The sequence below is a fragment of the Pseudomonas sp. W2Aug9 genome (assembly GCF_023127755.1).
GTDB lineage: Bacteria > Pseudomonadota > Gammaproteobacteria > Pseudomonadales > Pseudomonadaceae > Aquipseudomonas > Aquipseudomonas synxantha_A.
The window spans coordinates 115,343-170,910 of the sequence record NZ_SPKL01000001.1 but is presented as its reverse complement, the minus strand read 5'-3'; the positions used below and the strand labels follow the sequence as shown (position 1 = coordinate 170,910).

The 55,568-nt window shown below is 60.7% G+C and carries 54 protein-coding genes (2 of these 54 running past the window's edge); 34 read left to right on the top strand and 20 right to left on the bottom strand.

Annotated elements, in window-relative coordinates; all coding sequences use genetic code 11:
* Window positions 1-2,392 carry the 5' portion of a membrane-bound PQQ-dependent dehydrogenase, glucose/quinate/shikimate family gene (locus E3O56_RS00745; RefSeq protein ID WP_248127617.1) on the bottom strand. It extends 65 nt beyond the left edge of the window, so 2,392 of the gene's 2,457 nt are visible here — the first part of the coding sequence; its start codon is at window positions 2,390-2,392; the stop codon falls past the left edge of the window.
* A 219-nt stretch (window positions 2,393-2,611) separates the two neighbouring features.
* Window positions 2,612-3,514: a GntR family transcriptional regulator gene (locus tag E3O56_RS00740; protein ID WP_005791674.1), complete on the bottom strand. Its 903-nt coding sequence runs from the start codon at window positions 3,512-3,514 to the stop codon at window positions 2,612-2,614.
* Window positions 3,515-3,703: 189 nt separating this feature from the next.
* Between E3O56_RS00740 and E3O56_RS00735 the strand changes: the two genes are divergently transcribed.
* Window positions 3,704-4,471 carry a TIM barrel protein gene (locus E3O56_RS00735; RefSeq protein WP_032879335.1) on the top strand — a complete coding sequence of 256 codons (768 nt, stop codon included), beginning with the start codon at window positions 3,704-3,706 and terminating at the stop codon, window positions 4,469-4,471.
* Between the two features lie 3 nt (window positions 4,472-4,474).
* Here E3O56_RS00735 and E3O56_RS00730 read toward each other — a convergent pair whose 3' ends face one another.
* Entirely contained in the window at window positions 4,475-5,563 is a 1,089-nt protein-coding gene (locus tag E3O56_RS00730) for an endonuclease/exonuclease/phosphatase family protein (RefSeq protein WP_248089284.1), read from the bottom strand.
* A 41-nt stretch (window positions 5,564-5,604) separates the two neighbouring features.
* Window positions 5,605-6,264, bottom strand: coding sequence for a YciC family protein (locus tag E3O56_RS00725; protein WP_057703350.1), 660 nt, complete (start codon window positions 6,262-6,264; stop codon window positions 5,605-5,607).
* Between the two features lie 183 nt (window positions 6,265-6,447).
* On the opposite strand from E3O56_RS00725, the gene E3O56_RS00720 reads away from it, so the two are divergent.
* From E3O56_RS00720 to E3O56_RS00710, 3 genes are all read left to right on the top strand, one after another.
* Window positions 6,448-7,173, top strand: a complete 726-nt coding sequence (locus E3O56_RS00720) for a DUF2076 domain-containing protein (RefSeq protein ID WP_078822404.1) — start codon at window positions 6,448-6,450, stop codon at window positions 7,171-7,173.
* A 120-nt stretch (window positions 7,174-7,293) separates the two neighbouring features.
* Window positions 7,294-7,770, top strand: coding sequence for an NYN domain-containing protein (locus E3O56_RS00715; RefSeq protein WP_005791666.1), 477 nt, complete (start codon window positions 7,294-7,296; stop codon window positions 7,768-7,770).
* Window positions 7,771-7,801: 31 nt separating this feature from the next.
* The gene (locus E3O56_RS00710; protein WP_032879341.1) at window positions 7,802-8,413 is read left to right on the top strand and encodes a 3'-5' exonuclease; all 612 of its coding nucleotides are present in this window, start codon (window positions 7,802-7,804) and stop codon (window positions 8,411-8,413) included.
* Between the two features lie 140 nt (window positions 8,414-8,553).
* Here the strand turns inward: E3O56_RS00710 and E3O56_RS00705 are convergent, their stop codons facing one another.
* Window positions 8,554-8,865: a DUF3077 domain-containing protein gene (locus E3O56_RS00705; protein ID WP_148854026.1), complete on the bottom strand. Its 312-nt coding sequence runs from the start codon at window positions 8,863-8,865 to the stop codon at window positions 8,554-8,556.
* Between the two features lie 475 nt (window positions 8,866-9,340).
* On the opposite strand from E3O56_RS00705, the gene E3O56_RS00700 reads away from it, so the two are divergent.
* A complete protein-coding gene (locus tag E3O56_RS00700; protein ID WP_148854027.1) occupies window positions 9,341-9,907 on the top strand; it encodes a hypothetical protein in 567 nt (188 codons plus the stop codon).
* On the top strand, window positions 9,897-10,160 hold the full coding sequence (locus tag E3O56_RS00695) for an acyl carrier protein (protein WP_148854028.1): 264 nt from the start codon (window positions 9,897-9,899) through the stop codon (window positions 10,158-10,160). The genes E3O56_RS00700 and E3O56_RS00695 overlap by 11 nt, the downstream gene beginning before the upstream one ends.
* A 90-nt stretch (window positions 10,161-10,250) precedes the next feature.
* Here E3O56_RS00695 and E3O56_RS00690 read toward each other — a convergent pair whose 3' ends face one another.
* A complete protein-coding gene (locus E3O56_RS00690; protein ID WP_005791661.1) occupies window positions 10,251-10,712 on the bottom strand; it encodes an Lrp/AsnC family transcriptional regulator in 462 nt (153 codons plus the stop codon).
* A gap of 161 nt (window positions 10,713-10,873) precedes the next feature.
* Here E3O56_RS00690 and yedA point away from each other — a divergent pair, with 161 nt between their 5' ends.
* Together yedA and E3O56_RS00680 are read left to right on the top strand one after the other, a co-directional pair.
* Window positions 10,874-11,770: a drug/metabolite exporter YedA gene (gene yedA, locus E3O56_RS00685; protein ID WP_032879345.1), complete on the top strand. Its 897-nt coding sequence runs from the start codon at window positions 10,874-10,876 to the stop codon at window positions 11,768-11,770.
* Window positions 11,771-11,818: 48 nt separating this feature from the next.
* Window positions 11,819-13,153, top strand: coding sequence for a DEAD/DEAH box helicase (locus E3O56_RS00680; protein ID WP_248127615.1), 1,335 nt, complete (start codon window positions 11,819-11,821; stop codon window positions 13,151-13,153).
* Between the two features lie 120 nt (window positions 13,154-13,273).
* Here the strand turns inward: E3O56_RS00680 and E3O56_RS00675 are convergent, their stop codons facing one another.
* Together E3O56_RS00675 and E3O56_RS00670 are read right to left on the bottom strand one after the other, a co-directional pair.
* Window positions 13,274-14,500: a TIGR03862 family flavoprotein gene (locus E3O56_RS00675; RefSeq protein WP_248127613.1), complete on the bottom strand. Its 1,227-nt coding sequence runs from the start codon at window positions 14,498-14,500 to the stop codon at window positions 13,274-13,276.
* Window positions 14,501-14,671: 171 nt separating this feature from the next.
* Window positions 14,672-15,592: a histone deacetylase gene (locus tag E3O56_RS00670; RefSeq protein ID WP_248127611.1), complete on the bottom strand. Its 921-nt coding sequence runs from the start codon at window positions 15,590-15,592 to the stop codon at window positions 14,672-14,674.
* Window positions 15,593-15,668: 76 nt separating this feature from the next.
* Between E3O56_RS00670 and E3O56_RS00665 the strand changes: the two genes are divergently transcribed.
* Genes E3O56_RS00665 through E3O56_RS00655 form a run of 3 tightly spaced genes read left to right on the top strand, consistent with a single transcriptional unit; the run spans window position 15,669 to window position 17,730 of the window.
* Window positions 15,669-16,238 carry a GNAT family N-acetyltransferase gene (locus E3O56_RS00665; protein ID WP_248127609.1) on the top strand — a complete coding sequence of 190 codons (570 nt, stop codon included), beginning with the start codon at window positions 15,669-15,671 and terminating at the stop codon, window positions 16,236-16,238.
* Between the two features lie 38 nt (window positions 16,239-16,276).
* Complete coding sequence (gene tesB, locus E3O56_RS00660; RefSeq protein WP_005791655.1) at window positions 16,277-17,146, top strand: acyl-CoA thioesterase II; 870 nt, start codon at window positions 16,277-16,279, stop codon at window positions 17,144-17,146.
* Entirely contained in the window at window positions 17,143-17,730 is a 588-nt protein-coding gene (locus E3O56_RS00655; protein WP_032879354.1) for an HAD family hydrolase, read from the top strand. The genes tesB and E3O56_RS00655 overlap by 4 nt, the downstream gene beginning before the upstream one ends.
* A gap of 132 nt (window positions 17,731-17,862) precedes the next feature.
* Here E3O56_RS00655 and E3O56_RS00650 read toward each other — a convergent pair whose 3' ends face one another.
* The 3 genes from E3O56_RS00650 to E3O56_RS00640 are packed head-to-tail and all read right to left on the bottom strand — an operon-like array spanning window position 17,863 to window position 20,181.
* The gene (locus E3O56_RS00650; protein ID WP_248127607.1) at window positions 17,863-18,837 is read right to left on the bottom strand and encodes an alpha/beta hydrolase; all 975 of its coding nucleotides are present in this window, start codon (window positions 18,835-18,837) and stop codon (window positions 17,863-17,865) included.
* Window positions 18,838-19,725: a neutral zinc metallopeptidase gene (locus tag E3O56_RS00645; protein ID WP_078822392.1), complete on the bottom strand. Its 888-nt coding sequence runs from the start codon at window positions 19,723-19,725 to the stop codon at window positions 18,838-18,840.
* Between the two features lie 45 nt (window positions 19,726-19,770).
* Window positions 19,771-20,181 (bottom strand): membrane lipoprotein lipid attachment site-containing protein, encoded by a 411-nt coding sequence (locus E3O56_RS00640; protein ID WP_005791651.1) that lies wholly within the window; start codon window positions 20,179-20,181, stop codon window positions 19,771-19,773.
* Between the two features lie 184 nt (window positions 20,182-20,365).
* Here E3O56_RS00640 and E3O56_RS00635 point away from each other — a divergent pair, with 184 nt between their 5' ends.
* A complete protein-coding gene (locus E3O56_RS00635) occupies window positions 20,366-21,244 on the top strand; it encodes a DMT family transporter (RefSeq protein WP_005791650.1) in 879 nt (292 codons plus the stop codon).
* A gap of 1 nt (window position 21,245) precedes the next feature.
* Here the strand turns inward: E3O56_RS00635 and E3O56_RS00630 are convergent, their stop codons facing one another.
* Complete coding sequence (locus tag E3O56_RS00630; RefSeq protein ID WP_032879362.1) at window positions 21,246-22,580, bottom strand: MFS transporter; 1,335 nt, start codon at window positions 22,578-22,580, stop codon at window positions 21,246-21,248.
* 226 nt (window positions 22,581-22,806) lie between these two features.
* On the opposite strand from E3O56_RS00630, the gene quiC reads away from it, so the two are divergent.
* Together quiC and E3O56_RS00620 are read left to right on the top strand one after the other, a co-directional pair.
* Complete coding sequence (gene quiC / locus E3O56_RS00625) at window positions 22,807-24,708, top strand: 3-dehydroshikimate dehydratase QuiC (RefSeq protein ID WP_148854034.1); 1,902 nt, start codon at window positions 22,807-22,809, stop codon at window positions 24,706-24,708.
* A 75-nt stretch (window positions 24,709-24,783) separates the two neighbouring features.
* Window positions 24,784-25,449: a TetR/AcrR family transcriptional regulator gene (locus tag E3O56_RS00620; protein WP_032879366.1), complete on the top strand. Its 666-nt coding sequence runs from the start codon at window positions 24,784-24,786 to the stop codon at window positions 25,447-25,449.
* A gap of 80 nt (window positions 25,450-25,529) precedes the next feature.
* On the opposite strand, the gene E3O56_RS00615 is transcribed toward E3O56_RS00620, so the two are convergent.
* Together E3O56_RS00615 and aroQ are read right to left on the bottom strand one after the other, a co-directional pair.
* Window positions 25,530-26,381 carry a shikimate dehydrogenase gene (locus tag E3O56_RS00615; RefSeq protein ID WP_248127643.1) on the bottom strand — a complete coding sequence of 284 codons (852 nt, stop codon included), beginning with the start codon at window positions 26,379-26,381 and terminating at the stop codon, window positions 25,530-25,532.
* Window positions 26,378-26,824, bottom strand: a complete 447-nt coding sequence (gene aroQ / locus E3O56_RS00610; RefSeq protein WP_078822389.1) for a type II 3-dehydroquinate dehydratase — start codon at window positions 26,822-26,824, stop codon at window positions 26,378-26,380. Before aroQ ends, E3O56_RS00615 begins: the two co-directional genes overlap by 4 nt.
* A gap of 205 nt (window positions 26,825-27,029) precedes the next feature.
* Here aroQ and E3O56_RS00605 point away from each other — a divergent pair, with 205 nt between their 5' ends.
* The 9 genes from E3O56_RS00605 to E3O56_RS00565 all read left to right on the top strand — a co-directional run bounded on the left by E3O56_RS00605 (window position 27,030) and on the right by E3O56_RS00565 (window position 37,777).
* The gene (locus E3O56_RS00605; RefSeq protein ID WP_032879370.1) at window positions 27,030-27,551 is read left to right on the top strand and encodes an RNA polymerase sigma factor; all 522 of its coding nucleotides are present in this window, start codon (window positions 27,030-27,032) and stop codon (window positions 27,549-27,551) included.
* 63 nt (window positions 27,552-27,614) lie between these two features.
* Window positions 27,615-28,613 carry a FecR family protein gene (locus E3O56_RS00600; protein ID WP_103734833.1) on the top strand — a complete coding sequence of 333 codons (999 nt, stop codon included), beginning with the start codon at window positions 27,615-27,617 and terminating at the stop codon, window positions 28,611-28,613.
* 222 nt (window positions 28,614-28,835) lie between these two features.
* On the top strand, window positions 28,836-31,493 hold the full coding sequence (locus E3O56_RS00595; RefSeq protein WP_248127605.1) for a TonB-dependent receptor: 2,658 nt from the start codon (window positions 28,836-28,838) through the stop codon (window positions 31,491-31,493).
* An 81-nt stretch (window positions 31,494-31,574) separates the two neighbouring features.
* Window positions 31,575-32,195, top strand: a complete 621-nt coding sequence (locus E3O56_RS00590) for a heme acquisition protein HasA (RefSeq protein ID WP_032879376.1) — start codon at window positions 31,575-31,577, stop codon at window positions 32,193-32,195.
* A 170-nt stretch (window positions 32,196-32,365) separates the two neighbouring features.
* Window positions 32,366-34,114, top strand: coding sequence for a type I secretion system permease/ATPase (locus E3O56_RS00585; protein ID WP_248127603.1), 1,749 nt, complete (start codon window positions 32,366-32,368; stop codon window positions 34,112-34,114).
* Complete coding sequence (locus E3O56_RS00580) at window positions 34,111-35,436, top strand: HlyD family type I secretion periplasmic adaptor subunit (RefSeq protein WP_248127601.1); 1,326 nt, start codon at window positions 34,111-34,113, stop codon at window positions 35,434-35,436. The genes E3O56_RS00585 and E3O56_RS00580 overlap by 4 nt, the downstream gene beginning before the upstream one ends.
* On the top strand, window positions 35,433-36,761 hold the full coding sequence (locus E3O56_RS00575) for a TolC family outer membrane protein (protein WP_248127598.1): 1,329 nt from the start codon (window positions 35,433-35,435) through the stop codon (window positions 36,759-36,761). Before E3O56_RS00580 ends, E3O56_RS00575 begins: the two co-directional genes overlap by 4 nt.
* A 135-nt stretch (window positions 36,762-36,896) precedes the next feature.
* Window positions 36,897-37,325 carry a DUF4160 domain-containing protein gene (locus E3O56_RS00570; protein WP_248127596.1) on the top strand — a complete coding sequence of 143 codons (429 nt, stop codon included), beginning with the start codon at window positions 36,897-36,899 and terminating at the stop codon, window positions 37,323-37,325.
* Window positions 37,322-37,777, top strand: coding sequence for a DUF2442 domain-containing protein (locus tag E3O56_RS00565; protein WP_078822382.1), 456 nt, complete (start codon window positions 37,322-37,324; stop codon window positions 37,775-37,777). Before E3O56_RS00570 ends, E3O56_RS00565 begins: the two co-directional genes overlap by 4 nt.
* A 70-nt stretch (window positions 37,778-37,847) precedes the next feature.
* Here E3O56_RS00565 and trmA read toward each other — a convergent pair whose 3' ends face one another.
* Together trmA and E3O56_RS00555 are read right to left on the bottom strand one after the other, a co-directional pair.
* A complete protein-coding gene (trmA, locus tag E3O56_RS00560) occupies window positions 37,848-38,927 on the bottom strand; it encodes a tRNA (uridine(54)-C5)-methyltransferase TrmA (RefSeq protein WP_078822381.1) in 1,080 nt (359 codons plus the stop codon).
* Window positions 38,924-40,219 carry an NCS2 family permease gene (locus E3O56_RS00555; protein WP_005791636.1) on the bottom strand — a complete coding sequence of 432 codons (1,296 nt, stop codon included), beginning with the start codon at window positions 40,217-40,219 and terminating at the stop codon, window positions 38,924-38,926. The genes trmA and E3O56_RS00555 overlap by 4 nt, the downstream gene beginning before the upstream one ends.
* Before the next feature lie 188 nt (window positions 40,220-40,407).
* On the opposite strand from E3O56_RS00555, the gene E3O56_RS00550 reads away from it, so the two are divergent.
* From E3O56_RS00550 to E3O56_RS00535, 4 genes are all read left to right on the top strand, one after another.
* Window positions 40,408-40,854, top strand: a complete 447-nt coding sequence (locus tag E3O56_RS00550; protein WP_005791635.1) for a DUF4879 domain-containing protein — start codon at window positions 40,408-40,410, stop codon at window positions 40,852-40,854.
* A gap of 96 nt (window positions 40,855-40,950) precedes the next feature.
* Window positions 40,951-41,475: a (2Fe-2S)-binding protein gene (locus tag E3O56_RS00545; RefSeq protein ID WP_103734826.1), complete on the top strand. Its 525-nt coding sequence runs from the start codon at window positions 40,951-40,953 to the stop codon at window positions 41,473-41,475.
* Window positions 41,472-42,461, top strand: coding sequence for a xanthine dehydrogenase family protein subunit M (locus E3O56_RS00540; protein WP_078822380.1), 990 nt, complete (start codon window positions 41,472-41,474; stop codon window positions 42,459-42,461). Before E3O56_RS00545 ends, E3O56_RS00540 begins: the two co-directional genes overlap by 4 nt.
* A complete protein-coding gene (locus tag E3O56_RS00535) occupies window positions 42,458-44,641 on the top strand; it encodes a xanthine dehydrogenase family protein molybdopterin-binding subunit (RefSeq protein WP_103734824.1) in 2,184 nt (727 codons plus the stop codon). Before E3O56_RS00540 ends, E3O56_RS00535 begins: the two co-directional genes overlap by 4 nt.
* Window positions 44,642-44,777: 136 nt before the next feature.
* Here the strand turns inward: E3O56_RS00535 and E3O56_RS00530 are convergent, their stop codons facing one another.
* Window positions 44,778-46,016, bottom strand: a complete 1,239-nt coding sequence (locus E3O56_RS00530; protein ID WP_005791631.1) for an MFS transporter — start codon at window positions 46,014-46,016, stop codon at window positions 44,778-44,780.
* Window positions 46,017-46,332: 316 nt separating this feature from the next.
* Between E3O56_RS00530 and E3O56_RS00525 the strand changes: the two genes are divergently transcribed.
* The 3 genes from E3O56_RS00525 to E3O56_RS00515 are packed head-to-tail and all read left to right on the top strand — an operon-like array spanning window position 46,333 to window position 48,961.
* Complete coding sequence (locus E3O56_RS00525; RefSeq protein WP_005791629.1) at window positions 46,333-47,772, top strand: cytochrome ubiquinol oxidase subunit I; 1,440 nt, start codon at window positions 46,333-46,335, stop codon at window positions 47,770-47,772.
* 1 nt (window position 47,773) lies between these two features.
* Complete coding sequence (cydB, locus tag E3O56_RS00520) at window positions 47,774-48,781, top strand: cytochrome d ubiquinol oxidase subunit II (RefSeq protein ID WP_005791627.1); 1,008 nt, start codon at window positions 47,774-47,776, stop codon at window positions 48,779-48,781.
* Window positions 48,782-48,793: 12 nt separating this feature from the next.
* The gene (locus E3O56_RS00515) at window positions 48,794-48,961 is read left to right on the top strand and encodes a DUF2474 domain-containing protein (protein WP_078822377.1); all 168 of its coding nucleotides are present in this window, start codon (window positions 48,794-48,796) and stop codon (window positions 48,959-48,961) included.
* Window positions 48,962-49,027: 66 nt separating this feature from the next.
* On the opposite strand, the gene E3O56_RS00510 is transcribed toward E3O56_RS00515, so the two are convergent.
* Together E3O56_RS00510 and E3O56_RS00505 are read right to left on the bottom strand one after the other, a co-directional pair.
* Entirely contained in the window at window positions 49,028-50,152 is a 1,125-nt protein-coding gene (locus E3O56_RS00510) for a methyltransferase (protein ID WP_248127594.1), read from the bottom strand.
* 144 nt (window positions 50,153-50,296) lie between these two features.
* Window positions 50,297-51,007, bottom strand: coding sequence for a LuxR family transcriptional regulator (locus E3O56_RS00505; protein ID WP_248127592.1), 711 nt, complete (start codon window positions 51,005-51,007; stop codon window positions 50,297-50,299).
* A 458-nt stretch (window positions 51,008-51,465) separates the two neighbouring features.
* Between E3O56_RS00505 and E3O56_RS00500 the strand changes: the two genes are divergently transcribed.
* Entirely contained in the window at window positions 51,466-52,242 is a 777-nt protein-coding gene (locus E3O56_RS00500) for a ferredoxin--NADP reductase (protein WP_032879395.1), read from the top strand.
* A 40-nt stretch (window positions 52,243-52,282) separates the two neighbouring features.
* On the opposite strand, the gene mscL is transcribed toward E3O56_RS00500, so the two are convergent.
* Window positions 52,283-52,702: a large-conductance mechanosensitive channel protein MscL gene (gene mscL, locus E3O56_RS00495; RefSeq protein WP_005791618.1), complete on the bottom strand. Its 420-nt coding sequence runs from the start codon at window positions 52,700-52,702 to the stop codon at window positions 52,283-52,285.
* A 287-nt stretch (window positions 52,703-52,989) separates the two neighbouring features.
* On the opposite strand from mscL, the gene katB reads away from it, so the two are divergent.
* The 3 genes in view from katB to radA are tightly spaced (at most 57 nt apart) and all read left to right on the top strand, a layout consistent with a single transcriptional unit that may run on beyond the window.
* On the top strand, window positions 52,990-54,531 hold the full coding sequence (katB, locus tag E3O56_RS00490; RefSeq protein ID WP_005791616.1) for a catalase KatB: 1,542 nt from the start codon (window positions 52,990-52,992) through the stop codon (window positions 54,529-54,531).
* 57 nt (window positions 54,532-54,588) lie between these two features.
* Window positions 54,589-55,128: an ankyrin repeat domain-containing protein gene (locus E3O56_RS00485; protein ID WP_078822375.1), complete on the top strand. Its 540-nt coding sequence runs from the start codon at window positions 54,589-54,591 to the stop codon at window positions 55,126-55,128.
* 35 nt (window positions 55,129-55,163) lie between these two features.
* A protein-coding gene (gene radA / locus E3O56_RS00480; protein WP_005791613.1) for a DNA repair protein RadA crosses the window boundary here: on the top strand, window positions 55,164-55,568 show its 5' portion. 963 nt of this gene lie beyond the right edge of the window; only the first 405 of its 1,368 coding nucleotides appear in the window; the start codon lies at window positions 55,164-55,166; the stop codon falls past the right edge of the window.

Sequence of the window (55,568 nt, the reverse complement as noted above, 5' to 3'; positions counted from 1 at the left end):
CGCCAACCACCGCCACCACGTACTGTCGACCCTGGCTCATGTAGGTCAAGGGTGAAGCCTGATTGCCTGCCGGGAGGCGTTCTTCCCAGAGCAGCTCACCGCTTTCGCTGTTGTAAGCCCGCATGAACCGGTCAATAGCGGCGCCGATGAACGTCACGCCGCCAGCGGTTGTCACGCCGGTTGCATCACTCGGCGTACCGATTTCGAAGCGCATCTTGGAGGCTATCCCCCAAGGTCCACTGTCATAGCCTGTGCCGAACGGGCGGCTCCACACGACATCGCGAGTGCGCAGGTCGATACCGGAGATAAAGCCCCAGGGTGGCGCAATACAAGGCTGGTCCAGGGATGACATCCACGGGTCTTTAATTGCGCCGTAAGGTAGCCCGGCCTGGACGCGGAAGCCCTGGGCGTTGCCCGGCGACTCCTGGAACGACTTGGCATTGATGGCGTCGAGCTGTTCGCGTGGTACCAGCCCCTGCATATAAGGAAGGCGCTGGTTATTGATGATCAGCAGCCCTCGCTTGAGGTCGACCATCACACCGCCCCAGTTCAAGCCGCCATGATGGCCGGGGAAGATCAGGCTTTGCTGGCCCACGACCGGCGGGGTGAAGATCCCTTCGTAGCGTGCCTGGCGAAATTCGAGGCGACATTGCATCTGATCGAAAGGCGTCAGGCCCCAGGCATTGGCTTCGGTCAGTACTTCCGGTGTTTTCGATGGACGCCCCATGGTGCTCGGCATATCAGGGGACAGTGGCTGGGTGGCTGCGGTGTAGTCTCCCGGGGCGGTGCCCTGTGGGACAGGAGCTTGCACGATATCCACCAGTGGTTCGCCGGTGGCGCGGTCAAGCACGAACAACTGGCCGGATTTGGTCGCCTGGATCACGGCCGGGCGTGGCCCGGCAGCCGTCGGAAAATCAATCAGGCTGGGTTGCGGGCTCAGGTCGTAGTCCCATAGATCATGGTGGACTGTCTGGAAGTGCCAGCGGACTTTACCGGTGGTGGCGTCCAGTGCGACCAGGGACGAGCTGAACGTGTCTTCTTGTGCTGTGCGGGTGCCGCCATAGAAGTCGCCCGCTGCGTTGCCGGTGGTGACATACACCAGGCCCAGTTCATCGTCGGCCGACAGCGGTGCCCACGAGTTGGGGGTGCTGAGGGTGTAGGTCTCGTTGTTACCCGCGGGGGCGTTGGTGTCTGGCCGGCCCAAATCCCAGGCCCACTTCTGTTTGCCGGTCACTGCATCGTAGGCGCGCACCACGCCCGAGGGGGCAGGGCGCACATCCGAGTCGAGTACTCGGCCACCGGTGATCACCACCCCGCGAATGACCAGAGGGGCAGACGTGATACCCGTCGAGCCTTTTCTGAAAGTGCCCAGCCCGTCTTTCAAATCCGCAAAGCCTGCGTTGCCGAAGTCGGGGCACGCCTGGCCGGTCAGGGCGTCTACCGCGCCGAGGCGAATATCATTGGTGCCCCAAATGATACGCGAGGCGCACAAGCCACTGGCATTGGGGACTTCGAAATAAGAAACACCACGGCAATAGGCGCCGCCATTGGCGAAGTAGTCCGGGTCGACTTTGGAGTCGAATCGCCAGTTCTCCTTTCCAGTGGTGGCATCCAGGGAAATGATGATTTGCTTGGGGGTGCAGGTGTAGAGCGAGTTACCCACCTTGATCGGCGTGGCTTCGTTCAAGTACTTGGTTTTCTCACCGGGTTGCTTCACGTCGCCGTGGTGGTATTCCCAGGCTTTGACCAGGCCCGACACATTTGAAGGCGTGATTTGAGACGCGGCTGAATAGTGGTTGCCCAGGTTGGAGCCTGCATAGGCGGTCCAGTTGGTCTCGGTGTGTGATGCGGCAATATTGCCGTCTGGAGAGGTGACGGTACTGCGGCTGAACGCGGCGGCAGGGCGTGTGGTGGCGAGCGTCGAGTCGGCAAGGTGAACGTTTGTGGGGAAGAACAGCGGTACCAGGATAGTGGCCCCCATCACCAGCGGCAGCACACCCATAATGGTGAAGTAATGACTTTTTCTGACCTTGGCAAAATCACGCCGTACCACGGGCCAGAACGCCAGGAACGGCACGCTGAGAACCGCCAGCCAGGCCAGGCGTGGAATATAGGCCCAGCCATCGTAACCAGACTCCCACACCGCCCAGGCATAGGTGGCCACAGAGGCTGCGCCATAAAGGTAGAGGCCCAGGGACTTTTTCAGGCCCAAGAGGATGGCCGATAACAACAGCGCGGTGCCCATCATCGCGTAATAGGGTGACCCGCCCGCGGCCATCAGCACGCCGCCTTTATAGGCCAGCATCACGCCAAGCAGGGCAACCACTGTGTTGTACACCCCGAACAGGAGGTTTGAGACTCCCGCTGCACTACCCAACGTCCTTTCGTTCATGGCCACCATCCCTGTGCGATTCGTTACGGATCCGAGTCCGAGCGGCGCGCATGATTGCCTATTGTTGTAACGAAATACAATATGTAGTGAAAAAATTAACTGTTTGGTGATTTTTTTGTATTCTGTTTTGATCAGAAACAATTGTGCTAGGCTGCTTGGCCCGTTATTGGGCGCGGTGATGGCGAAGCTGCGGCACTGACGGGTAGTCAGTGACGTGCTCTAGATTTGGCTTTCTTCTGGCACTGCGCGTTGATCAGTCTTGAGTCGGCCGACTTGATCCAGGTGGCGCCAGAGAAACTGTGCGGCTTCTTCACGCCGATCAGACTCGATGAGGTCGAGCAAATGGATGTGTTCCTGGCATTGCGCCTTAAGACGCGTGCGATCAATGTTGGCCTTGTAGCCCATAAAGCGCCTGAGCTGATTCTGGTGGCGTATGGCGTCGATGAAAAAAACATTGCCGGAGCACTGCACGATCATTTCGTGAAACTGGGCCCCCAGCTGGAACAGTTGCGCGCGGGACAAGGTCTGGATCTCGCCGTCGATCAAGGCCTGTTGCTGTTGCCTGGCCTGGGCAAACGCGGCGTGATTGACCTGATAACCGGGCTCAAGCAGCGCCGCCGGTTCGATGGCCATCCGGAAACGGTAGCTATGAATATGCGCCTGCGTGTTATGCACGAAGTCCTTGAGGCCCCACCCTTGGCCTGGCTTACGCTCCACCATGGCTTCGCCGGCCAACCGGTTCAGCACCTTGAGCAACTGCCCCCGGGGCACCTCATAGCGTCGCAACAACTGCGCTTCGAAAAAGTGCGCCGGTATTTCTCCGCTCAGAATGTCGTCGACCACGCGAAGGTAAAAGTCCTCGAACGGATCGCTGGCGCAAGGGACTGCGGCTTCCTGAATCTGCCCGGCACCTTGTTTGAGGAAATAGCCACGATTGGGCTCTTGAATGGCAAGGTCCCACTCGGCGAGCAAGGCAAAAACCCGCCGGATCGGCGAGCGCGACACCCCGAGCGCTTGCGCAAATGTCTGCTCGCGCAAGGGCTCACCGGCTTTCATCGAACGGGCGCGAACCATGTCGATGACGCGTGGGGCCAACTGCAGGGCGAGGTCTTTCTTGATCACAGGTTTTATTCCGAATGGTTAGCTTCAGTCCGTTCCCGTCGGGGCAGATGCCCCCACCGCACTGGAGTGGGAAAATACCATACGAAGAGCATGAGTATTTGCACTGACCACTTTCAATAGCGCGGCGCTGGAGTCGCGAATGAGGCTCCAGGCTGATGATTTGTTTATTCCCAGGATGGATAGTTACCCATGCTCAAATTCAATGCTCACCTCGGTTTCCAGTTCAACGAATTGCCTTTTCTGCAACGCATCGAAGCCGCCGCCGCTGCCGGTTTCAGGGCGGTGGAGTTCCCATCGCCCTATGAATTTGACGCCAGCCTGCTCGCCGATCACCTGGCTCAATACAACCTGCCGTTGATTCAGTTCGCAGCGCCGGCAGGTGTTACCAAAGGCATCGCTGCCTTGCAGGGCAAGGAGCAGGAATTTCGCGATGGGCTGCGCGAGGCGGCCCGCTATGCGAAGGCGCTGAACTGCTCGGATGTGCACATCATGTCTGGCGTGACCACGCCCCAGGATGAGAGCGCGCCTGCCTACGCAAGTAACCTGGAATACGCGGTCAAGTACCTCGAAGATCAGGGTTTGCGCGCGCTTATTGAAGTGATCTGCCCGCAGGCGATGCCCGGCTATTACATGTCTGACTTCAACAAGGCGCAACAGGTGCTGGAAACCTTTACGAGTGTCGGGCTGATTCTGGATCTTTACCATGCCCAGCTTTTGACCGGCGACGCAGCCGGGGTACTGGCGCAGTTTTACGACAGGACCGTCCATGTACAAATCGCCGACAACCCGGGGCGTCACGAGCCGGGCACCGGGACCATGGACTTTGCCGCCTTGTTCGCGGCGCTGGAGCAGCGTGGCTACCGAGGATGGATCGGCTGTGAGTACCGCCCATCCGGCACCACGGTTGAAAGCCTTGAGTGGCTTAAGCCGCTGCGGGCCCAGGTGTTGAAACCCTAGGGGTTATTGTGCGGCAGGCAGCAGGAAGCGGGCGATCACCGGCAGGTGGTTGGAAATACGCAACGTATCTTCCTGCCGCACCTTCGCTTCCACGCGTTTGATCCGCGAGCTGTAGAACAGGTAATCCAGAGTGCGGTCCGGGCCATCAAGGCTTGGATCGTTGGGGAAGTGCGTCAGCCATTTCTCACGGTCGATACCACTGGATTGGCTGTTGCTGGGGATCATCGGGTATTTGTCCCACAGCAGATGCAACTCACTGTCCGGCGAGTACTGGCCGCGCTTGCCAGCGTCCAGGCGCAGGAACTGGCCCAGTGGCAGCAGGTTGAAATCCCCGCCAATCAACCAGGGTGTGCCGCGACCTTCGAGTTTATCCAGCAGTTTTACCGTGCTTGCCACTTGCTCCTGCACCGCGCTGCGCCCAGGTGCGCCGCCGTCCAGGCGGGTGTTGAGCACCGCCAGTTGGCCGCCATCGCTCAAGGGCAGATATGTCAGCAGCAGAGCTGGCTTGGGTTGGAACTGGCGGCTGATGACGTTGGCATCGGCGGTCGGCAGTTGCAGGCGTTCGGCGTGCTCGATCTGGTAGCGGCTGAGTGTCGCCAGCTTGCGCCCGACGCTGCCGAAGATATGCAGGCTGGGCACAAAGTCGGCTTTCCAGTCGAAGGCCTGGGCGCTGCACGGGTAGAGGTCGACCAGGCGCTCCTGCAATAGCGCAAGCTGGTCCTGATAGTGGGACGGTTTGGCGCCTTCGTCGAGCTCCTGCAACAGCAGGATGTCGGGTTGTTCGTCGCGGATCACCCGGGCCACTTCGTCGAGGCTGAAGGCCATGTCTTCGACGGTAGGGCGATCGTCCGGGCCGCTGCCGTCCGGGGTGTCGTACCAGAACACGTAGTTCTTGCCGGCCAGGTATTGCACATTCCAGGTCATGACCTTGAGCGCCTGCCCCGGCAGCAGCGTCGGCGCACGGGGTGCCACGCAGCTGACGGGCAGGGTTTCTTTGTCGGCAGGGCGCCAGGTCAGGCTGTAGATCAGCGCGGCCAGCAGGCCGACGATGATCAACAGGCTCAACAGGGTGATGCGCAATAAACGGGTCATCGGCTCGGCTTATATGCGTGTCAGAAGAGGCACGGAGCATATCACCGCGCGTCGGCGTCGCCACCGATCAACATGAATAAACGGAACAGCACCACGCTGGTAAACAACTGCAGGAAGCTGTGCGCACTGTCCATCAACAGCCCCAGCAGCGGCGCGGGCTCGGGATACGCCGCCACGCTGGCACCCTTGAGCAGCCACAACGGCGTCATCACGCACAGCAGGCACACCAGGATTCGCCAGAAATGCCCGCGGGTCAGGCGAAAGCTTTCCTTCATCGCCGCCAACGCCGGCATACCGCGCAGCACCAGCAGGTATTCGGCAAACGCCAACACCACCATCAGCCACAAGCCCGGCAGGAAATACAGCGACAGGCCCAGCAATATCAGCAACGTGCTCATGGCCGTCAGCAAGGCGAAGCGCGGCCACAGGCTCAATGCCATGGCCCATACATCCTTGGTGCGTGGCGACTCGCCACGGGTGCGGGCGTCGAGAAACAGGATCAAGGCGCCGGTGTACAGCGGGTACACCAATAAACCCACGACTACGCTGTAGCCGGGAAACGCATCCGGGCCCAGCGTGTGGTCCAGTATTTGTTGCAGCAGGGCTTCGAGGATCACCAACGGCAGGCACAACTGCACGATGGCGCCCAGGTTGCGCTGGGTAAAACGCAAGGAGTCGCGCAAAACGTCTAACGGATTCATCAGGGTCATCACAGGCCTGGAAGCAGAGGGCCACACTTTAACCGATCAGGGTCCAAAGGGGCGCAAACGTAAACCTTGAGTAAAGACCATTGAAACAACTCGTAACATCCCCATAACTGGAAGGCACCCGGCCTGATCACAGGCGGGACCGGAATTTTTTATCGGCAATCTAACGAGGTCGCCATGAACAGCGAAGAGCAAACCCTGATCGATGGACTGTTTTCACGGTTGCAGCAAGCCGAAACGGACTCAGCCCCCCGCGACGCCCAGGCCGAAGCGCGGATCAAGGAGCACATGACTCGCCAGCCGGCCGCCGGCTACTACATGACCCAGTCATTGCTGGTGCAGGAACATGCGCTCCAGGCTCTGGATGCGCAAAACAAGCAACAGGCGCAACAGATCCAGCAATTGCAGGACGAACTGCAGCGGGCCAAGTCTGCGCAACCGGCGCCGGCCAGTGGTGGTGGGTTTTTGTCGAGCATCTTTGGCGGTAGCTCCCGTGAGCCACAGCCTGCGCCGAACAACTCCGGTGGCGGCTGGCGTGAGCCGGCGCGGCCGTCGTTCAACCAGCCAGCACCGCAGCAAAACTATCAGCCGCCGCAAGCACCGGCTGGCGCACCCGTGGGCAGCGGTTTCCTCGGCGGCGCCATGAAGACCGCTGCCGGTGTGGCCGGTGGTGTGTTGCTCGCCGAAGGTATCAGCAGCCTGTTCCATCACAACTCGCAACCACAGGTGGTGGAAGAAATCATCGAACAACCGGCACCGGCCAGCGACCAGGGTGACTGGGGCAACGATGACCAGAAGTTTGCCGGCAATGACAGTTGGGGCAGCAACAATGCCGACAGCTTCGCTGACAGCGATTATTCCGACGATTCCTCTTCCTTCGGCGACGACGATTCCTTCGTCTGACACCTCTTGGCCCGGGGCGCCACGGCGCTCCGGTCTGATTTTTTCCCGGAAACGCTCCCTTGGCTGGCATACTGGCGCCCTTTCCGGGCGCTGGCGCCTGGCTGTCCATGAGGAAGTGCGGTGAAGAAAATTGCAGTGTTCGCCGATGTACAAAACCTCTACTACACCGTGCGCCAAGCCTATGGCTGCCACTTCAACTACGCCGCCCTGTGGGCTGACATCAGCGCTCGCGGGCAGATTGTCGAGGCGTACGCGTATGCCATCGACCGTGGCGACAGCAAGCAGCAGCAATTCCAGCAGATCCTGCGCAACCTGGGCTTTACGGTAAAACTCAAGCCGTATATCCAGCGCAGCGATGGCTCGGCCAAGGGCGACTGGGACGTGGGCATCACCCTCGACATCATGGACGCCGCCGACCATGTCGACGAAATCGTACTGGCCTCCGGTGACGGCGATTTCGACATGCTGCTCGAACGCATCATCCAAAAGCATGGCGTGCGGGCCGTGGCCTACGGCGTGCCTGGTCTGACGGCCAACTCATTGATACGCGCCGCCAGCCACTACGTGCCGATCGAAGGCGCGTTGTTGCTCAAATAGAAATAGATTGTTGAATGGAGTTGGAGCAGGTTTGGAACGTATAGCGGTCATCGACTTTGAAACCACCGGCATCACCCCCAGCAGCCAATGCCGGGCCACGGAGATTGGCGTGGTCATCCTCGAGCGCGGTCAAATCGTGGACCGCTACCAGAGCCTGATGAACGCCGGTGTGCGCGTACCGGCCTTTATCGAACAGCTCACCGGCATCAGCAACGCCATGCTGCGCGGTGCGCCACCGGCTGAGCGAGTGATGAACGAGGTCAATGAGTTCGTCGGCACCACGCCCTTGATGGCGCACAACGCCGCCTTCGACCAGAAGTTCTGGGACTATGAGCTCGGCCTGATCCGCCGCACCCGCCTGCAGAAATTCGCCTGCTCCCTGCTGCTGGCCCGCCGCCTGATGCCGGCTGCGCCCAACCACAAGCTCGGCACCCTCAACGCCTACGCCAAACTGCCCCACACCGGCCAGGCTCACCGGGCGCTGGCGGATGCGGAAATGGCCGCCAACCTCACGGCCCACCTGGCCCAGCAACTGCGCCAGACCCACGGCCTGCGCGAACTGTCCCATGACCTGTTATGCACCTTGCAGAAAGTGCCTGCCGCCAAAATCAATGAGCACCTGAAAAAGCATCGCGGGTTCTAAACCAGCCACCCTCTCAAGAACACCAAAGATCCAAATGTGGGTGGGGGCTTGCTCCCGATAGCAGTGTGTCAGCTAAAAATAAGCTGGCTGATACACCGCCATCGGGAGCAAGCCCCCTCCCACATTTAGTGATGCGGCGCCTATCGAGGCTGTGTGCACGCCAACGCCTGGTCCACCACTCCCTTCGCCATCTCCACCAAATGCATCACCGCCCGCTGCGGCGCCTTCATCACCTCGCCCGACCCATGTGCCGTCTCCACCGCGCAATGCAACAAATCCGCCGCATGGGCCAGGGCGTCTTCGAAGCTCAGGTTGTCATTCAGGATAAAAATGGGCGCATCCGGGGCGGATGCCTTGAGGTAGTAGTCGATGGCGCGACGGTGGAGCAGGGCGTCTTCGCTGAGGAAGTCGGTTTTGGACTTGGGTGGATCGGGGGTGACTTTTTTGGCCATGGTGAAACTCCTTGCTGGAAGAAGTCGACACCGTTCGCTTGCACGCGAATTAGGGTGGCAACTGTGCGTAGGTGTGCAAGACCGGGGCAAGGATCCAAACCCAGCAGGCCCGAAGGCCTCCCACGCACAGCCGCCATAACAGGCATATCGGCTGCAGGTTTATTTATGATCTTGCTTGCCATCGGACTTGCACGTCCGGTCACCGAACATTCGATGACAGGGCGAGACTAGCTACCGAATCCGACGGAAACAAGGCCGTGGGATTCTCTCGGAAACGTCCCGCAAATGAAAGGGATTGGTCTTGCTGGCCACTGAAACTCTGGGGTTTTGAGGTCTCTTTCACCTGGGCGCTGAATGGTCGGTAGGCCAAATCCGGCTATGATCTAGGACCTTTCTGGTTTTCCTCTTTACTCATCCATCGAGTTTTACTGCGGCCTACCATCCTGTGTGTCATTCACGCACAGGGACAAAGAACATGCAGGAAAGCGACCTTCATACAGCGATCGTGCGAAGCAAGTTGGAACTCGAATCAAATGGCATTGATCTGGGTTCCAGTTCAAGCATGGCGTTTCATGTGGGGAACACGATGACAAGCTGCCCGGCAGTCATAGCGTTGCCGAGTTCGCCAGGTTGGAGTCATGGCCCTCATTACCAGTTACTCAAGCCGATTCACGCTGACCCCGCCGTGCCCGATACGACGTTTGATGAACTCTGGAAATGTACACAGCAACACTACGGCCTCACGGCAGCAACGGTGATCACTGGTGCGGCGGGTATACCGATAAGCAAAATTGCGGTGGGTGCTTGGGTTCACGTCGGCTCCAGCAAAACCACGAACCTGGCTAGCCTGATCGGAATGCGCTTTTTCCCTCGTACGTTGATCAAGCAACCCACCATGGCCAGAATGGCAAAGGCAACGTTTGGCACGGTCCGGGTATTTGGCATCATCGGGCGAGGCATCCCCTTCGTCGCTGCCGGGCTTGCAGTCTTTGACCTAGTCAGTATTGGTAAGTGTGCCTATGAGGCGAGAAATGGAAGGTAGCCTGACCAGAGCCGACATCAGCGAAAAAGTGATCCAGCTATTCGTCGATATCATCGGCTTTATCGACCGAAGCGAAGTGACGGAGCAAACCGATTTCATCCATGACTTCGACATCATTGATGACGACCTGACCTGCTTTGTCATGCAGATCAAGTGGCAGTTCAAGTTGCAAGCGACGCAGGAGGATTGGGAACACATCACTACGATTGAGCAGGTAGTCGATTTGATTGTTCAGCGTTCGACTCTTCGGTGAGGCCACTGACGCCATCGCAGGCAAGCCAGCTCCCACAGTTGGCAGTACGCGATCCCTGTGGGAGCCGGGCTTGCCCGCGATGGCGGTAGGTCAGCCACCATTTTTCCCATTGGCTTCCAACTGCCCCAACGGCACCCGTCGCTCTATGGCGCTGGACAAAATAATCGAGGTCTTGCTGAACCCGAACTTTGCCACCCGATTAATCAGGTCTTCCAACTGCGGCATGGTGCCCACCGCCGCTTGCATGATCACGCACGGGTCGCCCGTGACCCGGTGGCATTCGGTCAGTTCGGGAATTTGCGCCAGGGCGTCGTACACCTTCTGGCTGCCGTGATTGGTCAGCCGCAGTTCAATTACGCACTGAATCGGCAAACCGACTTTGGATAGATCCACTTTGGCCTGGTACCCGGTGATCACTCCGCTGGCCTCAAGCTTGGCCACGCGTTCGGCCACGGCGGGGGCGGAGAGGTTCACGGTGCGCGCCAGTTGCGCGTAGGAAGCACGGCCATCTTCAAGCAGGGCGCTGAGCAGCATGCGGTCGTATTTGTCCATGGTAAGGCTCCGGTGGCGCGTGGCTTTCGAAAGCACGGGTTATAGCCCTCATAACCATGGTTTGAAAAGTGTATGGGCGGTTTAAACAGGTTTTGTAACTTAAGTTTATCCACCTTCGTTTCTAGAATAAGTCTCCCTTTTCCTGCCATTAGAGCCGCCCAATGCCTGGCCCACGTCGCTTTCCCTTACCGTTGATCGCCGCCTTTTTTGCGTTGTATGTGATCTGGGGTTCCACTTACCTGGTGATCCGCATCGGTGTGGAGTTCTGGCCGCCGCTGTTGCTGGCGGGGATTCGGTTTTGCACGGCGGGTGTGTTGATGTATGGCTTCCTCAGGTGGCGCGGGGTGCCGGCGCCAACCTGGCCGCAGTGGAAGGCCGCCGGGATGATCGGCATTTTGTTGCTCACCGTGGGCAATGGTGGTGTCAGCGTGGCCGAACACATGGGTGTGTCGTCCGGTGTGGCGGCATTGGCCGTGGCGACCGTGCCGTTGTTTACCCTGCTGTGTGGGTTTTTCTGGGGCGCGCGTAATACGCGGCTGGAATGGGCCGGGGTGATCCTGGGCATCATCGGCATCGCCATGCTCAATATGGGCAGTACCTTGCAATCAAGCCCATCGGGTGCAGTTTTGCTGTTGGTTGCGGCGGCCTCCTGGGCTTTCGGCTCGGTGTGGAGCCGCCACCTGCCACTGCCCCAGGGCGCCATGGCCAGTGCCGCAGAAATGCTCGTGGCCGGCGTGGCGCTGCTGATTGTCAGCGCGCTGTCGGGCGAGCACCTGCAGGCCATGCCGCCGCTGGAAGGCTGGCTGGCCCTGGCCTACTTGACGGTATTCGGTTCGATCATCGCCTTTAACGCCTACATGTATCTGCTCAAGCATGTGCGTCCGGCAGCGGCGACCAGCTATGCCTACGTGAACCCGGCTGTGGCGGTGTTGCTGGGGATTGTATTCGTCGGTGAGACCATCGGCCTGGAAGAAGCCTTGGCGATGCTGGTGATCATCAGCGCCGTGTTGCTGATCAGCCTGCCCCAGTGGCGCAAGCCCAAGCCGGAAATAAGGTAAACTGCCGCGCATTACGCCCTTGCGCTGAATTTTTCCTACGGTAACTACATGACTTTCGCCACCCTTGGCCTGATCGAACCCTTGCTGCGCGCCCTTGAGACGCTTGGCTACCAGACCCCGACGCCGGTGCAGGCGCAAGCCATTCCGGCGGTGCTGGCCGGTCGCGACCTGATGGCCGCGGCCCAGACCGGCACCGGCAAGACCGCAGGTTTCGCCTTGCCGCTGCTGCAACTGCTGACCATGGAAGGGCCGAAAGTCGCCGCCAACTCGGCGCGTGCGCTGATCCTGTGCCCGACTCGCGAACTGGCCGAGCAGGTTCACGCCAGCGTCGCTGAATATGCCCAGCACCTGCCGCTGACCACCTACGCGGTATACGGCGGGGTAAGCATCAACCCGCAGATGATGAAGCTGCGCAAAGGCGTCGACATTCTGGTCGCCACCCCTGGCCGCCTGATCGACCTGTTCCGCCAGAACGCGCTGAAGCTCAACCAGCTGCAAACCCTGGTGCTGGATGAAGCCGACCGTATGCTCGACCTGGGCTTCTCCGAAGAGCTTGCCAACATTTATCGCATGTTGCCGAAAAAGCGCCAGACCCTGTTGTTCTCTGCGACCTTCTCCGATGACATCCGCCTGTTGGCTGGGCAGATGCTCAACGACCCGCTGAGCATCGAAGTCAGCCCGCGCAACGTCGCTGCCAACACCGTCAAGCAGTGGGTGGTGCCGGTGGACAAGAAGCGCAAGCCGGAACTGTTTGTGCACCTGATGCGCAAGGGCCGTTGGAAGCAGGTATTGGTTTTCGCCAAGACCCGCAACGGCGTGGACGCCCTGGTGGACAAGTTGCAGGGCCTGGGCATCAACGCCGACGGCATCCATGGCGATAAGCCCCAGGCTACCCGCCAACGCGCACTGGACCGCTTCAAGGCCAGCGAGGTGCAAATCCTGGTGGCCACTGATGTGGCGGCCCGTGGCCTGGATATCGAAGACCTGCCGCTGGTGGTCAACTTTGACCTGCCGATCGTGGCCGAGGACTACATCCACCGTATCGGCCGTACCGGGCGTGCGGGCAACACTGGGGAGGCGATCTCCCTGGTGTGCGCTGATGAGGTGAACATGCTCTCGGCGATCGAGATGCTGACCCGCCAGACCCTCACCCGCAAAATGGAAGCGGATTTCGAGCCGGAGCATCGTGTACCGGATACCGATGCCAGCGGGCAGGTGGTGAAGAAGCCGAAAAAACCGAAGAAACCTAAAACGTCCGGTGGTGGCGGCAAGCGCAACCTGGGCAAGTGGGTGGACAGTGGTGAAGTGGCGCCGGCTGAGCCGTCGATCAAGCCGGTGCGCAAGGTGCCGGTTTTCAATACCGGGCCGCGTAAGAAGAAGTGATTTTGCGCTGTGGCTGATGGCCTCATCGCAGGCAAGCCAGCTCCCACCTTTAAATTGTGAATACAGTCAAAGGTGGGAGCTGGCTTGCCTGCGATGGCGGCCTTGAATCCAGCGCGGCTCTCAGCGATTAAGCCACTCCAACATCCCCAGCCCAGCCGCTCTGCCACTGGCAAAACACCCCGTCAGCAAATACCCACCAGTGGGCGCCTCCCAGTCCAGCATTTCCCCCGCACAAAACACTCCAGGCAATGGTTTGAGCATCAACCGCTCATCCAGCGCTTCAAACGGCACACCCCCCGCTGTGCTGATCACCTCATCCATCGGCCGCGTCCTCACCAATGTCAGCGGCAACGCCTTGATATCCACTGCCAACTGCGCCGGATCGGTGAAGTGTTCAGCGGGCGTCAGCTCGCGCAGCAGGGCGGCTTTCACGCCATCCAACCCCAACTGACTGTGCAAGTGCTTGCTCATCGACCGCGAACCCCGGGGCTTGGCCAATGCGGCCTGCACTTTGTCCAGCGGTTTGCTCGGCAGCAAATCGATATGCACCGTGGCTGCACCGCTGCGGTTGATCGCTTCGCGAATTGGCGCCGACAAGGCGTAAATCAAACTGCCTTCAATACCGGTGGCGGTTATCACGCATTCACCCAGCCGAGGCTTGTCATCCCCCAGGCCAATGGCGACGTTTTTCAACGGTGCGCCAGCGAATTTGCTGACCATCAACTCGCTCCACGCCGACACTTCGAACCCGCAGTTGCTCGGTTGCAGGCGCACATAGGGCAGGCCTTTGCCTTCAAACAGGTTCAGCCACGCACCGTCAGAGCCCAGGCGCGACCAACTGCCGCCGCCCAGGGCCAGCAACACCGCGTCGCTGTGGACAACTTTGTCGCCGTCCGGGCTGTGGATAAGTAAATCGCCCTCGGCATTCCAACCGGTCCAACGATGCCGGGTGTGGATAACCACACCTTGATCCCGCAGGCGCTTGAGCCAAGCGCGCAACAGCGGCGCGGCTTTCATGTCGGTAGGAAATACGCGGCCGGAGGTGCCGACAAAGGTCTGGATACCCAGGCCATGGATCCATTCGCACAACGCCTCGGCGCCGAAGCTGCGCAGCAGCGGGGCCATGTGCGGGGCGCGTTCGGCGTAGCGCGACAGAAACGCCGGGTAGGCTTCGGAGTGGGTGATGTTCATGCCGCCCACACCTGCCAACAGGAACTTGCGCCCCACTGAAGGCATGCCGTCGTACAGGTACACGCGCACGCCCGCCTGGCTCAAGACTTCGGCGGCCATCAGCCCGGCGGGGCCGCCGCCGATAATGGAGACGTGGTGGGCAGAAGTCTGAGGCATGGGCAGGGCTACGGTGATGTGAATAGGCCGAGCATTCTACCCGACCACGACGCCGCTGCCTGATCAAAAAACGTACACTTTCCTACAGGCCATGCGGCCACTCGCTTGCAGCCGCTTACGCTCAAGTTATCCACAGGCCGTTCCACAGGCATTGTGAGTAACACCCAGAATTCAATGACAGCCTGATGACGTCCACACCCGCTGCGCGCTGTGATGCAGGATGCCGTGACGACGGGCGAGGGCGGGGCGGTCTTTGCTGTAACCGCCGCCGATCACGCCCATCACCGGTATGTCGCGGCCCAGGCAGTGGCGCATCACGCTTTCATCGCGGGCGGCGACGCCTGCGTCTGTCAGCTTGAGGTAACCGAGGGCGTCGTCCTTGTGTACATCCACGCCAGCGTCGTACAGCACCAGGTCGGGCTGGTAGAGCGGCAGCAAGTAGTTGAGCGCGTCATCCACTACCTTGAGGTAGTCGGCATCGCCCATGCCCATGGGCAGCGGGATGTCCCAGTCGCTTTGGGCCTTGCGTGCCGGGAAGTTCTTTTCGCAGTGCAGCGACACGGTGATGGCCTCCGGTGTGTCGTGGAGGATGCGGGCAGTGCCATCGCCCTGGTGCACGTCGCAATCGAAGATCAGCACGCGATTGACCCGGCCGCTGGCCAGCAGATAGCGGCTGATCACTGCCAGGTCGTTGAAAATGCAGAATCCCGCCGGATAATCGTAATGGGCATGGTGGGTACCACCGGCCAAATGGCAGGCCAGGCCATGTTCGAGGGCCTGTTCAGCCGCCAGTATCGAGCCACCCACCGCACGCACGGTGCGCCTCGCCAGGGCTTCGCTCCAGGGCAGGCCGAGGCGGCGCTGGTCTTCGCGAGACAGTTCGCCGCCCATGTAGCGTTCGATATACCCAGGTTCATGGGCCAGGGCCAGGATGTCTGCCGGGCACAGCTGCGGGCACAGCAATTGGCTGTCCTGGGTCAGGCCACTGTCCACCAGGTGGTCACGCAATAGGCGAAACTTGTCCATGGGGAAGCGGTGGTCCGCCGGGAACTCAGGGCTGTAGTCTTCGTGGTAGATCAATGGCAAGGGCATGGGATTTTCTGACGGGAACCTGCGAAGGATCTTAACAGCGCTGTACACTCACGCACATGGCAAGGCAGGGGGACCCATGGAGCCGATACTGGAATTGGAAAGTGCACGCTTGGTGCTGCGCCAATGGCGCGACAGCGACCTGCCGGAATTTGCGCGCATGTGCGCTGACTCGCAGGTGATGCGCTACTTTCCGGCTAAATTGAGCCACTTGGAAAGCGCCGCGCTGATCGGCCGGATTCGCGGGCATTTTGCTGAATATGGCTTTGGTTTCTGGGCGTTGCAGCGCAAAGACACCGGTGAATTTATCGGCGTGACGGGCCTTGCGAATGTCAGCTTCGAAGCGGGCTTCACCCCGGCGGTGGAGATTGGTTGGCGCCTGGCCCGTGAGCATTGGGGCCTGGGCTATGCCAGTGAGGCGGCCTGGACGGCATTGCGCTGCGGCTTTGATCGCTTGCAGCTGGACGAAGTCGTCGCCTTTACCACCGAAGCCAATCTGCCCTCACAAAAAGTCATGCAGGCCATCGGTATGCATTACGATCCGCAGGCAGATTTCGAACACCCCAAAGTCGCAGCCGATGACCCGCTGCGCCCGCATGTTTTGTACCGCATCACCCGCGCCCAATGGTTGGACACGCTGCACGGATAAGCAGCCCGGAATGCCCTATTGATTGTAGGAGTTGCTCTATGAGCCAAGTATTGGAAGATCTGGTGGACTTGCTGACCCTGGAGCCGATCGAGGAGAACCTCTTTCGCGGCCGCAGCCAGGACCTGGGCTTTCGCCAGTTGTTCGGCGGCCAGGTGCTGGGTCAGTCGTTGTCGGCGGCCAGCCAGACCGTAGAAGAAGCGCGGCATGTGCATTCCCTGCACGGTTATTTCCTGCGCCCTGGCGATGCCGCGTTGCCGGTGGTGTATTCGGTGGACCGTGTGCGCGATGGCGGCAGCTTCAGCACGCGCCGTGTCACCGCGATTCAAAAGGGCCATCCGATCTTTACCTGTACCACCTCGTTCCAGTACGACGAAGCAGGCTTCGAGCACCAGACCACCATGCCGGTGGTGGTGGGCCCGGAGAATCTGCCGTCGGAGCTGGAGCTGACCCAACAGCGTGCGCACCTGATCCCCGAGCACATGCGCGACAAGCTGCTGTGCCCCAAGCCCATAGAAGTGCGCCCGGTCACCGAAAAAGACCCGTTCAACCCGCAGCCGTCCGACCCGGTCAAGTACGTGTGGTTTCGTGCCGACGGCGCCCTGGCGGATTCGCCGGCGCTGCATAAGTACCTGCTGGCCTATGCCTCGGACTTCGGCTTGCTGACCACCTCGTTGCTGCCCCATGGCAAGACCGTGTGGCAGAAAGACATGCAGGTGGCCAGCCTCGACCATGCGCTGTGGTTCCACGCTGACCTGCGCGCCGATGACTGGTTGCTGTATGCCATGGACAGCCCATGGGCCGGCAACTCCCGGGGTTTCTCCCGCGGCAGCGTGTACAACCGCGCCGGGCAACTGGTGGCATCGGTGACCCAGGAAGGCTTGATCCGCCATCGCAAGGACTGGGCATGAGCCTGTCAGACGTTAAACATTGGGTGTTCGACATGGACGGCACGCTGACGGTGGCAGTGCATGACTTTGCCGCCATTCGCGTGGCGTTGGAGATTGCGCCTGAGGACGACATCCTCACGCACCTGGCTGCATTGCCGGCGGATGTTGCGGCAGCCAAACATGCCTGGTTGCTGGAGCATGAGCGCGAGTTGGCGCTGGGGTCGGTCGCGGCCGAAGGTGCCGTTGAGTTGGTAAGGGAATTGGCCGGGCGTGGTTATCGCCTGGGCATCCTGACCCGCAATGCGCGGGAGCTGGCCCATATCACCCTGGATGCGATTGGCTTGGCGGACTGCTTTGCCATTGAGGATGTGCTGGGGCGTGATGACGCGCCGCACAAGCCTGATCCGGGTGGCCTGTTGAAACTGGCGGCGGCCTGGGGGGTAGCGCCGAGCGAGATGGTGATGGTGGGGGATTATCGCTTTGACCTGGATTGTGGCCGGGCGGCGGGGGCCAGGACGGTGTTGGTGAACTTGCCGGATAACCCGTGGCCGGAGTTGGCGGATTGGCATGCCGAGGATTGTGCGGCGCTGCGCCGAATGATCTAACCCAGGCGACGGAGATCAAATGTGGGAGGGGGCTTGCTCCCGATTGCAGTGTGTCAGCCAGCCTATGTTTAGCTGGCACACCGCTATCGGGAGCAAGCCCCCTCCCACATTTTGATTGGGTTCCTTCAGGTGCTACTGGGCAAACAGCACCTTTTCTCCCTCTGGCGAGGTAAACATCTTATCCCCGTCATGCCCCACCCCTGGCACTTCCACCAGCTTGTGACTCAACTGCGGATGGCGCAGCTTGAGGTAGTCAAAGTAGTTGTGCCCACGAATCAGCCTATACGCACCCTGGGTTTCGGCCTCGCAGCTTTTATCCAGTGCCGGGTGGTTGGGGTCGGTGTCCTGCTGGCCCAACAGGTAAGTGATGTCGCGTGAGACGTAGGCTTTTTCCAGTTGCTGGGCGCCTCGGTCACCCACGTAATCGGGCAGCTTTTGCATGCCGTATTTCCAGTCGTTGAAGCTTGGGCAACTGGCCGTATCGAACGGCACCGGCCGCTGCGGGCTGAAGTAGGCGTAGGACGATGGGTTGGCCACCACGTACCGCAGGCTGATGCCTTCGGTTTGCAGCAACGGGTGTTCATGGCCGGTGAGGGCGAAGCGTTGGACGACCTGGCCGCCACCGGAATGCCCGGCGATCACGATTTCCTTCAGCGCCGGGAACAGCTTGCGGTTGCCCAGGTGCTTGATGATCTGGTCCAGAGCGCCATAAGAACTGACCTGCCCAGGCGCGGTGGAAGCTTCGCCAGCCATCCAGTCGTTGCCCTTCCAACGCAATACCTGATTGCCCAGATGGTTACGCTTCACGTCCGATTGATTCAGAAACTGCGGCGCGATCACCAGCGTAGTACCGCCGACCCCGGCATGGGTGGCGGCGTCAATACCGCTTTGCAGATAGGTCTGCGCATTGCGCAGGCGGCCGTGCACGATGATCAGCGCACGCGTGACCTTGGGCAGCGGCTGGCGCCAGTCCTGGCTTACGCCGAGGCTGAGGTCGCCCGCCTCCAGATGAAAGCGATCGGGGCTGACCACCTTGACGCCGTGTTCAGCCGCCAGGGTGCAGCAGGACACGAACACACCCAGCAGCACCCCCAATCGTTTGATCATTTAGAGACTCTTGGCCGCGAAGGTATCGCATTGAGTGATCTGGCCCTGTGCGAAGCCAGTCTTGAACCAGCGTACCCGTTGCGCCGAGGTGCCGTGGGTAAACGAGTCCGGCACCACGCGCCCTTGGCCCTGTTGCTGCAAGCGGTCATCGCCAATGGCGTTGGCTGCATTCAGGGCTTCTTCGATATCGCCGGGCTCCAGCCAGTTCAGGCGTTTTTGCGCCCGATTGGCCCACACCCCGGCAAAGCAGTCGGCTTGCAGCTCCTGGCGTACCAGCAGGCCGCCATCGCCTTCCATTTGCCGACCCTGTTGGCGCGCCGCCTGGATCTTGGACGAGATGCCGAGCAGGGTTTGCACGTGATGCCCGACTTCGTGGGCGATCACGTAGGCCTGAGCGAAATCGCCGGCGGCCTGGAAGCGTTGCGACATTTCGCGGAAGAAATCCAGGTCCAGGTAGACCTGCTGGTCAGCCGGGCAATAGAACGGGCCGCTGGCCGAGGTGGCGCCACCGCAGGCGGAGTTCACCCGGCCACGGAACAGCACCAGCTTGGGGTTCTTGTAGGCCAGGCCGTTTTCCTGGAACACCTGGCCCCAGGTGTCTTCGGTATCACCCAACACCGCGCGCACAAAATCGGCGTGCTCATCATTGGCCGGTGGCGCCTGGCGCGATTGCGAACTCACCGACGGCGCCTGCTCCATCTGCCCCGTCAACTGGCCGAGGATCTGCATCGGGTCTTGCCCGGTCAGCCAGCCAATACCTACGACCAGCACAATGGCCGTCAGGCTCAGGCCCTTGCCGCCGCCAAAGCGCATACCGCCACCGCCGCCGCCACTGTCATCGCGGGCATCCACCACGTTGTCGCTGCGTCGGCCTTTTTTCCATAGCATGGGAGCATTCCTCTGTGTGCTAACCGTGATTGATTATGGTCGGTATTAACGGCAATAGCCTTCGCCGGTGGTCACGATCAGGCAGTCTTTTTTATCCGCCAGCCATTTCAGGCCGGTGGCGGCGCCGTCTCCGGCGCGCAACAGCTGCGGGCCGTCGGGGCGGGTGAAGGCGATGCCATCTTCGTTCGCTTCACCTTTGAAGGTGCCGGCATCGTCGGCGTCGAGGCCGTATTGCATGGTCAGAAGGTAGTGGCCGCGGCCGATGCTGTCGTCCTTGGCGATGGTCAGGTGCAAGCCTTCGACGCCGATCCATTTGCCGACCCATTGATCGGTGGGGGGCGTTTGCGGCACCAGGGTCGCCTGTACAGACGGCGGCGCGGGCTTGGGGGCTTCCTTGGCTTTATCGCAGGCGGTAAGCAGGGCGAGGGCAGACAGAACAAACAGGATTTTTTTCATAGCGGCAAGGCCTTGATTAAAAAGTGTGCAACGCCTGGGCGAGCGTGCAGGGTTGGACTCGATTCCAGTGATTTAGTGCGCTGTTCGCCCGCTGTTTGGTTATGCTCTTGGAGCAGGCGCTGGCCCGGCTGCTAGATTACCGGGTTGAGTACCATCGCGTTCAGCCCGCCAGCAAGAGAATTCCATGACTGTCAGTACCCCCCTCTCAGGCGTCAACCATCCCTTCAAAGGCATCCTGCTGATTGTGGTGGCGACGTTCCTGTTCTCCAGCCACGACGCCTTGTCCAAATACCTGGCCGGGTTCTACCCCATTGTGATGGTGGTGTGGGCGCGCTACCTGGTGCACACCCTGCTGATGGCCGGGATCTTCCTGCCGCAATCAGGCTTGCGCGTACTGCGCAGCAAGCGCCCGGGTATGCAGGTGGTGCGGGCATTGTGCCTGTTGGGCACCAGCCTGTTTTTCACCGCCGCATTGCACTACATCCCATTGGCCGAAGCCACCGCGGTGAACTTCCTCGCGCCGATCCTGGTGACAGCGCTGTCGGTGCCGCTGTTGGGCGAACATGTGACACGCGGCCAGTGGCTGGCGGTGATCTGCGGCTTTATCGGGGTGCTGGTAATCATCCATCCCGGCGGCGAACTGTTCACGCCGGCGGTGCTGTTGCCGTTGTGTTCGGCGACGTTCTTCTGCTTTTACCAACTGTTGACGCGCATCCTCAGTAAGTTCGATACGCCGACCACCAGCAACTTCTTCGCCGGGCTGTGCAATACCCTGGTCATGAGCGCCATGGTGCCGTTCTTCTGGCAGGTGCCGAGCCTGTGGCATGGCGTGCTGATGCTGGCACTGGGGACCTGCGGGATGACGGCACACCTGATGCTCACCCAGGCGTTCCGCTTTGCGGCGCCGGCCTTGCTGGCGCCGTTTGGCTATTGCCAGATTGTGTTTGCGGGGTTGTTGGGCTGGCTGGTGTTCAGCCATACCCCCGATACAACCACGGTGGTGGGTATCGGGGTGATCTGCATGAGCGGGTTGGCCGCTGCCTGGCAGCAGCGGCGCAGGTAGGTCAAAGGTCGACGGTAGGAATCTTGCGCGGAGCCATGAAGTACATCCAGGTCAGCGCAATGAAGTACATCGCCGGGATCAGGGTGAATAACACTGTGTAGTTGTTGTTGGTCACCGTGAGGATATGGCCGACGATCTGGGTCATGAACATGCCGCCGATGGCCGCGCACATGCCGCCGAAGCCGAACACCGTGCTCATCATGTGCTTGGGCGTGTAGTCCATCACCAGGCTCCAGATGTTGGCGGTCCAGGCCTGGTGGGCGCCGATGGCCAGGGAGATGGCGAACACCGCGACCCACAGCTGGCTGGAGCCGGCCGCCATGATCACACCGACTATGCAGCAGGCGAACAGCAGCATCGACAAGAGCCGCGCCTTGATCGAGTTCATCCCGCGGCCGATCAGGAATGACGACAGAATCCCGCCTCCCACGCTGCCGAAGTCGGCGGTCAGGTAAATGATGATCAGCGGAATGCCCATCTGCGTCACGTTGATGCCCAGGTTGTATTGCTGGTTCAAAAACGGCGGCAGCCAGTACAGGTAGAACCAGAACACCGGCGCAGTCAGCGCGTAGGCGATGGCGAAGGCCCAGGTGCCACGCATACGCAGGATGCGGCTGAACGGCACGCGGGGCTGTTCGGGCTCGACTTCCTGTTGCACGTAGTCCAGTTCCGATTGTTTAACGCTTGGGTGGTCTTCCGGGTTGTAGTACTTCAACCCCCAGAACACCAGCCAGATCGCGCCGAGTGCCGACATGCACAGGAACGCCGCCTGCCAGCCCCACACGTGCAGGATCAACGGCAGCAGCATCGGTGTCATCATCGCGCCGACGTTGGTGCCGGCGTTGAAGATGCCGGTGGCCACCGCACGTTCACCCGCCGGGAACCACAAACGTGTGGTCTTGACGCAGGCGGGGTAGTTGGCGGCTTCGGTCAGGCCGAGGATAAACCGGCAGACCATAAAGCCCACCGCCGAAGTGGCCAGACCGTGGGCGCCGGTGGCCAGGCTCCACAGCAGCACGGCGCAAAAGAACACGCGCTTGACGCCTACGCGGTCGATCAGGCGACCTTGCAGCACAAAGCCGATGGCGTAGCCGACCTGGAACCAGAAGTTGATGTTGGCGTAGTCCATCGCCGTCCAGCTCATTTCTTTGGCCAGGATCGGTTGCATCACGCCCAGGGCGGCGCGGTCGATGTAGTTCAGGGTGGTGGCAAAAAACACCAGGGCCAGCATGCCCCAGCGCGTTTTACCCACGGCCAGGGCACCGCGGATCTTGTCGCCGATGCCGGCGTGCGGGTTGCCCGGGCGCGTGGCCAGGGCTGGATTTTGCAGAGGCATGAGGTCGTACCCGTTTTTTTGAAATTCTTATGGTGTGTTCTGGGTCTTTGTTACATGAGCGAATTGCCCGGTCGATGGTGCGCAGTGGTTAAAAAGTCGTCAATTCGCCAAAGGGGCATAGTGTTCGATAATCGCACCAAAAACTAACCGGTTCGTACATTTTAATTGCTGCCTGTAGGCTGGGGGCGAATAATTTGCCACAAACAACAATTGCCGGGAGTCTTCCATGCAACGTTCTATTGCCACTGTGTCCTTGAGCGGCACCCTGCCGGAAAAGCTTGAGGCTATTGCCGCCGCCGGGTTTGATGGGGTGGAAATCTTCGAGAACGATTTGTTGTATTACGACGGCAGCCCCCGGGAAGTCAGGCAGATGTGCGCCGACCTGGGCATTGCCATCACCTTGTTCCAACCGTTTCGCGACTTCGAAGGATGCCGCCGCGACCGCCTGGCGCGCAACCTGGAGCGCGCCGAGCGCAAGTTTGACTTGATGCAGGAACTGGGCACCGACCTGGTATTGGTGTGCAGCAATGCCTCGGCCGACAGCGTGGGCGACGAACGTATTCTGCTCGATGACTTGAGCCTGCTGGCCGAGCACGCGGGCAAGCGTGGCCTGCGCATCGGCTATGAAGCATTGGCCTGGGGCAAGCATGTGAACACCTGGCAGCAGGTGTGGAACCTGGTGCGCCAGGTCGATCACCCAAGCCTGGGCGTGTTGCTCGACAGCTTCCACACCTTGTCGCTCAAGGGCGACCCCAGCGCCATTGCGCAGATCCCCGGCGACAAGATTTTCTTTGTGCAAATGGCCGACGCGCCGATCCTGGCCATGGATGTGCTGGAGTGGAGCCGGCATTTCCGCTGCTTCCCGGGGCAGGGCGAGTTCGACCTGGCGGGCTTTCTTGCTCCAATCATCCAGAGTGGCTACACCGGGCCGTTGTCCCTGGAAATTTTCAACGACGGTTTCCGCGCCGCGCCGACTCGGGCGAATGCGGCGGATGGCTTGCGGTCACTGTTATACCTGGAAGAAAAAACCCGCCAACGCCTGGCTGAACAAGCCCCCGCTGCGCCCGTGGACATCCTGTTTGAAACCCCGGCGGCCAGCGAATATGACGGTATCGAGTTTCTTGAATTTGCCGTGGATGAAAGCCTCGGCGCCAAACTGACCCACTGGCTGGAGCGCCTGGGTTTCGCCAAGGCCGGTCAGCATCGCTCGAAGAATGTGAGCCTGTTGCGCCAGGGTGACATCAACCTGATCCTCAACTGCGAACCCTATTCTTTCGCCCACAACTTTTTCGAGGCCCATGGCCCATCGCTGTGCGCCACCGCGATTCGGGTCAAGGACAGCGCCAAGGCCCTGGAGCGTGCGGTGGCCTACAAGGGCCAGCCTTATCGCGGCCTGGTCGGCCCCAACGAGCTGGAATTGGCCGCGGTGCGTGCGCCGGACGGCAGCCTGATCTACCTGGTGGACCCCAGCGAAGGCGGGCTGTACGACACCGATTTCAACCTGCAAGTGGCCACACCCGCCAGCGGTGGCTTGTTGCGCATCGATCATATGGCCATGGCGCTGCCGGCGGACAGCCTCGACAGTTGGGTGCTGTTCTACAAAAGCCTGCTGGATTTCGAAGCCGATGACGAAGTGGTGCTGCCCGACCCCTACGGCTTGGTGAAGAGCCGTGCGTTGCGCAGCCGTTGCAGTTCGATTCGCCTGCCGCTGAACATCTCCGAAAACCGCAATACGGCGATTTCCCACGCGCTTTCCAGCTATCGCGGTTCGGGCGTGCACCATATTGCCTTCGATTGTGCGGATATTTTCGCCGAGGTGCGCCGGGCCAAAGAGGCCGGCGTGCCGTTGTTGGATATTCCACTCAACTATTACGACGACCTGGCGGCGCGCTTCGATTTCGACGATGAGTTCCTCAGTGAGCTGGCGTATTACAACGTGCTGTACGACCGCGACGCCCAGGGCGGTGAGTTGTTTCATGTGTACACCGAGGCGTTCGAAGGGCGGTTTTTCTTCGAGATCATCCAGCGCAAGAACGGCTATGCCGGCTACGGCGCGGCCAACGTAGCGGTGCGTCTGGCGGCGATGGCCAAGTCGCGCAGTGGGGCGGTACGCCAGGCCCGGCTATAACCGCAGGCAGGTGCTTCCTTCGGGAAGCGCCGCGGCCCATAATCAGCGCTTGCAAACAATGGCCGTGAGCGCACCATGACCCCGAGTCCCGATCTCCCCGCGGTAGCTGACGCACCGCGCAAGAGTCGCAAGAACAATCCGGAAAAGACCCGCGAGAATATTCTCCAGGAAGCCATTGTCGAGTTTGTTCAACAGGGCCTGGCCGGCGCTCGCGTGGACGCCATCGCCGAGCGTATCCACACCTCCAAGCGCATGATCTATTACTACTTCGGCAGTAAAGAGCAGTTATACGTCGAGGTATTGGAGAAGCTCTACGGCGATATCCGCAACACTGAAACCCGCATGAACCTCACGGCCCTGGAGCCGCGTGAGGCGATTCGCCGGCTGGTGGAATTCACCTTCGATCACCATGACCAGAACGTGGATTTCGTGCGCATCGTCAGCATCGAAAATATCCACAACGCCGAGTACGTCAAACGCACCGAGACCATCAAGGCGATGAACAGCAAGATCCTCGAAGGGCTGGGCGAGACCTTGCGCCGTGGCGCCGAACTGGGGTTGTTTCGCGAAGGGCTGGAGCCGTTGGACGTGCACCTGTTGATCAATTCGTTCAGCTTTTACCGGGTCTCCAACCGGCATACCTTCAGCGAGATATTCCAGATCGAACTGTCGGATGAGGCGATCAAGCACCGGCACCGGGAGATGATCTGCGAGTCGGTGTTGCGCTACCTGCAAGCCTGAGTTCAGCGCTGGGCCAATGTGGGAGGGAGCAAGTCGAATCGTCGCACCGCCCCTCCCACATTTGAACTCTGTTTCGGCAGTCAGCCATTCATGCTCTGGAAGTGCGCCAGCATCCTGTCTGCATCCGCCACTTCACCGCTGAACAACTCAAACGCCTTCACCGCCTGAAACACCGCCATGTTGCCGCCATCCAGGGTGCGGCAACCCAATGCGCGGGCGTCGCGCAGCAGTTCGGTTTCCAGCGGGAAATACACGATTTCCGCAACCCACAACCCTGCCCGCAACAACGCAGCGGGGACCGGTGTGCCGGGCAGCTTGGTCATGCCCATCGGCGTGGTATTGACTAAACCATCGGCCTCGGCCATCGCATTTTTCAGATCAGTGCCGACCTGGGCACGACCAGGGCCGAAGCGCTGCGCGAGGTTATCCACAAGGTCGCGGGCGCGGGAGGCGTCCACGTCGAAAATGCTCAAGTGCTCGACCCCCTCTGCCAGCAGCGCATGGGCCACCGCTGCGCCCGCGCCACCGGCGCCCATCTGCACCACGTGTCGGCGGGCAACGTCATGCAAGTTGCGGCGAAACCCTTCGGCGAAGCCCAGGCAATCGGTGTTGTGGCCGATGCGTTTACCGTCCCTGAACACCACGGTGTTGACTGCACCAATGCCCCGGGCCTCGTCGGACAAGTCATCAAGCAGGGGCAGGATCGCCTGTTTGCACGGGTAGGTAATGTTCAACCCGTTGAAGTGCATCAACTCGGCGGCCCGCAGCAGGTCGGGCAGGGCGTCGAGGTCCAGGTGCAGCGGCTCAAGGTCGATCAGGCGATACAGGTAGCGCAGGCCCTGGGCGTCCCCCTCGTGCTCATGCAGGGCAGGGGTGCGGGAAGCCTGGATACCGGCGCCGATCAGGCCGGCGAGAATGCGCGGTTTCATCAGGCGTATCCCTTGAGTGTCTGGCTGAAGTGCTCCAGCGCCAGGTGGTAGCCGTGGCTGCCAAACCCGGCCAGCACCGCCTTGGCGATGGGCGATACAAATGAATGCTGACGAAACGCTTCGCGCGCGTGCACGTTGGATAAATGCACTTCGATCACCGGCACTTCACTGGCCACCAGCGCATCGCGGATCGCGACCGAGGTGTGGGTCCAGGCTGCCGGGTTGATCACGATACCCGCACAACGGTTACGGGCGCCGTGGATCCAGTCGAGCAGTTCGCCTTCGTGGTTGGTCTGGCGAAACTCGATTTTCAGCCCGAGTTCAGTGGCGCTGCGGCCACACAGGGCGGCGATGTCAGCCAGGGTTTCATGGCCATAAGTGGCCGGCTCGCGGGTGCCGAGCAGGTTGAGGTTGGGGCCGTTGAGCACCAGCACGATGGGCGGCATAGCGGGATCTCCACAGTTCTTATTGGTTATGTGGGTAAAATGTACTGGTTGGTTAGTTTGGTCAATTGATCGCAGCGGATCTGTGCGGTTATCGAACTGTTATCAACAACCTCTTACGGCCCGATCAGATTAGATATCAATTGAAAATCATTCTCGACAACGCTTAAGATGCCCGCCTGTTTCCTATACATTCCAGGGAGTCGGTTTGTCGGACGTGGATCTCAAGGGCCTGTTTCTCAAGCACGCCGATACCCTGCGCGGGTATCTGGCGCGCAAGGTACGGGACCCGCAATTGGCCGCAGACCTGGTGCAGGAGAGCTTCCTGCGGCTGGCGGAAAAACCGGCCGGTGAGCGCATCGACAACTCCCAGGGCTATCTCTATCGAACGGCAAGCAATCTGCTGATCGACCATATTCGTCAGGAAGCGCGGCGCAAGACCGACACCGTGCCCCATGAGGCGCTGGCCGAGATCGAAGATGACGTGGCCGGGTTGGAGGCTCAGGCAATGGCGCAGCAACAGCGACAGGCATTGAAGCAGGCACTGGCGGAACTGCCGGAGCGCACCCAGCAGATTTTTCGCTTGAACCGTATCGAAGGCATGACCCACGCCCAGGTCGCCCGGCACCTGGCTATCTCCGACAGCTCAGTGCAAAAGCATCTGGCCAAGGCGTTGGCCTATGTGATGCAGCGCTTGCAGGAAGGCGAGGTGGCGCCATCCGACGAATGAATTACCGAAAAATGCCAGGCCAGACGTCAGAGCGTCTACATAACGAAAATTCGAGATTCACACGTGAATAGCCAGGGTCCGCAACAGCACAGCATTACCGAGGCGGCTGCCGAATGGGCGGTGCGCCTGCACGCCGGTGCCCTGAGCGAACAGGAGCAGGCCGAGTTGCGCCAGTGGATCGCCCGCGACAGCCGTCACGAAGGGGCGCTGCGGTTTGCCGAGCAGACCTGGGCGGCATTGGGTGAAGTACATAAGGACGAGCCCGTACACCGACAACGGCCAGCCGCGCCGACCCCGCCCGTGCGCCGCACCAAACGCAGAAGGCCGTGGCAACGTGCAGCCGCTGTGGCGCTGGTCGTGGTGGTGGCCGGCGTCGGCTGGCTACGCGGGCCCGACGTGTTGCTGCACATGCAGGCCGACTACGTCACGCAAAAGGGAGAGGTGCGCACGGTGCACCTGGCGGACGGCAGTAGGGTGGAACTGGATTCCGCCAGCGCCATTCGCCTGGATTACGATGGCGTGCAGCGGGGTATCAGCCTGCTCCAGGGCTCGGCGGTTTTTGATGTGGCGCCGATGAAAGGCGAAGAAACCCGGCCGTTCGTGGTGCACAGCGCCGGGGGCCAGACCCGGGCGCTGGGCACGCGGTTTGTGGTCGAGCGTGAGGGCCAGAGCCAGGCCTGGGTCGGTGTGCTGCAGCACAGCGTCGAGGTGTCTATGCAGGCCTCACCGACCACAGGCCCGGTCGAGCGCGTTGTGCAGCAAGGCCAGGCTGCGCGTTACAGCCTAAGTGACGGCGTGGTCAGCCTTGATCAGTTTGATGTGGATCGCGCCACCAGTTGGCGGCGCGGTGTGTTGATCTTCGACCGCCAGCCGTTGGCCAAGGTTATCGAGCAACTCAACCGTTACCGCCCCGGGCGGGTAGTGTTGACCGACGCGGCCTTGGGTGAGCGCGAAGTCAGCGGTGTCTTCCGCCTGGACATGCTCGACAGCGCACTCGCCACCCTGACCCAGGAACTTCAAGTGCAACGCTTGGACCTGGCCGGCCTCAGCCTGATCTATTGACCTTTCGCGTTATCGGCAGCAGCTCTGTCCTGTGGCGAGCAAGCTTGCTTGCGACTGCTGCGCAGTCGAACGGGAGCAAGCTCCCCCGCCACACGCGGGCTGGTTTTCAAACCCTCATTAAAAATTTCTAAAAAGCCTTACTGACTTCTCGCGTCTCGCGCGTCTTGCTAGGTGAGAAGCATTCGCATAAACAAAAAACGCTTAGCGCAGGGATAACCATACATGTCAGCACTCACCAAGGGGCGTATCACCGGCAGCCGGTTGGCCCTGGCCATTCACTTGGGATTGTTTGCCGTCGCCGCGCCGGTGCATGCCGTGCAGCCTGCGGCTGGCGCAGCCCAATCTGCTGTGTTGAGGTTCGACATTCCTGCGCAATCCCTGGGCAGTGCAGTACTGGCGTTCGCCGATCAGGCGGGCCTGCAAGTGTTGTTCGACAGCCAGCGCCTGCAAGGGTTGAGCAGCTCCGCGCTCAAGGGCAGCTTCGACGTGCAGGAAGGTCTTGGCCGCCTGCTGGGTGCCGCACCGGTTGAATATCGTTTCACCGGCGAGCGCCAGGTCACCTTGACCCGCGTCGAGCAACAGGCCGGAGCGCTGGCCTTGGGGACCACCACCATCACCGGCCTGCACAAGCAGGACTGGGTGTATTCAACACCACGTTCGGTCAGCGTGGTCGATCGCGAGCAACTGGACCGCAACCCGCCACGCCATGCTGCCGAGATGCTCGAAGAGGCGCCCGGCGTCTACTCCGCCGTCAGCCAGCAAGACCCTGGCCTGTCCGTGAATATCCGCGGTATCCAGGACTATGGCCGGGTCAATATGTCGGTCGATGGCATGCGCCAGAATTACCAGCAGAGCGGCCACCAGCAACGCAATGGCACGCTGTATGTCGACCCAGAGTTGTTGTCCGAAGTGGTGATCGAAAAGGGCGCGACCTCAACCCAGGGCGGGGCTGGCGTGATTGGCGGGGTGGCCAATTTCCGTACCGTGGAGGCCGCCGACCTGCTCAAGGACGGCAAGCAACTCGGCGGGCGCATTCGCCTCACCACCGGGTTGGGCGCGCGCAGCAACGGCACGCATTTTATCGGCAGTTCGGCGTTTGCCGTGGGGACCGACGTGTGGGACATGTTGGTGGCCGCCAGTGAGCGTCACCTGGGCGATTACAACCCTGGCACCAAGGGCAGCATCGGCGAGCTGCGTACCGGTGCGGCGTACATGCCGGCCAGTGAAGAGCGCATCAAGCACAGCACGGTCGCCTATTCAGGCTCGGTGATGCGCTCGCGCCTGCTCAAGCTGGGGCTCAACCTGCCAGTTGATCAGCGTCTGCAACTGAGCTACCTGGTCACCGAGGTCGACTACGACGACGTCAACATGATGACCGCCGAAAAGTCCCAGTTGTGGGAAAAGCTCGGCAGCAGCAACGTCAAGGCGCAGAACTTCGCGCTGGATTACAGCTACGCACCGGACAACCCGCTGATCGACTTCAAGGCCAAGCTTTATCATGTGGATACCCGCAATGACCAATCCACGCTGGCCCGGGGGATCAGCAAGGGTTACGACGTTACCTATCAAACCAATACCTATGGCGTGCAGGCGCAGAACATCTCGACCTTTGCCCTGACCGAGCTGGCCGCACTCAAGGCCAACTACGGGCTGGAGTTTTTCTACGATAAGGTTCGGCCCGATTCCAACCAGGCCGTAGAAGCCGGCTCGGCGCTGACCGCGTCGGCGGCGGAAAGCATTACGCCCAAAGGCGATCGCGCGATGGGCAGCCTGTTCGGGCGCCTGGATCTGGACTACGACGGTTGGCTGAACCTCAACGCCGGCTTGCGTTATGACCGCTATCGGCTGCGGGGCGAAACCGGCTTGAACACCCGCACGTTCATCCTCGGCACCACCCGCCAGATTGGGGTGCCGGTCAACTACGACGTGGATCGCGAGGAGGGCCGTTTCTCCCCGACCTTCGGCCTGTCGATCAAGCCTGGCGTCGATTGGTTGCAGCTCTTCGCCACCTACGGCAAGGGCTGGCGTCCGCCGGCGGTGACCGAAGCCCTGGTCAGCGGCCGGCCCCATGGCGGTGGGTCGGAGTCGATTCTCCCCAACCCCTACCTCAAGCCGGAGCGATCCACTGCGTGGGAAGTCGGGTTCAATGTGCTCAAGCAAGACCTGCTGTTCGCCGATGATCGCGCGGGCATGAAGGTGTCGTACTTCAACACCCGGGTCGATGACTTTTCCTATATGGCCCTGGGCGTGCAGCCACCCGGTTATGGCAACGTCAATATCGGCAGTGCGGCCTACGTCAACAACCTGGAAACCACGCGTTTTCGTGGCCTTGAGTACCAGCTCGATTACGACGCCGGCTTTGCCTACGGCCAGTTCAACTACACGCGGATGCTCGGCAGCAACAAGTTTTGCAGCAAAACCGCCTGGCTCGGCGGCGTGACCAAAACCCAGAAGCGGCCCGGCAACCGGGCGCCGGTGGATGCGATGGTACCGGACGATGCGGCCAATGCCGGCGTGGGTTGCAGCGCGATCCTGGGCTCTTCCGAACACATGCCCATGGACCGTGGCACCGCCACCCTGGGCGCACGGTTCCTTGAACGCAAGCTGGATGTGGGCGTGCGCGCTCGCTACAGCGCGGGCTACTACGTCAAAGGCGCCGCCGGGGTGACCACCGCGCAAACCGGCGTCTATCCCGCCGACTGGAAGCCCTACACCGTCTATGACTTTTACGGCAGTTACCGCGCCACCGATCAACTGACCCTGCGCCTGGCCATGGAAAACGTCACCGATCGCGCCTATCTGGTGCCGTTGGGCGATGTGCTGGCCTTCACCCTGGGCCGTGGGCGCACGTTGCAGGGCACCGTTGAATATCAGTTCTGACCGCTTTTGCCCAGTAACGGGCAAAACCACAGCAGGCACTGGCTTGCTGCGGAGTGACCACCCAATGACTTGGAGTTTTGCATGAGCATTTCTATTTCATACAGCACGACCTACGCCGCTAGCACCGTCGCCCAGTACCTGAGCGATTGGTCGGCCTACTTCGGTGATCTCAACCACCGTGAAGGTTCGGTCAAAGAGGGTGTGAACACCGGTGGTTTCAATCCTGGGCCGTTCGACGGCACCCAATATGGCGTTTCGAGCAGCGTTAGTGATGCGGCAGTGGTTGCCGAAGGCAGCCTGCATTACACCTTGTTCAATCCGCCGACCCACACCCTGTGGGGCTCGCTCGATGGCCTGACCCTGGGCGATACCCTCGCCGGTGGCGCAACCAGCGGTGGCTACAGCATCGCCAACCAGGAAGTCAGCTTCACCAACCTGGGCCTGTCGAGTCTGCAGTCCGAGGGCCGTGACGGCCAGGTGCACAAAATCGTGTACGGCCTGATGAGCGGTGACAGTTCGGCGCTGGCCTCGGCAATCGACACCTTGCTCAAGGGCATCGACCCAAGCCTGTCGGTCAACTCCACCTTCGACCAACTGGCCGCCGCCGGTGTGGCGCATCAGGATTCGGCTGCGTTCGCCGCTGCCGATGTGGGCCTGGTCGGGATTCAGGACGCGCCGCAAGACTTCGCCCTGGCCGCCTGATGCAAAAAAGCCGATGAAAGCTCACGCCTTCACCGGCCTGGTTGAAACCCCGTCGCCGCCCGAGTTTTCGAAGGCCAGGGCGGCGGCGGGGGCAAATTCTGTGGGTACGCCGCAGGTGCTGTCAACGCACCGGGCGAGCCCTTGCTTGACTCTTCAATGGGACAACCTCCATGACTCGGCCCGGTGCCAAGCGCGCGAATGAGATGCTGGCTGCACTCACGGCCTATAAAAGCGCCTTCTTCAACATCGGCCTGTTCTCGGCGGTGATCAACCTGCTGATGCTGGCCCCGGCGCTGTACATGCTGCAGGTGTACGACCGGGTATTGGCTTCCGGCAACCAGATGACCCTGCTGATGCTGACGCTGATGATCCTCGGCCTGTTCGCCTTGATGGGGGCGTTGGAGTGGGTGCGCAGCCAAGTGGTGATTCGCCTCGGCACGCAAATGGACATGCGTTTGAACCAGCGGGTGTTCGACGCCGCTTATGAAGCGCAACTCAAGGGCGGCACCCAGGCCGCGGGCCAGGCCCTGCACGACCTGACCACCTTGCGCCAGTTCGCCACCGGCCAGGCGCTGTTCGCCTTTTTCGATGCGCCGTGGTTTCCGGTGTACCTGCTGGTGATCTTCCTGTTTCACCCTTGGCTGGGCCTGCTGGCGCTGGGTGGTGCGCTGCTGCTGATCGCGCTGGCGTGGGCCAACCACCATGTCAGCCAGGCGCCGATGGCCCTGGCCAGCCAACTGTCGATCAGTGCCAGTCAGCAGGCCACGGCCAACCTGCGCAATGCCGACACCATCGAGGCCATGGGTATGCTCGCCACACTGCGCGGGCGCTGGTTCAGCCAGCACCAGGCGTTTCTGGTGCAGCAGAACCTGGCCAGTGAAAAGACTGCGGTGGTCACAGTCTGGTCCAAGGGCGTACGCCTGGCCCTGCAATCGCTGGTGCTGGGTTTGGGCGCCTGGTTGGCGGTCAACGGCGACATTACGCCGGGGATGATGATTGCCGGGTCGATCCTGATGGGGCGCGTGCTCAGCCCCATCGACCAGTTGATCGGCGTGTGGAAGCAGTGGGGTTCGGCGCGCCTGGCCTATGAGCGTTTGTCGTTGATGCTGCAGGATAACCCGGCGCGACCGGCACGCATGAGCCTGCCAGTGCCCAAGGGCCAGGTAAGCCTGGAGCAGATCAGCGCCTGCGCCCCCGGGAGCCGCCGGCCCGCGCTGGCCAACCTGGGCTTCAGCCTGCCGGCGGGTGACGTGCTCGGTGTGATCGGCCCCTCGGGCTGCGGCAAGTCCACCCTGGCGCGGGTGCTGGTGGGGGCCTGGGTACCGCTGGCCGGCAAGGTGCGCCTGGATGGCGCCGACCTGGCCGTGTGGGACAAACAGCAACTGGGCCCGCATATCGGTTACTTGCCCCAGGACATCCAGCTGTTCGCGGGCAGCATTGCGCAAAACATCGCGCGTTTTGAAACGGTGGAGGCCGACAAAGTCCTCGCTGCGGCGCAAATGGCCGGCGTGCACGAGCTGATCCTGCAACTGCCGCAAGGCTACGACACGCAACTGGGCGAGGGCGGCGCAGGCTTGTCCGGCGGGCAAAAACAACGGGTGGCCCTGGCGCGTGCGCTGTACGGCCTGCCGGCGCTGATTGTGCTGGATGAGCCCAATGCCAACCTCGACGAAGTGGGCGAGCAGGCGCTGCTGCAAGCCATCGCCCTGCTCAAGCAACAGCGCCGCACCCTGATTCTGATCACCCACAAACCCAACGTGCTGAGCCTGACCGACCAGTTGCTGATCCTCAAGGACGGCCAGATGCAGGCGTTCGGCCCGACGGCGCGGGTGTTGGAGGCGCGGCAAAAACCTGTGGCCAGCAAGCCGGTGTCGAGCATGAGCATGAGCTACCGCTTCGGTGAAGGAAAACCCGCATGAACCAGAGCAAACCTGCGTTGATCAGCGACCAGCCACACAACGTGTTGGCGCTGGATGACAAAAAATATTCGCGCCTGGGTTGGTGGCTGGTGCTTGGAGGCTTTGCCGGCTTTCTTGGCTGGGCGGCGCTGGCACCGTTGGACAAGGGCGTGGCGGTGCCGGGCAAGGTCATGGTGTCGGGGCATCGCAAGACGGTGCAACACCCGGCGGGCGGGATCGTCGAGCGTATTGAAGTGCGTGACGGTGACCGGGTACGCGCAGGCCAGGTGTTGTTGCGCCTGAAAGAAACACCGTTACGCGGGCAGATGCAGTCACTGCGCAGCCAATACCTGGCGTCGCTGGCCAGCGAAGCGCGCTTGAGTGCCGAGAGCGAAGGCTTGCCGGCCATTGCATTTGGCCCCGAGCTGCTGGCCGATCCCGACGTCGCAAACACCCTGACCCTGCAACGCCAGTTATTCCAGAGCCGTGCCCAGGCCCTGGCCACCGAACAGGCGGGCCTGCGCGAAACCATCGCCGGCTTTGAGGCGCAGTTGCGCGGCACGCGGGCCTCCCAAGCGAGCAAAGTGCAACAGCGGGCGGCGTTGAGTGAACAGCTTCAGGGCCTGCGCGAACTGGCACGCGACGGCTACATCCCTCGCAATCGCCTGCTCGACAGCGAGCGGCTGTATGCGCAAATCGACGGCGCTATCGCTGAGGATTTCGGGCGTATCGGCCAGTTGCAGCGCCAGGTGCTGGAGTTGCGTTTGCGCATCCGCCAGTTGGGCGAAGACTTCCAGAAAGACCTGCGCACCCAGTTGGCCGAGACTCGCACCCGCAGCGAGGACTTGCGCAATCGCCTGGCCTCCGCCGAGTTCGAACTGGCCAACAGCCTGGTGCGTGCACCGGCATCCGGCGTGGTGGTGGGGTTGCAGGTGTACACCGAGGGCGGCGTGATCAAGCCCGGTGAGGCCCTGATGGACATCGTGCCCCAGGGCGAGCCGTTGTGGGTGGAGGCGCGGGTGCCGGTACAGATGATCGACAAGGTGCACCCGGGCTTGCCGGTTGAGTTGATGTTTTCGGCATTCAACCAATCCACCACGCCACGGGTGGCGGGCGAGGTCACGTTGGTCTCGGCCGACCGCCAGGTCGATGAGCGCACCGATGAGCCGTATTACACGCTACGGGCCCAGGTCAGCGCAGCGGGTATGCAGCAACTGGACGGCGTGCAGATCCGTCCGGGGATGCCGGTGGAAACCTTCGTCAAGACCGGCGAGCGCTCGATGCTCAACTACCTGTTCAAACCCTTGCTGGACCGTACCCATATGGCCTTGGTGGAAGAATGAAGGCGTTGTTGTTCACCCTCTGTTTAAGTTGCACGCCAGCGGCAAACGCCCTGGGTCTGTTGGATGTGTATGAGTTGGCGCTACGCAACGACCCGACCTTTCAGGCGGCGATCCAGGAGCGTGAGGCCGGTGAAGAAAACCGCGTGATTGGTCGAGCCGCGTTGCTGCCGAACCTGTCATGGAACTACAACAACTCGCGCAATGAGTCCGAAGTCACCCAGAGTACGGCGGTGGGTAATGTCACCAGCGACCGCAATTACCGCAGCTATGCCTCGGCCCTGACCTTGCAGCAACCGCTGCTCGATTACGAAGCCTATGCGCGTTTTCGCCAAGGTACTGCCCAGGCGTTGATGGCCGACGAGCGCTTTCGCGGCAAGAGCCAGGAGCTGGCCGTGCGGGTACTGGGCGCCTACAGCCAGGCATTGCTGGCACAAGAGCGCATCGAGTTGAGCCGTGCCCAGAAGCGTACGTTTGCCGAGCGCCTGCAACTCAATGACCGCCTGCTCAAAGGCGGTGAGGGCACGCGTACCGATGTGCTTGAAACCCAGGCGCGCCTGAGCCTGGCCCAGGCCGAAGAGATCGAAGCTGTGGATGCCCAGGACAGCGCTTTACGTGAGTTGGAAGCCATTGTCGGCCAGCCGTTGCACATCGAAGAACTGGCACCCCTGGCCCGCTCATTCGAGATCGCGCCGCTTGAGCCCAACCGTTTCGAAACCTGGCGTGAACTGGCCATGGCCAACAACCCCGAACTCAAGTCCCAGCACCACGCGCTCGACGTGGCCTCTTATGAAGTGGAGCGCAAGCGCGCCGGGCATTTGCCCAAGGTCAGCCTGTACGCGACCAGTCGCAAAACCAGTTCCGACTCAGAAAGCAGCTACAACCAGAAGTACGACACCAACAGCGTCGGCATCCAGATCAGCCTGCCGCTGTTTGCCGGTGGCTCGGTCTCAGCCTCTACCCGTCAGGCGGCCAACCAATTGTCCCAGGCTCAATACGAGCTGGACGCGCAAACCGCCGCAACCTTGGTGGAGTTGCGCAAGCAATTCAACCTCAACACCAGCGGCGCGGCCAAGGTGCGGGCCTATGAAATGGCAGTGAGTTCCGCCACGGCGCTGGTGAGCGCCACGAAGAAAAGCGTCAGTGGCGGCGAGCGGGTCAACCTTGATGTACTCGACGCCGAACAACAACTGTTCACCGCCCGCCGTGACCTGGCCAATGCACGCCACGCGTACCTGCTGGCGCGCATTCAGTTGAAGTATTACGCGGGGTTGCTGAGCGAGCAGGACTTGCGGGCGTTGGCCGGTTATTTCCAACCCTCGGCATGAGTGGTTACAACCCGGCATTCGCCGGGTTTTTTGTGGTTACTAGTCTGTGAAACAGCTTCGGGAATCAGGAGCCGGTTGTCGGGTGGCAGAGGGAAATTGTTACCTGGCGGAAAATAACCTAACGGATGGGTTACGATGAGAGTAGGTGCTTACAAAGGCTACGTGATTTCAGTGTTTATCAGGGATGAGCATTGCCCGCCCCATGTGCATGTCAGGGGCAAGGGATGGGATGCACGCTTTCGCTTCAATTTTTTGGGTGGGGATGTTGAGTTGTGGGACGTAGAGCCTGAACGGAGGCGGCCACCCATGTCGGTACTGAAGGAAATACGCGAGGCGATCATGCAGCGGCACTACTTGGCGCGGGCACGCAGGATTTGGTGGGAAAAACTGCAGACGGTTTGTCTGGAGAATCATTCCTGGGATTGGGACGCTGGTGAGTTGGTTCCAGGGTTGGTCATTCGACCGGGCGTCTACGTCATCGCAAGCGCCCGGCACGACGTTGTCGAGCAACGGACTATTTGGAATCTGGTAAGAGCGCCAGATTGCGTGGGGATTAATTTATGAAGATCGTAAAAGCTAAGGTCAAACCTTATGTACCTCTCACTGAGGCCGACGTTGACAAGGCAATCGCCCGAGGGCGCAGGTTGAAGCGCCTGTACGCCAACGCCAGCAATGTGCGTTATGAAAACGACTGCCTCTCCATCGGCTTCAGCGATGGCAGCCGCGTGGTGTTGCCGGTGGCTGGCCTGCCGGAGTTCGAGGGGTTTTCAGAGAAAGACTTTCAGCAACTGGAAGTGACGTTCGGTGGCAAGGCCATCAGCTGTGAAGCTCAGGACCTGGATGTTTCGATTACCGGCCTGATCGCTACAAGCCAGCCGCTGATGGATCTGGCAACCAGCCTGGTGGCATCGCGCAATGGTCGCAAAAGCAGCGCGGCCAAATCCGCCGCCGCCCGTGCCAATGGCAAGAAGGGCGGGCGGCCACGCAAGGATGTACCAGAAACACCAGACACATGAAGAACCTGTGTGGGAGGGGGCTCGCCCCAGCAAGCCCTCTCCCACATTATTGGGTCGATGCCCCGCGGTTTTATCGGCGGGTCAGCAACACACCCGATTCCATATGGTGCGTCCACGGGAACTGGTCGAACATCGCACATTGGGTAATCCGGTGCGTGTCATGCAGTTGCGCGATGTTGGCGGCCAACGTCTCCGGGTTGCAGGAGATGTACAGGATATTGTCGAAACGCCGGGTCAGTTCGCAGGTGTCCGGGTCCATGCCGGCGCGGGGCGGGTCGACGAATACGCTGCCAAACTCATAGCTTTTCAGGTCGATGCCGTGCAAGCGGCGGAATGGGCGCACTTCATTGAGCGCCTCGGTGAGTTCCTCGGCGGAGAGGCGCACCAACTTGACGTTACCGATCGCGTTTTCATCGAGGTTGCTCAAGGCCGCGTTCACCGAGGTCTTGCTGATCTCGGTGGCCAGCACGTTACGCACGCGGGTGGCCAGCGGCAGGGTGAAGTTGCCGTTGCCGCAGTAGAGTTCGAGCAAATCGTCCGGGCGGTCGCCCAAGGCTTCAAATGCCCAGTTGAGCATCTTCTGGTTCACCGTACCGTTGGGCTGGGTGAAGGCGCCTTCGGGCTGGCGGTAGCTGAAGGTGCGGCCACCGACCTCGAGTTTCTCCACTACGTAGTCCTGGCCGATCACATCGCGCTTGCCCTTGGAGCGGCCGATGATGCTCACATTCAGCTCAGCCGCCAGCTTGTTCGCGGCGGTGTGCCAATGCTCGTCCAGCGGGCGGTGATAGCACAGGGTGATCATCGCGTCGCCTGCCAGGGTGGTGAGGAACTCCACCTGAAACAGCTTATGGCTCAGGGCGGCGCTGGCTTGCCAGGCGGCCTTGAGTTGCGGCATCAACTGGTTGATGCGCTGGCTGGCAATCGGAAACGCTTCGATCAGGATCGGCGTGCGCTTGTCGTCCTGGGAAAACATTGCGTAATGGCGATCACCGCCTTCGCGCCACAGGCGGAACTCCGCGCGCAGGCGGAAGTTTTGCAAGGGCGAATCGAAGACCTGCGGTTCGGGCGCGTCGAAGGGTGCCAGCAGGTCACGCAAACGCGTGACCTTGTCTTGCAGTTGAGCGGTGTAGCTTGCGGCGTCAAAAGTCATGCGTTGAACCAGCCCAGCTTGATCACAAACAGAATCGACAGGATTACCAGTGCCGGGTTCAGCTCACGGTAGCGGCCCGAAAGCAGCTTGATGGCGGTCCAGGCGATGAAACCGAAGGCGATGCCGTTGGCGATGGAGTAAGTGAAGGGCATTGCCAGGGCAGTGATCACCACCGGCGCTGCAACCGTAATGTCATCCCAGTCGATTTCGGCCAGGCCCTGGCTCATCAGCACCGCTACAAACAGCAGGGCTGGCGCGGTGGCATACGCGGGCACGCTGGCGGCCAGCGGCGAGAAGAACAGCGCCAGCAGGAACAGGATCGCGACCACGATGGCGGTCAAGCCGGTGCGGCCACCGGCGCTCACGCCTGCGGCCGATTCGATGTAGCTGGTGGTGGTGGAAGTACCCAGCAGCGAGCCAGCCATGGCGGCGGTGCTGTCAGCGATCAGCGCACGGCCCATTTTCGGCATATGGCCGTCCTTCCCCATCAGGCCGGCGCGCTTGGCGACGCCGATCAGGGTGCCGGAGTTATCGAACAGGTCGACGAACAGGAAGGCGAAGATCACGCTGACCAGGCCGATATCCAGCGCGCCCTTGATATCCAGCTGCAGGAACGTCGGAGCCAGCGAGGGTGGCACCGAGGTCACACCGATGAAGGGTGTGAAGCCCAATACGATGGAGGCGATGGTCACCGCCAGGATACCGATCAGCACCGCACCGCGTACGGCCAGGGCTTCGAGCGCGACGATCAGGACGAAACCCAGCGTCGCCAGGATTGGCGCCGGTTGTTTCAAGTCGCCCAGGCCCACCAGGGTGGCCGGGTTGGCGACCACGATCCCGGCGTTATGCAGGGCAATCAGCGCCAGGAACAGGCCGATACCGGCAGCAATTGCCGAGCGCAGAGGCAGTGGGATGGCGTTGATGATCCACTCGCGGATGCGGAAGATCGACAGCAGGAAGAACAGCACCGCCGAAATGAACACCGCGCCCAGTGCCACCTGCCAAGTGTGGCCCATGTGCAGGACCACGGTGTAGGTGAAGAACGCGTTGAGGCCCATGCCCGGCGCCAGCGCAATCGGGTAGTTGGCGATCAGGCCCATCACGGTGGAACCGATGGCCGCCGCCAGGCAGGTCGCGACAAATACCGCACCTTTGTCCATGCCGGTCTCGCCGAGGATGCTCGGGTTCACGAACAGGATGTAGGCCATGGCCAGGAAGGTGGTGATCCCCGCAAGAATCTCGGTGCGCACATTGGTGTTGTGGGCTTTGAGTTGAAACAGCTTTTCCAGCATGCCGGCTCCCTGTGACGCTATTGTGCGTCGTTATTTGTTGACCTCTAAGTCAAAGCACAAACTGCGCCAAGCGCCTGTGGTTTCAGAGAGGATCGGAAAAAGCGGCGCATCATACCAGCAGCCGAGGCTGTGTGGCGCATGGCCTTGAGGCATACTGCGCCGACGTTCAATACCGGGTCATTGCCAGCATGAAAAAAGCCAACGCGTGGAGTCTAGCTCTGATCGCCAGTATCAGCCTGTGGCTGGGCGCAGCACCGGCGTGGGGCGCGGCTGCACCGGCGTTGAGCGAGGTGCGGGTGTTCAAGGTGGAATCGGCAAAATGCAGCGAAACCATCCCCGAACGGGTGAACACCACCCAGATGTGCGAACACCGTGGGCCCACCCAGGTGTCGGTCATGGAAGTCGGCCTGGGCAACAGCCCGATGGGCCGCTTCAATGGCGCAGAGTTGAACGGGCAACGCACGGCGGTGTGCCAGGTGGGCAACATCAGTGAGGCGTGCAACGGCGTGGGCACCTTGATGGGCTACATCTATGTGTTCGACCTGAATGTCCAGGCCCAGGGCTGGTTCGAATTCACCAATACCTCGATCAACCCCCCGCAAAACACCTTGAAAGCCCAGCTCAATATCCGCTGATCAATCATCTTGAACGCTCAAAATCCCGGGAAGTCGTACCCCTAAGACGGCGATTTTCCTGAACGCCGCGGATGTACTTCAACCCGTGAGGTGTTTATGAGCGCAAACCCCAATGGCGCGGCGGCCCAGCCGTTTGCCCGCCACCCGATACGCATGACACTCAACGGCCAGCCGCGCCAACTGGATGTGCTGCCCTGGACCACCTTGCTCGACCTGCTGCGCGAACAGCTGGACCTAGTCGGCAGCAAAAAGGGCTGCGACCACGGTCAGTGTGGTGCCTGCACCGTATTGCGTGACGGCAAGCGCGTAAATGCCTGCCTGACCCTGGCCGTGATGTGCGACGGCGCCGAGTTGACCACCATCGAAGGGCTGGCCGAAGGCGACCAGTTGCACCCCATGCAGCAAGCCTTCATCCAGCATGACGCCTTCCAGTGCGGCTATTGCACCCCCGGCCAGATCTGTTCCGCCGTGGGCCTGGCCAATGAAGGCCGCGCCCACGACCGTGCGCAGATCCAGGAACTGATGAGCGGCAACCTGTGCCGCTGCGGTGCCTACAGCAATATCCGCGACGCCATCGAAGAGGCGCTGCCGGCGTGCCACCGCTCGGGAGGTGAACAATGAACCCCTTCCATTACAGCAAGCCTGCCGATGTTCAAGAGGCGGTGCACCTGAGCAACGCGGCCTCGCGCTTCATTGCCGGGGGCACCAACCTGCTCGATTTGATGAAAGAAAACATCAGCCGCCCGGAACACTTGATCGATATCACCGGCTTGCCCTTGCACGAGGTTGAAGAAACCGCCGACGGCGGCGTGCGGATCGGCGCGTTGGTGAGCAATGCCGACCTGGCCTGGCACCCGCTGATCGAACAGCGTTACCCATTGTTGTCCCAAGCGATCCTGGCGGGGGCCTCGCCGCAATTGCGCAACATGGCCAGTACCGGTGGCAACCTGTTGCAGCGCACCCGCTGCTACTACTTCTATGACGCTACGGTGCCGTGCAACAAGCGCGAGCCCGGTAGCGGCTGCCCGGCGCGTACGGGGTTGAATCGCATCCATGCGATCCTTGGCGCCAGTGAGCAGTGCGTGGCCACGCATCCCTCGGACATGTGCGTGGCCCTGGCGGCGCTCCAGGCACGGGTGCATGTAGAAGGGCGTGGGGGGGCACGTGTCATCGAGTTCGCCGATTTCCACCGTCTGCCCGGCGATGCGCCACAGCGCGACAACCAATTGGCCGATGACGAACTGATCACCGCGATCGAACTGCCTGCCGACCATCTGGCCCGGCACAGCCACTACCTGAAAATCCGCGACCGGGCCTCGTATGCCTTTGCTTTGGTGTCGGTGGCTGCGGCGCTGGAACTGGACGGCGACACCATCATCGATGCGCGCCTGGCCCTTGGCGGGGTGGCGCACAAACCCTGGCGCGACCGCGCAGTGGAAGCGGCATTGGTCGGTCAGACCGTCAGCCGCGAAACCTTCAGCAACGCTGCCGATGCCCTATTGCAAGACGCCGAGCCGCTGGAGCACAACGGCTTCAAGATCAAACTGGCACGACGCGCAATCATCCGTGCCCTGAGCGACGCTGCTGTCGCAGGAGAACAGCCATGAGTGCCATCGGCAAACCCCTGGACCGTGTCGACGGTCTGCTCAAGGTCACAGGCCAGGCGCGTTATGCCGGTGAGTTCCCTGAGGATGGCCTGCTGCATGGCAGCGTCGTCTCCAGCACCATCGCCAAAGGCCGCGTTATAAAGATCGATGCCTCCAAGGCCCTGGCCTTGCCCGGCGTGGTCGAGGTCATTGATCACCTCAATCGCCCCAGAATCGCCAGTTACGACGACGCCTTCCAGGATGATGATGCAGCCGACGGCTCACCCTTTCGCCCGCTGTACAACGACCGCGTGCTTTACAGCGGCCAGCCCCTGGCCTTGGTGATTGCCGATAACCTGGAACTGGCCCGGCACGCCGGTTCACTGGTGCACATCGAATACGCGCCTGAAGATTTCGAAACGGACCTGCTCACCCAGCAGGAACGGGCCTACCCTTCACCGCAGACACCGCCCAAACCACGCGGCAACTTTCAGGCCGAGTGGGCCGGTGCGGCGATCAGCCTCGATCTGCATTACAGCACCCCCATCGAACACCACAACCCCATGGAGCCCCATGCCAGCACCGTGCTGTATCAGCCGGACGGCACGTTGCATATCCACGACAAGACCCAGGGCCCGCAGAACTGCCAAGCCTACGTGCAAAAAGTGTTCGGCCTGGATAAAAGCCAGGTGCGCATTTTTGCTGCCTTTGTCGGTGGCGCCTTCGGTTCGGGCCTGCGCCCGCAGTACCAATTGCCATTGGCCGTGATGGCGTCTCTGGCGCTCAAGCGGTCGGTGCGCGTGACCCTGACTCGCCAGCAGATGTTCACCTTCGGCTATCGCCCACGCACTTTGCAGCGTTTGCAGATGGGGGCCGCCGCCAATGGGCGCTTGCTGGCCCTGGGGCATACCGCGATTGGCCAGACCTCGCGCTTCGAGGATTTCAGCGAGCACGTGGTGGAGTGGAGCGGCATGCTCTATCACTGCGACAACGTGCAACTGACCTACAAGCTGGTGCCGCTGGATGTCTTTACCCCGCTGGACATGCGCGCCCCCGGTGCTGCGCTGGGCGTGATCGGCCTGGAATGTGCCATGGATGAACTGGCCTGTGCCTTGGCCATCGACCCGGTGCAACTGCGGCTGATCAACTACGCCGAGCGTAACCAGAACGAAGACAAACCCTGGTCGAGCAAAGCCCTGCGCGAATGCTACAGCGAAGGCGCCGAACGTTTCGGCTGGAGCCAGCGCAACCCGGAACCGCGCAGTATGCGCGACGGTCGCCAGTTGATCGGCTGGGGAATGGCCGGTGGGGTGTGGGAAGCCATGCAGATGAAGGCCAGCGCCAAGGCACGCATCGATAGCCGCGGCAAACTCACCGTCAGCAGTGCCACCACCGACATTGGCACGGGCACCTACACGGTGATGACCCAGATTGCCTCTCAGGCCAGTGGCGTGGCGATGGCCGATATCAGCTTTCTGCTGGGTGATTCGTCATTGCCCACGGCGCCGTTGCAGGGCGGTTCGTTTACCGTGTCTTCCGTCGGCACCGCCGTACAGCAAGCGTGCGAAGCGCTGAATGCCAAATTGCTGGAGATCGCCCGGCAGACTTACCCGGTATTCAAGGATGCCGATTCGGTTCGGTTTGAAGACGGCCAGCTACACAGCGGTGACGTGAGCGTGTCGTTGGCGCAACTGGTCAAGGACAGCGGTGAAGACGCCTTGCAGGTACAGGTCGACAGCGAGCCCGACAAGAAGCGCGAGGGCTATGCCAGCGCTACGCACTCGGCGGTGTTCGTCGAAGTGCGGGTGGATGAAGACTTGGGCACCATCAAGGTCAGCCGTGTGGTCAGCGCGATTGCTGCGGGGCGCGTGGTCAACCCGAAGATGGCCCGCAGCCAGATCCTTGGCGGCGTGGTGTGGGGCATTGGCATGGCGCTGCATGAAGAGACCCAGGTCGACCATCAATTGGGACGCTACATGAACCACAGCCTGGCCGAGTACCACATCCCGGTGAACGCCGATATCGGCGAGATTGACGTGCTGTTTGTCGAAGAACACGACGATGTGGTCAACGCACTCGGGTCCAAGGGCGTGGGGGAGATCGGCATTGTCGGCGTGGCGGCGGCGGTGGCGAATGCGATTTACCATGCCACCGGCAAGCGGGTGCGGGAGTTTCCGATCACCTTGGATAAAGTGCTCTAGCACCGGTGTTCCAAACACCGAAGCTCCACTGTGGGAGCTGGCTTGCCTGCGATGGCGGTGCCTCAGCCACCAGAGAGTTGCCTGATACACTGTTATCGCGGGCAAGCCCGGCTCCCACAGGGTACAACGCTTAAGCTTATGGCTTGGTTTCTTCCACCGGTACATGCATACGATCGCGATTGGCCAGGGTCGGGAACAACTTGATCCATACCCCGGTCACCACCAGGGTGCCGATCCCGCCCATCACCACCGCCGGCACGGTGCCGAACCAATGGGCGGTTATCCCGGACTCGAACTCGCCCAGTTGATTGGATGCACCGATAAACAGGCCATTGACCGCGCTGACTCGCCCACGCATCTCATCCGGTGTTTCCAGTTGCACGAACGACGCGCGGATCACCATGCTGATCATGTCCGCTGCGCCGAGCACTACCAGCACCGCCAGGGAGAACCAGAACGAGGTCGAGAGGCCGAAGGCAATGGTCGCCACGCCGAATACGCCGACGGCGGTGAACATCACGCGTCCTACCTTGCGGTCTACCGAGAACCGCGCCAGCCACAGTGACATCAGCAAGGCGCCCACCGCCGGTGCCGAACGCAGCAGGCCCAGGCCCCAGGCGCCGGTCAGCAGGATGTCCTTGGCGAACACCGGCAGCAACGCGGTGGCGCCGCCCAGCAGTACGGCAAACAGGTCCAGGGAGATGGCGCCGAGGATGTCCGGGCGGCTGCGGATAAAGCGGATGCCTGCCAGCAGCGAGTCCATCGTGGCCTTGGCTTTGTTGAGCGGCGTCTGGCGGGCGGGCAGGTTCAAGGTCAGGACGCAGGCAATCAGGTACAGCGCCACGGTTGGGCCGTACACCCACACGCTACCAAACGCGTAGAGCAAACCGCCAACGGCGGGTGCGACGATGGTCGCCAGTTGCTGGGCCGATTGCGATGCCGCCACGGCCCGTGGGAACAACGCGCTGGGCACGATGCTCGGCAGCAGCGCCTGGGTGGTGGGCATTTCAAATGAGCGCGCAGCGCCCAGCAGGAAGGCTAGGATAAAGATCATCTCGCGGGTCACGTTGCCGGTCAGGCCGCCGATGGCCAGGGACAAGGCAATCAGCGCCTGTAACGTCTGGCAAATGGCGGCGACCCTGCGTCGCTCATAGCGATCGGCTACATGCCCGGTGTGCAGCATGAACAGCACGCGCGGTACGAATTCCACCAGGCCAACCAGCCCCAGGTCCAGCACGTTGCCGGTCAGTTGGTAGAGGTTCCAGCCGATCGCCACGGTGAGCATCTGGAAACCGCTGGCGGTAAAGATCCGCGCCAGCCAGAACGCGATGAAAGGGCGGTGGTGACGTAACAGCAACGCGGGTTCACTGGGCATCGGCAATCAGGTCGGCAGCGGGGGAATGGCGAGATTAGCATCAAGCTGTAACAAATAGTTGCAAGAACAGGGCTGAGGCAAGCTGTCACGCGGCAAAAGACCACACAGTCCTACAGCAAAAATGGGACTACTCTTTCAACGATGCTTGATCCAGATCAAAACCTGCCCCGGAATTGCTCTGGCGGCCGCAAGGCCAGAATCCCCACGAGATGGGTAAAAAAAGAAACGAATTGAAATTCGCCACACTCCATATCCGTGGGGGCAGTGGGTGCAGGCTCCCAGCCAGCAGCCGGTATTACCTGACAGAGGAAGACTTATGTTCGGTTTGGAGGCGCTAGATCTCGCCCGAATTCAATTCGCGTTCACCATCTCGTTTCACATCCTGTTCCCGGCGATCACCATCGGCCTGGCCAGTTACCTTGCGGTGCTGGAGGGCTTGTGGCTCAAGACTCATAACGATACCTACCGTGACCTCTACCATTTCTGGTCGAAGATCTTTGCCGTCAACTTCGGCATGGGTGTGGTCTCCGGCTTGGTCATGGCCTATCAGTTCGGCACCAACTGGAGCCGTTTCTCCGACTTCGCCGGTGCTGTCACCGGGCCATTGCTGACGTACGAAGTGCTCACGGCCTTCTTCCTTGAGGCCGGTTTCCTCGGTGTGATGCTGTTCGGCTGGAACAAGGTGGGGCGCAAGCTGCACTTTTTCTCCACGGTGATGGTGGCGGTGGGGACGTTGATCTCCACGTTCTGGATTCTCGCCTCCAACAGCTGGATGCAAACGCCACAGGGCTTTGAAATCATTGATGGCCGGGTAATTCCCACTGATTGGCTGGCGGTGATCTTCAACCCTTCATTCCCCTATCGCCTGATGCACATGGCCACGGCTGCATTTGTTGCCACGGCATTCTTCGTCGGCTCGTCGGCAGCCTGGCATTTGCTGCGCGGCAAGGACAACCCGGCGATCCGCAAAATGCTCTCCATGGCGATGTGGATGGCGCTGATTGTCGCGCCCATCCAGGCGGTGATCGGTGACTTCCATGGCCTCAATACCCTCAAGCATCAACCGGCAAAAATCGCCGCGATTGAAGGCCACTGGGAAAACATCGGCAACGAGCCGACGCCGTTGATCCTGTTCGGCTGGCCGGACATGAAAGCCGAGAAGACCAAATACGCGGTCGAGATCCCGTACCTGGGCAGTCTGATCCTGACCCACTCCCTGGACAAGCAGGTGCCGGCCCTCAAGGAGTTCCCGCCTGAGGACCGCCCCAACTCGACCATCGTGTTCTGGTCGTTCCGGGTCATGGTTGGCTTGGGTTTCCTGATGATCTTCACCGGTCTGTTCAGCCTGTGGCTGCGCCGTGGCGACAAGATGTACACATCCAAGCCGTTCCTGTACCTGGCGCTGTGGATGGGCCCGTCGGGCTTGATTGCGATTCTTGCTGGTTGGTTCACCACTGAAATCGGCCGCCAGCCTTGGGTGGTCTACGGGCTGATGCGCACCGCAGATGCCTCGTCCGGGCATAGCCTGGCGCAGATGACCATTACCCTGGTGTTGTTCGTGGTGGTGTACTTCGCGCTGTTCGGTGCCGGTTTGGGTTACATGATGCGCCTGGTGCGCAAGGGCCCTGTGACTCACGACAGTACCGAACCGGCCCATGGTGGCCCTGGTCAGAAACGCACCCCGGCGCGTCCGTTGTCTGCCGCCGACGATGGCAGCGATAACGACCACGACCACATCCAGCACAAGGGGAATTGAGATGGGTATTGATCTTCCGCTGATCTGGGCCGTGATTATCATCTTCGGCATCATGATGTATGTGGTGATGGACGGCTTCGACCTGGGTATCGGCATCCTCTTTCCGTTTATCCCCGGCAAAGTCGACCGTGACGTGATGATGAACACCGTGGCCCCTGTATGGGACGGCAACGAAACCTGGCTGGTACTCGGCGGCGCGGCGTTGTTTGGCGCGTTCCCGCTGGCGTATTCGGTGGTGTTGTCGGCGTTGTATCTGCCGCTGATCCTGATGCTGATCGGGCTGATCTTCCGCGGCGTGGCCTTTGAGTTCCGTTTCAAGGCCAAGGACCACAAGCGTCACCTGTGGGACAAGGCGTTTATCGGTGGCTCGCTGGCAGCAACCTTCTTCCAGGGCGTGGCGTTGGGCGCCTTTATCGATGGCATCCCGGTGGTGGACCGCCAGTTTGCCGGTGGTTCACTGGACTGGCTCACACCGTTCACGATGTTCTGCGGCGTGGCGCTGATCGTGGCCTATGCCTTGCTCGGCTGCACCTGGCTGATCATGAAGACCGAGGGCAAGTTACAGGAGCAGATGCATAACCTGGCGCGGCCGTTGGCTTTCGTGGTGTTGGCGGTGATCGGTATCGTCAGTATCTGGACGCCGCTGACCCACCCGGAAATCGCTTCGCGCTGGTTCACCTTGCCGAACCTGTTCTGGTTCCTGCCGGTGCCGGTTCTGGTATTGGTCACGATGTACGGACTGTTCCGCGCCGTGGCCCGTCATGCGCACTACACGCCGTTCCTGCTGACGCTGGTGCTGATTTTCCTTGGCTACAGCGGCCTGGGCATCAGCCTGTGGCCCAATATCATCCCGCCGTCCGTGTCGATCTGGGACGCTGCGGCACCGCCGCAAAGCCAGGGCTTCATGCTGGTGGGCACGTTGTTCATCATCCCGTTCATCCTGGGTTATACCTTCTGGAGCTACTACGTGTTCCGCGGCAAGGTCACCCACGAAGACGGCTACCACTAGGAGGGTTGAAACATGTCCGGTAAACCTTCACTGCACGAGATTGAACAGGCCGAGAAGCAGCCATTGTGGCGGCGCCTGGGATGGCTGGCGGGGATCTGGGTGGGCAGCGTGCTGGCCCTGTTCGTGGTGGCCAGCCTGATGCGCATGTTCATGAATGCGGCGGGCCTGACCACGCACTGACATACCGAACCGGCCTGCCAGCGTGAGAGGCAAGCCCTGCTCTTCTATTGGAAGGGCAGGGCTTTTTTATTTGCGCGCTTTGAGGATGACGAACTTTGGTGTGGCCGCCACTTGTTCGACGCCACGGAACAATCGCGCCAACTTGCTGTGGTAGCCCAGGTGGCGATTACCCACGATATACAACGCGCCGCCCACTACCAGGGCTTCGCGTGCCTGCTGGAACATGCGCCAGGCGAGGAAGTCACCCACCACTTGTTGTTGATGAAACGGTGGGTTGCACAGCACCACGTCCAACGATTGCGCCTCCTGACCGGCCAGGCCGTCATCGGCACGTACAATAACGTCGCGATTGCCCAGAGCGGCTTGCCAGTTTTCAGCCGCCGATTGCACGGCCATATAAGACTCATCCACCAGCGTGTACTGTGCGTCGGGGTTTTGCAGAGCGCTGGCAATCGCCAATACGCCATTGCCGCAGCCCAGGTCTGCCACGCGGGCGCTGCCAAGGTTTTTCGGCAGGTGCGGCAGGAAGGCGCGGGTGCCGATGTCCAGGCCCTCGCGGCAGAAAACGTTGGCGTGGTTGAACAACTCGATCGCTGGCGCGTCCAGCCTGTAGCGGGTGGGATAGGGCGAGACGGCGACAGGACGATCTGCCACGGTGGCGATCAGCAATCGCGCCTTTTTGACCGCAAGCGTCGCGTGCATCGGCCCGATGTAACGCTCCAGCAGTTCACCGGCGGCGCGGGGCAAGTGCTTGACCATCGCCCCGGCGATCACCTCGGCGCCCGGCGCCAATTGCCCTTGCAGGCGGATCAACTGTTCTTCCAGCAGCGCCAGGGTTTTTGGCACACGGATCAGCACCCGATCGAAGGGCCCCACCGGCGCGGTACTGGCGGGTACGAATGGCACGGCATCAAACGCCTTGCCGTTGCGCACCAGGTTTTTCTCCAGGGCTTGGGCGGCGAGGAACGAGTCGCCGCTGGAGGTCACCAACATCTGGCCCGCAAGGCTGGCCGCGAGGGCACCGAAGCTGTCATTGAGTACCAGCACGCGGGTCAGCGCATTGGGTTGCTGTGCGCCAAGGTGGTTGAGCAGGTACTCGTCGGCGGCATCGAAGGCTTGCAGCGGATCATTGTGTTGCTCTGGCTGACGAATCAGATCGAGCTGGGCGAAGGGGCTGTCAAGCAGGGGCATGGGGGAAGAATGCTCTGGGTAATCGACGGAACCGTCTGAGTGAACGGCGACGCGACCCACTGAAGGGGGCGGCATCAACACTCAGAGTTGGCCGTAAATGTTACGTTTTTTTTTACGCAATGACATGGGGTGTTTGATTGACGATTACAGCATTCCGGCTTTGGCGAGGCAGAGCACAGCCTGGATCTTACTGGTGACCTTCAATTTGCTGAGTACTCTGCCGACATGAAAACCCACCGTGCGCTCGGACAGGCACAGAATGCGAGCGATCTCCGCGGCAGTCTTGCCCATGGCGCACCATCTGAGAATCTCCGTTTCGCGGGCCGTTAACTTGAATGGCGCCTCGTCGATGGGCTCGCCGGTGTATTGAAGCGCGACGACCGCATGCATCGCATGGCAGAGCCACAATACTTGACCGGCTTTTTCGTAAAGCTCTTCAGGGCTGACCTCACCCTTGTCACGCACCAGGGTCAGCATACTGAATACACCCTTGAAATCATGCACCGCCTGGGACCAGCCCATATGCACCCCAAATGACTCAGCCAAGTCCCACAGTTCAGGTGCGTTACCGAAGGCTTGCTTCTCCCAAAGGATGGGCAGTACAGAGTGCTTGCAGTGAACTACAGCCGGATCTTTGTCGAAGAAACCTGCTTGTTGATAGATTTTGTTCCATTCATTTGGGTAGTTGTTGCAGTTGAAAGGCTTTGCTTGGGTATTTTCGGATTGAGTACTCATTGTGAACGAGCAATATTTGAACCCCATTTCCTGAGTGCGGTTGATCACCATTTCATACACGGTGGTGATTTCGCTCTCGCCTTCCAGCTTGGGCAGCCGTGAATTGTGCCAATTGACCATCGGTAACTCTCCATGGGTTTCTTTGTGACTTGGGTACTTCCTGATCCCCAATCCAACACGAAAACAAGTGTAGGACACGTCGTACAAGCTAGTCTGAAAAAAAATTCATCAAGTGGTTGGTCTTCGGGTTTCAAATATGTACAAGCGTTATTGGTTTGTATGAAAAAACCGATGGGACATTTTTTTTGCACTGGTTTTAATGACTTGCAGGTGATATCAAAATGACGTCTTCGGACGGCGTAGTTTCATCTTGTGGCGCATTCCGGTTGGGTTAATAGCCAAATGATTAGTATGAGTGTGCGGCGCGTTGTTTGCTGCGGATTGCGGGTGAACCGCTGGCTCACTTGCGTCACTGACAGGCGGTGCGCGATGGATAAATGCAATGCCAGTACAAATCAACGGTGTTTGCGTCATCTGCTTTGAGAGACACTAGCGGCCTGTGCAAAACGGAGCCTCCCATGACGGCCAGTGCTGAGAAATTTACCCGCCAGACCTTGCTCGACGTGCAATCTCTGACCCCCAGCCTCTTCACCCTGCGCACCACTCGCGACCCAGGCTTTCGCTTTACCGCCGGCCAGTTCGTGCGCCTTGGTGTAACCAAGGCCGATGGCAGCACCGTGTGGCGTGCCTACTCTGTGGTGTCATCGCCTTTTGATGAGCATCTCGACTTTTTTTCCATCGTTGTCCCTGGCGGGGAGTTCACCAGCGAACTCAGCCGGCTGCGGGTTGGCGATACCTTGTTGGTAGAGCGCCAGGCCACCGGCTTCCTGACCCTTAATCGCTTTGTCGACGGGCGCGACCTGTGGCTGCTGGGCACCGGCACAGGGGTTGCGCCGTTCCTGTCGATCCTGCAGGACTTTGAGGTCTGGGAAAAATTCGAACGCATCATTCTGGTGTACAGCGCGCGGGAAGCGAAAGAGCTGGCTTACCAGGCGCTGATCAAGGAACTGGGGGAGCGCGAGTACTTGGCCGAGTACGCGCATAAACTCACCTACATCCCCATCGTCACTCGCGAGCAATATCCGGGTGCGCTCAACGGGCGCATTACCACGCTGATCGAAAATGGCGAACTGGAGCGTGCGGCCGGCCTTGAGTTAACGCCGGAACACTCCCGCGTATTGATTTGCGGTAATCCGCAGATGGTCGATGACACCCGCCAGCTACTCAAGCAACGGGACATGCAACTGAGCCTGAGTCGACGCCCTGGTCAGGTTGCAGTAGAAAATTACTGGTAGAAAAAAGGCGCCTCACGAGGCGCCTTTTTGCAATCGCTGATTAAAGCGGTTTGTTGTTGTTTTGAGCCTTGAGCAGGTCGCGGATCTCGCCCAGCAGCACTTCTTCTTTGGTCGGCGTCGGTGGCAAGCTAGGGGCTACGGCCTCTTCTCGCTTCAGGCGGTTGATGGCCTTCACACCCATGAAGATCGCAAAAGCAACGATCACGAAGTCGATGATGCTCTGGATGAACTTGCCATAAGCCAGCACCACCGCCGGTACGTCACCCTGCGCGGCCTTGAGCGTTATCGCCAGGTCGGCAAAGTCCACACCCCCGATCAGCAGACCGATAGGCGGCATAATCACGTCGCCTACAAACGAGGAAACAATCTTGCCGAAGGCGGCGCCGATGATGATACCGACGGCCATGTCGACCACATTACCTTTGACCGCGAAGGCCTTGAACTCACTGATCACGCCCATAGGTTATTCCTTGTTACAGTTGAGAAGGGTGGAGGTCAGTGTAATTCAGTCGTACAAGGCTTGCTCGACACAACTGTTAACACTGTCGATTTTTATCGACACATTAAAACGCAAATAGTTTGCAAAGTGCCACCAGTCGCGCGCGAATTACCCGTCATTTCAGCCAGTTACCAGATTATTTTATTAATCGGCCCTGTGGCGTTTTTCTATTTATCTTCTGACTCGCAGGTCTCTAGCCTCTGACAAGCACAACAGAATGTGCGCTAAAAAAACCAGAGGAAACCTCGATGAACACTCCAATCCGCCGCAGGCCCGTGTCCGCGCGTCACGCGCTGGCACTGGTGACCGCAAGCCTGCTGTCCCTCTCTGTGCAAGCCGCCAACCTGACCCGCGATAACGGGGCCAACGTCGGTGATAACCAGAACTCCCAAACGGCCGGAGCGAACGGCCCGGTATTGTTGCAGGACGTTCAACTGATCCAGAAGTTGCAGCGCTTTGACCGCGAACGCATCCCCGAGCGTGTGGTACATGCCCGCGGTACCGGCGCCCATGGCACCTTCACGGTGACCGACAACCTCAGCGACCTGACCAAGGCCAAGGTGTTCGCCGCCGGTGAAACCACGCCAGTGTTCGTACGCTTTTCGGCGGTCGTCCACGGCAACCATTCCCCTGAAACCCTGCGTGACCCACGGGGCTTTGCCACCAAGTTCTACACCGCCGAAGGTAATTGGGACCTGGTTGGCAATAACTTCCCGACCTTCTTTATCCGCGATGCCATCAAGTTCCCGGATATGGTCCATGCCTTTAAACCCGACCCACGCACTAACCTGGATGACGACTCGCGCCGTTTCGACTTCTTCTCCCATGTTCCCGAAGCCACGCGTACTTTGACCGAGTTGTACTCGGACTCCGGTACCCCGGCCAGTTACCGCGAGATGGACGGTAATGGCGTACATGCCTACAAGTTGATCAACGCCAAGGGCGAAGTGCACTACGTCAAGTTCCACTGGAAGAGCCTGCAAGGCATCAAGAACCTGGATCCCAAGCAAGTCACCGAAGTACAGGGTCGTGACTACAGTCATATGACCAACGACTTGGTCACCCATATCAACAAGGGCGACTTCCCCAAGTGGGACTTGTATGTGCAAGTGCTCAAGCCCGAGGACTTGGCCAAGTTTGATTTCGACCCCCTGGATGCCACCAAGATCTGGCCGGATGTACCGGAGCGTAAAGTCGGGCAGATGGTGCTCAATCGCAACCCGGCCAATGTCTTCCAGGAAACCGAGCAAGTAGCGATGGCGCCTGCCAACCTGGTGCCGGGCATCGAGCCGTCGGAAGACCGCCTGCTGCAAGGCCGGGTGTTCTCCTATGCCGATACGCAAATGTACCGCCTGGGTGCGAACGCCCTGCAACTGCCGATCAACGCTCCACGGGTCACCGTCAACAACGGTAACCAGGACGGTGCGATGAACTTCGGCAAGACCACCACCGGCGTGAACTACCAGCCAAGCCGGCTGTTGCCACGCGAAGAGCCGCAAACCGCGCGCTACAGCCAGTCGCCGCTGTCGGGCAGCACCCAGCAGGCGAAGATCCAGCGCGAGCAGAACTTCAAACAGGCCGGTGACCTGTACCGCTCCTACACCAAGAAAGAGCGTCAGGACTTGATCGACAATTTCGGCGGCTCGCTGGCCACCACCGATGACGAGAGCAAGCACATCATCCTGTCGTTCCTTTACAAGGCTGATCCGGAATACGGCACCGGCGTGACCAAGGTGGCCAAAGGTGATCTGGCTCGCGTGAAGGCGCTGGCGGAAAAACTGACTGACTGATTCGTTGGTTGCGGTCGGCGCCTCTACGGGCGTCGACCTTTGGCAGGAGAAGCCCCTATGCGTATCTCTATCGGTTTACTGATGGCCATGCTGGCCTTTGTCGCCCATGCGGAGTCTCCCGACCCGGTGGCGCTCAAAGCCCAGTTGCAGGATTACTACTTCGACGCCGCTCGCCGTGGCGACCTCGACATGCTCAATACCTTTATCGACTCCGGCTACAGCCTCAACATCCAGGATGACAAAGGCTACACGGCACTGATTCTCGCCGCTTATCACGGCCAGGGCTCGTACGTGGAGCGTCTGCTCGACGCGGGTGCCAACGCCTGCGTACAGGACAAACGCGGCAACACGGCGCTGATGGGCGCGATCTTCAAGGGTGAGCTGAAAATCGCCCAGCGCCTGCTGGCCACCGACTGCAACCCGGACCAACGCAATGGCGCGGGACAGACTGCCGCCATGTACGCCGGGCTGTTCAAACGCGTCGAGTTGCTGGGTGAACTGCAAGCCAAAGGCGCAGACCTGAACGCCGAGGACCCCGTCGGTAACAGTGCTTCACGTTTGGCCAGTGGCGAAATCCGGACCCCGGCGTCGCGCTGAGCTATCATCGCGGTTTTTCGGTTGGAGGTTCTCACATGGCAAAGGCCAAGCGCATGTACGGCTGCACGGAGTGCGGCGCGACCTTTCCCAAATGGGCGGGCCAGTGCTCCGAATGCGGTGCGTGGAACACCCTGACTGAAACCATGATTGAAAGCGGTGGTGCCGCAGCCCCTACCGGCCGCGCCGGCTGGACCGGGCAACAGGCACAGATCAAGACCCTGGCCGAGGTCAGCGTCGAAGAGATCCCGCGTTTCTCCACCGCGTCCGGCGAACTGGACCGCGTACTTGGCGGTGGCCTGGTCGATGGATCGGTGGTGCTGATCGGCGGTGACCCGGGCATCGGCAAGTCGACCATCCTCTTGCAAACCCTGTGCAGCATCGCCAGCCGTATGCCGGCGCTGTACGTCACCGGCGAAGAATCCCAACAGCAAGTGGCCATG

What these genes read in the sequence shown, in the direction of transcription:
- E3O56_RS00655 (WP_032879354.1), top strand. Translation starts at nt 17,143, where the DNA reads ATGAGCCTGTCAGACGTTAAACATTGGGTGTTCGACATGGACGGCACG.
- trmA (WP_078822381.1), bottom strand. Translation starts at nt 38,927, where the DNA reads ATGACTTTTGACGCCGCAAGCTACACCGCTCAACTGCAAGACAAGGTC.
- E3O56_RS00725 (WP_057703350.1), bottom strand. Translation starts at nt 6,264, where the DNA reads ATGAATCCGTTAGACGTTTTGCGCGACTCCTTGCGTTTTACCCAGCGC.
- mscL (WP_005791618.1), bottom strand. Translation starts at nt 52,702, where the DNA reads ATGGGCGTGATCAGTGAGTTCAAGGCCTTCGCGGTCAAAGGTAATGTG.
- tesB (WP_005791655.1), top strand. Translation starts at nt 16,277, where the DNA reads ATGAGCCAAGTATTGGAAGATCTGGTGGACTTGCTGACCCTGGAGCCG.
- E3O56_RS00595 (WP_248127605.1), top strand. Translation starts at nt 28,836, where the DNA reads ATGTCAGCACTCACCAAGGGGCGTATCACCGGCAGCCGGTTGGCCCTG.
- E3O56_RS00515 (WP_078822377.1), top strand. Translation starts at nt 48,794, where the DNA reads ATGTCCGGTAAACCTTCACTGCACGAGATTGAACAGGCCGAGAAGCAG.
- E3O56_RS00485 (WP_078822375.1), top strand. Translation starts at nt 54,589, where the DNA reads ATGCGTATCTCTATCGGTTTACTGATGGCCATGCTGGCCTTTGTCGCC.
- E3O56_RS00540 (WP_078822380.1), top strand. Translation starts at nt 41,472, where the DNA reads ATGAACCCCTTCCATTACAGCAAGCCTGCCGATGTTCAAGAGGCGGTG.
- E3O56_RS00680 (WP_248127615.1), top strand. Translation starts at nt 11,819, where the DNA reads ATGACTTTCGCCACCCTTGGCCTGATCGAACCCTTGCTGCGCGCCCTT.
- E3O56_RS00730 (WP_248089284.1), bottom strand. Translation starts at nt 5,563, where the DNA reads ATGACCCGTTTATTGCGCATCACCCTGTTGAGCCTGTTGATCATCGTC.
- E3O56_RS00700 (WP_148854027.1), top strand. Translation starts at nt 9,341, where the DNA reads ATGCAGGAAAGCGACCTTCATACAGCGATCGTGCGAAGCAAGTTGGAA.
- E3O56_RS00620 (WP_032879366.1), top strand. Translation starts at nt 24,784, where the DNA reads ATGACCCCGAGTCCCGATCTCCCCGCGGTAGCTGACGCACCGCGCAAG.
- E3O56_RS00505 (WP_248127592.1), bottom strand. Translation starts at nt 51,007, where the DNA reads ATGGTCAATTGGCACAATTCACGGCTGCCCAAGCTGGAAGGCGAGAGC.
- E3O56_RS00670 (WP_248127611.1), bottom strand. Translation starts at nt 15,592, where the DNA reads ATGCCCTTGCCATTGATCTACCACGAAGACTACAGCCCTGAGTTCCCG.
- E3O56_RS00690 (WP_005791661.1), bottom strand. Translation starts at nt 10,712, where the DNA reads ATGGACAAATACGACCGCATGCTGCTCAGCGCCCTGCTTGAAGATGGC.
- E3O56_RS00565 (WP_078822382.1), top strand. Translation starts at nt 37,322, where the DNA reads ATGAAGATCGTAAAAGCTAAGGTCAAACCTTATGTACCTCTCACTGAG.
- quiC (WP_148854034.1), top strand. Translation starts at nt 22,807, where the DNA reads ATGCAACGTTCTATTGCCACTGTGTCCTTGAGCGGCACCCTGCCGGAA.
- E3O56_RS00630 (WP_032879362.1), bottom strand. Translation starts at nt 22,580, where the DNA reads ATGCCTCTGCAAAATCCAGCCCTGGCCACGCGCCCGGGCAACCCGCAC.
- E3O56_RS00585 (WP_248127603.1), top strand. Translation starts at nt 32,366, where the DNA reads ATGACTCGGCCCGGTGCCAAGCGCGCGAATGAGATGCTGGCTGCACTC.
- E3O56_RS00525 (WP_005791629.1), top strand. Translation starts at nt 46,333, where the DNA reads ATGTTCGGTTTGGAGGCGCTAGATCTCGCCCGAATTCAATTCGCGTTC.
- katB (WP_005791616.1), top strand. Translation starts at nt 52,990, where the DNA reads ATGAACACTCCAATCCGCCGCAGGCCCGTGTCCGCGCGTCACGCGCTG.
- E3O56_RS00705 (WP_148854026.1), bottom strand. Translation starts at nt 8,865, where the DNA reads ATGGCCAAAAAAGTCACCCCCGATCCACCCAAGTCCAAAACCGACTTC.
- E3O56_RS00555 (WP_005791636.1), bottom strand. Translation starts at nt 40,219, where the DNA reads ATGCTGGAAAAGCTGTTTCAACTCAAAGCCCACAACACCAATGTGCGC.
- E3O56_RS00650 (WP_248127607.1), bottom strand. Translation starts at nt 18,837, where the DNA reads ATGATCAAACGATTGGGGGTGCTGCTGGGTGTGTTCGTGTCCTGCTGC.
- E3O56_RS00590 (WP_032879376.1), top strand. Translation starts at nt 31,575, where the DNA reads ATGAGCATTTCTATTTCATACAGCACGACCTACGCCGCTAGCACCGTC.
- aroQ (WP_078822389.1), bottom strand. Translation starts at nt 26,824, where the DNA reads ATGCCGCCCATCGTGCTGGTGCTCAACGGCCCCAACCTCAACCTGCTC.
- E3O56_RS00645 (WP_078822392.1), bottom strand. Translation starts at nt 19,725, where the DNA reads ATGCTATGGAAAAAAGGCCGACGCAGCGACAACGTGGTGGATGCCCGC.
- E3O56_RS00635 (WP_005791650.1), top strand. Translation starts at nt 20,366, where the DNA reads ATGACTGTCAGTACCCCCCTCTCAGGCGTCAACCATCCCTTCAAAGGC.
- E3O56_RS00535 (WP_103734824.1), top strand. Translation starts at nt 42,458, where the DNA reads ATGAGTGCCATCGGCAAACCCCTGGACCGTGTCGACGGTCTGCTCAAG.
- E3O56_RS00550 (WP_005791635.1), top strand. Translation starts at nt 40,408, where the DNA reads ATGAAAAAAGCCAACGCGTGGAGTCTAGCTCTGATCGCCAGTATCAGC.
- E3O56_RS00500 (WP_032879395.1), top strand. Translation starts at nt 51,466, where the DNA reads ATGACGGCCAGTGCTGAGAAATTTACCCGCCAGACCTTGCTCGACGTG.
- E3O56_RS00530 (WP_005791631.1), bottom strand. Translation starts at nt 46,016, where the DNA reads ATGCCCAGTGAACCCGCGTTGCTGTTACGTCACCACCGCCCTTTCATC.
- E3O56_RS00695 (WP_148854028.1), top strand. Translation starts at nt 9,897, where the DNA reads ATGGAAGGTAGCCTGACCAGAGCCGACATCAGCGAAAAAGTGATCCAG.
- E3O56_RS00545 (WP_103734826.1), top strand. Translation starts at nt 40,951, where the DNA reads ATGAGCGCAAACCCCAATGGCGCGGCGGCCCAGCCGTTTGCCCGCCAC.
- E3O56_RS00640 (WP_005791651.1), bottom strand. Translation starts at nt 20,181, where the DNA reads ATGAAAAAAATCCTGTTTGTTCTGTCTGCCCTCGCCCTGCTTACCGCC.
- E3O56_RS00580 (WP_248127601.1), top strand. Translation starts at nt 34,111, where the DNA reads ATGAACCAGAGCAAACCTGCGTTGATCAGCGACCAGCCACACAACGTG.
- E3O56_RS00570 (WP_248127596.1), top strand. Translation starts at nt 36,897, where the DNA reads ATGAGAGTAGGTGCTTACAAAGGCTACGTGATTTCAGTGTTTATCAGG.
- E3O56_RS00510 (WP_248127594.1), bottom strand. Translation starts at nt 50,152, where the DNA reads ATGCCCCTGCTTGACAGCCCCTTCGCCCAGCTCGATCTGATTCGTCAG.
- cydB (WP_005791627.1), top strand. Translation starts at nt 47,774, where the DNA reads ATGGGTATTGATCTTCCGCTGATCTGGGCCGTGATTATCATCTTCGGC.
- yedA (WP_032879345.1), top strand. Translation starts at nt 10,874, where the DNA reads ATGCCTGGCCCACGTCGCTTTCCCTTACCGTTGATCGCCGCCTTTTTT.
- E3O56_RS00675 (WP_248127613.1), bottom strand. Translation starts at nt 14,500, where the DNA reads ATGCCTCAGACTTCTGCCCACCACGTCTCCATTATCGGCGGCGGCCCC.
- E3O56_RS00665 (WP_248127609.1), top strand. Translation starts at nt 15,669, where the DNA reads ATGGAGCCGATACTGGAATTGGAAAGTGCACGCTTGGTGCTGCGCCAA.
- E3O56_RS00720 (WP_078822404.1), top strand. Translation starts at nt 6,448, where the DNA reads ATGAACAGCGAAGAGCAAACCCTGATCGATGGACTGTTTTCACGGTTG.
- E3O56_RS00575 (WP_248127598.1), top strand. Translation starts at nt 35,433, where the DNA reads ATGAAGGCGTTGTTGTTCACCCTCTGTTTAAGTTGCACGCCAGCGGCA.
- E3O56_RS00735 (WP_032879335.1), top strand. Translation starts at nt 3,704, where the DNA reads ATGCTCAAATTCAATGCTCACCTCGGTTTCCAGTTCAACGAATTGCCT.